We start from the raw sequence: 56,548 nt of genomic DNA on the forward strand, positions 1-56,548 counted from the left end.
CCCGGCGAAGGAGAAAACTGTCACCCATGCAATCAGTCCATTCTGTTACCTATCTATCCGGTTCGGACACCGGCCCCGTCTCCCCGTCACCATACGGGGAGAAGACGCCGGCAGGCAGATGAGGGGCGGCGCCGACGCCGATTGCCATCCAACAGGCTGTCTTTTCTCTGCTCTCTATCCTGCGCTCGCTTCGGGCCACGGTGATCCGTCCTGCTACGCCTCTGGTCAAATGCCGAACCTATGCTAGCCTGCCCCGGCTGGGCTCTCCCAGGCCGTGTGATCGAGGGGCCAATCATGCTGTACATTCTTGCACTTCTGATCGGCGTCGTTGCCGGTCTTCGCGCCATGACCGCGCCCGCCGCCGTCGCCTGGGGCGCCTGGCTCGGCTGGCTGCCGGTCGCCGGAACCTGGGCCAGCTTCATGGGCCACTGGATCACCGTCGGCATCTTCACCATCCTGGCCATTGCCGAACTGGTCACCGACCAGTTGCCGTCCACGCCGAGCCGCAAGGTGCCGCAGCAGTTTGGCGCGCGCATCGCTGTCGGCGCCTTCACCGGCGCGGTGATCGGCGCGACCGGCGGCGCCACCGTCGGCGGCCTGATCGCCGGCGCCATCGGCGCGGTGATCGGCACTCTGGGCGGCGCCGAGCTGCGCAAACGCCTGGCCCTGGCTTTCGGCAAGGACCAGCCCGCCGCCTTCATCGAGGACGCGGTGGCAATCGTCGGCGGCCTGCTGATCGTGGCGGCGGTGGCATGATGGCAAGGTCATTCGACGCCATCATCATCGGCGCCGGACAGGCCGGCCCGCCGCTCGCCGGCCGGCTGACGGCGGCCGGCATGAGTGTGGCGCTGATCGAGCGAAAGCTGGTCGGCGGCACCTGCGTCAACACCGGCTGCATGCCGACCAAGGCCATGGTGGCCAGCGCCTATGCCGCGCATCTCGCCCGCCGCGCCGCCGACTACGGCGTGACGCTCTCCGGTCCGGTCGGCGTCGACTACACGGCGATCAAGGCCCGCAAGGACAAGGTGTCGGACGACGCCCGCGGCAACCTCGAAAGCTGGATTGCCGGCATGGACAAATGCACGCTTTATCGCGGCCATGCGCGCTTCGAGACCGCCAAAACGGTGCGCGTCGGCGACGAACTGCTGAGCGCCGGCAAAATATTCATCAACACCGGCGGCCGCGCCTCGGTGCCTGATCTGCCAGGCGTCGACGAGATTCCGTTCCTGACCAACTCGTCGATGATGGATCTCGACGTGCTGCCGCGCCGCCTCGTCGTCGTCGGCGGCAGCTACGTCTCGCTCGAATTCGCGCAGATGTTCCGCCGTTTCGGTTCACAGGTCACGGTGATCGAAAAGAGCCCGCGGCTGATCGGCCGCGAGGACGAGGATGTCTCGGCCGCCATCCTGTCCATCCTCGAAAACGAAGGCATCACGGTTCATCTCGGCGCCAGCGACATCAGCTTCGCCAGGCAGGGCAGCGACATTGCCGTGACTTTCACCGCCGGCAAGGCGCCGGCTGTCGGCTCGCATGTGCTGCTGGCAGTGGGCCGGACGCCCAACACCGATGATCTCGGCCTCGACAAGGCCGGCGTCGAGGTCGACAAACGCGGCTTCATTGTCGTCGACGACCAGCTGCGCACCAGCGTGCCCGGCATCTGGGCGATGGGCGACTGCAACGGCAAGGGCGCCTTCACCCACACCTCCTACAATGACTACGAGATCGTCGCCGCCAATCTGCTCGACAACGATCCGCGCAGGGTGAGCGATCGCATCGAGGCCTATGCGCTCTATACCGACCCGCCGCTCGGCCGCTGCGGCATGACCGAGGCAGCGGTTAGAAAGTCCGGCCGCCGCGCGCTGGTCGGCCAGCGGCCGATGACCCGAGTCGGCCGTGCCGTCGAGAAAGGCGAGACGCAAGGTTTCATGAAGATCCTGGCCGATGCCGACACCAACGAAATCCTCGGCTGTTCGGTGCTCGGCCCCGGCGGCGACGAGGCGATACACTGCGTGCTCGAATTGATGTACGCCAAGGCGCCGATCAGCACGCTCGCGCGCGCCATGCACATCCACCCCAACGTCTCGGAACTTCTGCCCACCATCGCCCAGGAATTGAAGCCGCTGGCATAGGCTACGACCGCAAGCGGCAAGCGCACAACGGCGCGGCTTTGGCCCTGCTGGCGGTCGCGGTGGCGGTGATGTCGCAGACACTGGATCGCCAACTGCTGGTGACGCACCCCGCGCAATAGTTGCGCCCATAGCGCAGCAGACTGGACCAATCGACAGCGCATCGACGAAAGGGCATGTGTTTTCCTGGAGGAACATCATGCAGAAATCGATCGAGCGCATTGCCGGCGACAGCGAGGGCGTTTGCTACGAATTCCCGGTCTTCCGCTTCGAGGGAACGGACAAGGCGACATCTTCGGCCTATCTGCAGGCCGCACTGCATGCCGGCGAACTGCCGGGCGTCGTCGCCATCGACGCGCTGATGCCGATGCTTGAAAAGGCCGAAGCCGAAGGCCGCATCAAGGGCGATATCATAATGGTGCCGCAAGCCAATCCGATCGGCCGCGCCCAGTATCATTTCGGCGAGCATCAGGGCCGTTTTCACCTGGGCACGCGCACCAACTTCAACCGCGGCTTTCCGCTGCTGGCCGCGCCTGACGTAAAATTGTTGCCCGACACCACGCTTGGCACAGCCGACCAGCGGCTGAAGACCCGGCTGCTGCAGCTGTCGATCGGCCACGACATCGTCCTCGACCTGCACTGCGACGACGAAGGCCTCGCCTACCTCTATGTCCACACCAGCCTGTGGCCGGCCATGGCGGATTGTGCGGCGGCCATGGGCGTCGGTGCGGTGATCCTGTGGGATGAGGACACCGACGGCACCTTCGAAGGCGCCTCGATCACGCCGTATCTGAACCTCCCTGCCGAAGTGGCGCGGCTCGACCGGCGCGTCGCCACCACGCTCGAGTATCGCGGCATGCTCGATGTCGACGGCGCTCTGGCCGGCGCCGATGCCGAAGGGCTTTATCGGCTGCTGGTGGCGCGCGGCGTGGTCCTGGACCAGGCCTTATCCACGTCCGGCAGCTTCACCGGGCCCAATTCTTTCACCGGTCTCGTCGCGCCGCTCGAAAACATCGACATGATGCCGGCGCCTCGGGCCGGCGCGGTCCTCTATAACGTGAAGCCCGGCGACCGTGTGGCAAAAGGCGCACTGCTCGCCACCATCGTTCATGCGCCGGGTGAAGCCGGCGGCCGCACCCAGGTATTCGCACCGCAGGCGGGCATCATCCTGACACGGCGTTCCCGGCGCATCATCCGCGCCGGCGAAGATCTGCTGAAGCTGGTCGGCGACAGGAAAAGTGCCGATGCACGGTCGGGAACGCTGGAGGATTGAGGGGCTCATATGCCCTCCCCCTTCTCCACCCGTTCATTGAATCCAGTTGCGCGGCCGTTCAATCGCCGCTATTGGAATCGCCATGAACATGCGCTCGATCAAGACCGTTTGGTGGTGGGCTCGCTGACAGCGGCCTGTTCGAACGCGTGCGCGTGAAAAATAGAAGGTGGCCGCAACGGAATGTCCGGGCGGCCATTTGTTTTTCAAAGCCATGCCCCGGGTCCGTTGCCCCCAAGACGCTGAAATATCCAAGATGCTGAAATAGCCAAGACGGTGATGGAGACGGCAATGACGACGAAAATTCTGGAGAACGGGGCGGAGCGCTTCGTCACGGCGGGTGGCGTGACGATTACCCGCGAGCGCCATGACCGGCCTTACCAAGGCGCGATCGACGCCTATGTCGACGGGCTGAACGCGCGCCGTGGCGCCGTGTTTTCCTCGAATTACGAATATCCCGGCCGCTATACGCGTTGGGACACCGCCATCATCGACCCGCCGCTGGTGATCTCGGCGCGCGGCCGCACCATGCGCATCGAGGCGCTGAACAGCCGTGGCGAGATGCTTCTGCCGGTAGTCGGCAAGGCGCTCGGCGACCTTGACGAGGTGACGATCGCCGAGACGTCGAAGCGACTGATCCGCCTCGACGTCGCCAAGCCCGGCCGTGTCTTCACTGAAGAAGAACGCAGCCGCGTTCCCTCCGTCTTCACCGTGCTGCGCGCCATCACCGCTCTGTTCAAGACAGAGGAAGACGCCAATCTTGGCCTCTACGGCGCCTTCGGCTACGATCTCGCCTTCCAGTTCGATCCGGTCGACTACAAGCTCGAGCGCCAGCAAAGCCAGCGCGACCTCGTGCTGTTCCTGCCCGACGAGATTCTGGTCGTCGACCACTATTCGACCAAGGCCTGGACCGACCGCTACGACTATTCCAGCGATGGGTTTTCGACACAGGGATTGCCGCGCGACGAAATCGTCGAGCCGTTCAAGACCGCCGACCGCATCCCGCCGCGCGGCGACCATGAGCCCGGCGAATATGCCAATCTGGTGCGCAAGGCGATGCAATCGTTCAAGCGCGGCGACCTGTTCGAGGTGGTGCCTGGCCAGATGTTCTACGAGCGCTGTGAGACGCCGCCCTCCGACATTTCCCGCAAGCTGAAGGCCATCAACCCCTCGCCCTATTCCTTCTTCATCAATCTCGGCGAAGGCGAATATTTGGTCGGCGCCTCGCCCGAGATGTTCGTGCGCGTCAACGGCCGCCGTGTCGAGACCTGCCCGATCTCCGGCACGATCAAGCGCGGCGGCGACGCCATTTCCGATAGCGAGCAGATCCTGAAGCTGCTCAATTCGAAGAAGGACGAATCCGAGCTGACCATGTGCTCGGACGTCGACCGCAACGACAAGTCGAGGGTCTGCGACCCGGGCTCGGTGCGCGTCATCGGCCGCCGCCAGATCGAGATGTATTCGCGGCTGATCCACACCGTCGACCATATCGAGGGGCGGCTGCGCGAAGGCATGGACGCCTTCGACGCGTTCTTGTCGCATGCCTGGGCGGTCACCGTCACCGGCGCGCCGAAATTATGGGCGATGCGCTTCATCGAGCAGAACGAGAAGAGCCCGCGCGCCTGGTATGGCGGGGCGATCGGCATGGTCAATTTCAACGGTGACATGAACACCGGCATGACGCTTCGCACCATCCGCATCAAGGACGGCATCGCCGAGGTGCGCGCCGGCGCCACGCTGCTCTTCGACAGCATTCCCGAGGAAGAAGAAGCTGAAACCGAACTGAAGGCATCCGCCATGATCTCCGCCATCCGCGACGCCAAGACCGGCAATGCCGCCGACACCGAACGCGCCACCGCGCGCGTCGGCGACGGCGTCAACATCCTGCTGGTCGACCACGAGGACTCCTTCGTCCACACGCTGGCCAATTATTTCCGCCAGACCGGCGCCAATGTCTCGACCGTGCGCACGCCTGTGCCGGACGAGGTCTTCGACCGGCTGAAACCCAACCTGGTCGTGCTGTCGCCCGGTCCCGGCACGCCGAAGGATTTTGACTGCGCCGCCACCATCAAGCGGGCCCGCGCGCGCGACCTGCCGATCTTCGGCGTCTGCCTCGGCTTGCAGGCGCTGGCCGAGGCCTATGGCGGAGAGCTGCGGCAGCTGCACGTGCCGATGCATGGCAAACCGTCGCGTATCCGCGTGTCGAAGCCGGGCATCATCTTTTCCGGCCTGCCCAAGGAGGTGACGGTCGGCCGCTATCACTCGATTTTCGCCGATCCGGTCCGCCTGCCCGACGGCTTCGTCGTCACCGCCGAGACGGAAGAAGGCGTCATCATGGCCTTCGAGCACAGCAAGGAGCCGATCGCCGCGGTGCAGTTCCACCCGGAATCGATCATGACGCTCGGCCACAATGCCGGCATGCGCATCATCGAGAACATCGTTGCGCATCTGCCGCGCAAGGCCAAGGAAAAGGCGGCTTAGCTCCGGTTTCGGCGGCCGGAAGCAATCGATGACCGCTATTGATTCGAAAAACGCCGCCAAGCGCAAGGTCGCCAGCCTCGCGTTCTGGTCGATCATCATCGCCTTCGTCGTGCTCGGCCTGAAGCTGGCAGCCTGGTACGTCACCGGCTCCGTGGCGCTGTATTCGGACGCGCTGGAATCGATCGTCAACGTCATTGCCTCTGCCGCCGCCTATTGGGCGATCCAGGTCAGCCACAAGCCGGCCGACCAGGATCATCCGTTCGGCCACCACAAGGCCGAGTATTTCTCGGCTGTCCTGGAAGGCGTGCTGATCGTGCTGGCAGCCCTTCTGATCCTCAACGAAGTGTGGTGGTCCTTGCGGCATCCCGTCCCGCTCGAACAGCCCTGGACCGGCCTCGCCATCAACGGCCTCGCGACGGTGATCAACGCCTTCTGGGCCATGACGCTGATCCGTGCCGGCCGTGCCGAGAAGTCACCGGCACTGGTCGCCGACGGCAGGCACATCATGACCGACGTGGCGACCTCGGTCGGCGTTTTCATGGGTGTGGTCGGCGCCGTGCTGACCGGCTGGCAAGNCTGGCAAGTCCTCGATCCCGCTCTTGCCGTCATCGTTGCGCTGAACATCCTGTGGCAGGGCTGGCACGTCATCGGCTCGTCGATGAACGGTCTGATGGACCGCGCCGTCGACACGCAGGAGCACATGCGCATCCGCGACATCATCTCGGCCAATTGCAAAGGCGCGCTGGAAGTCCACGATCTGAAGACGCGGATTGCCGGCCGCGCCACCTTCATCGAGTTCCACCTGGTCGTCGACGCCGACATGTCGGTGGGCGCCAGCCACGTCATCTGCGACCGCATCGAGGATGCGCTGAAGGCAGAAATTCCCTCGGTGCGCGTCACCATCCATGTCGAGCCCGACGACGAGGCAAAACTGCCCAAGGGCACGACGGCCGTGCCGTTCGCGTGAGGCCTGAGAGACGCCGGCTTCCCTGCCATGACATCAAAAACGTCGAGCCGGTGCAGAACCTCTATGCCGGCGGGACAGCGCCCCCCTCTGTCCTGCCGGACATCTCCCCCACTTGGGGGGAGATCGGCCGTCTTCCCGGCTTTCGCCAATCTCTGATGGTGCAAGAGTGAGCGGGACGCTGAAGCCGCCGATCTCCCCCCTTGTGGGGGAGATGCCAAGTGGGGGCAAAGAGGGCAGGACAGAGGGGGGCGCGAAGGATCGCTGCCGCCGCCATTCTGATCCGAGGATCCGATCAAGGCGCGCAGGCAGCCTGCGGCATCGGCTCCAGCCGATAGACCTTGTCGTCGGATGCGGTCTCGCCTTCTGCCGCCTTCGAGCAGAGGTCGACGATCGGCAGGCTGCTGTTGGGGTTGGCCAGCATCATCGTGCCGTTGGCGCCGCGGCGCAGAAAAATCTCCCTGGCCGCGATGTCGCAGGAAAAGTCGCTCGTCCTTGCGCTCGCCACACAGCGCCACTGGTCCGCTTCGCCGTCACAACTGTAGCTCTGCGTGACCCTGGCGGCATTGTGGCGCGTGGTAACGGAAACTTCTATGTCGGCGCCATCAGGCCAGTTTTCAGTATCGCCATTCTTGGCGAAGGCGGCCAGTTCGATCGGGCCCCGGAAAACCCGGATGGCGTGGGTAAGCTGATCGGGATGCGAGCCGAGATGCGCGGCATCGTAGTCGCGCCCGTAGCAGAACGGCTGGTCCGGTTTCAGCCGCTCGCGCAGCGGTGCTCCCAGCGCCGGATCGACCGGATCGATGCGCGCGAATTCGGCCTTGCAGGTCTGCGCCGGCATGCGGTCGAGCAGGAAGCCGTCGTCTTCCGTGCCGAGTGCCTGCCTGGCGAATTCCTTTTCGCCAAGTTCATCCTCGGCGCCGGCATCGAGATAAAGGCTGCGATGCACGCCGGAGACGATCAGCCGGCCTTTTTCGTCGACGTTCAGCAAGGCCATGGTGCGGTCGCATTCCATGCCGCAATGGATCTCGCCCGATTGCGGATCATCCTTGCCGCACCAGCCGCCGACCCATTCAGGCTTGTTGGCGCCGCGCACCGTCGTCGCCAAAAAACCGTTGTAGCCGGATGGACCACTGCTCGGCTCCTCGTTCGGAGGGCTGACTGGATCCCCGCCAAAATAGAAGAAAATCCGTCCCACCTTCTGGTTCGGGTGCACCTTGAGATGCGCGGCATCGTAGATACGCCCGAAACAGGCATCCTTGCCGTCCGGGCTGAGTTCGGTGAGCTCAGGCGTATCGTCGGCAAGGGCCGTGCCGGCGACAGCGGCCAGCAAGGCGACAGCAAGTCCGGCGCCCACAATGGTCTTCCCCACAATGGTCTTCGATATCATGTGCCCCTCCTCGCCCGACCCCTCTTCGCTCGACCACGACGTAACGTCAATTTATGCTAGGATCGAGGCCGAAGCCACGCAATTTGCGCGGACATGCTGGAGAACGACATGATGCGACGCCGCGATATTTTCCGTGTCGGCCTTGCCGGGGCCGCTGGCCTCTTCGGGCTGCGCCAGGTCAAGGCGGCGGCCGTGGCAGAGGAAAGGCAGAAGGTCGCCTATCACCTCAGCGACCTCGACAAGGTCGGCTTCGTTCTGGGCAATATCAAGAACCATTATGAGGGCACCGGCGGCAACGTCGACATCGTGCTGGTCGTGCACGGACCGGCACTCGCCGCCTTCAAGTCGAAGAGCGCGTCGGCTGCCATTTCCAGCCGTTTTTCCGGTCTGGTTCGCGACGGGCTGGCCCCGCATGCTTGCGCCAACACCATGCAGGGCATGGACGTTGCGCTCACCGATCTGCTCGACGGCTTCCATGCCGCCGAGACCGGCGGCGTCGTCAAGCTCGCCGAATTGCAGCGCCAGGGCTACGCCTATTTGCGGCCCTGAACCTCTACGGACTTGAACATGAGGGCGGCGAGGCCCTACGAAGAACAGGAGAACCCAGAGGAATAGCCGTGCCAGCCACCACAACCACCCCTGTCACTTCCGCCCTTGTCACCCCCACTTTGGTCATCCCCGATCTCGCCGGCAAGGCGGTGCTGGTCACCGGCGCTTCGACCGGCATCGGGGCGGCACTTGCACTGGCCTACGCCGCGCAGAAATGCCGCGTCGCGCTGCATTATAATTCAAGTCGGGCGGCTGCCGAAAACCTGGCCAAAACCATCCGCAACGGCGGTGGCGAGGTATTCCCGGTCCAGGGCGATTTCTCGATCGCTGCCGATGTCGAGCGCGTCGTCGAGGACAGCGCGCAACACTTCGGCCGGCTCGATGGCCTGGTCAACAATGCCGGCGGCATGCTCGGCCGCGTGCCTTATGCCGAACTGACCGAGGCGCATTACGACGCGGTGATGGACCTCAACGCCCGCTCCGTGCTGACCGCATCACGCAAGGCGATGCCATGGCTGAAGCGCCAGGGCGGCTTCATCGTCAACACCTCGTCGATCGCCGCACGCAATGGCGCCGGCGGCGGCGCCGGCCTTTATGGTTCGGCCAAGGCCTTCGTCTCCAATGTGACCCGCGGCATGGCCAAGGAACTGATCGGATTCAACATCCGCGTCAACGCGGTGGCGCCGGGCACCATCGCGACCCCTTTCCATGAGCGCTATTCGACCGAGGAGCATATGCAGGCCATGGTTGCCACCATTCCGCAGGGCCGCGCCGGCACGCCCGAGGATTGCGTCGGCGCCTATCTGTTCCTCTCGTCCGCCCTGTTGAGCGGTTACATCACCGGCCAGATGATCGAGGTGAACGGTGGCCAGTTGATGCCGTGAGCGGCGGCCTGCATACTTGTCGCAGCAAGCAACGGAGAAACCGGCAATGTATGGTCTGATCGGCAAGATGCGGGCGACGCGCGGCCAGCGCGACGCAATGATGGACGTCCTGCTTGCCAGCACCGGCGCCTTGCCTGGCTGCCTGAGCTACATCATCGCCACCGATCCGGCCGATGCCGACGCGATCTGGGTGACCGAGGTATGGACCGACCAGGCCAGCCACAAGGCTTCGCTGCAATTGCCGGAAGTCCAGGCGGCGATTGCCAGGGCGCGGCCGATCATCGCCGGGTTTGAGTTCCAGGTCGAAACGCATCCTGTTGGTGGGTTTGGGTTGGCCAAGGCGGGATAGGCCGGCGTGACAGCGGCCTGGGCGCTGTCCCGCCGGCGTATCAAGTCGTACCGGCGAGCCCTGCCTCGATCACAATATGCTGGCAGACATTGTCGATGTCGCGAATGACGTCGTCATTCAAGAAGCGCAGGAGGGTCCAGCCGTCCTGTTCAAGACGCTTTGTTCTTGCCTCATCGCCTGTATTGGCGTCGGCATGCTGCGAACCATCGACTTCGACGACGAGCTTCTTGTCCGGGCAAGCGAAGTCGACAATGTAACCGGCGATCGGAAATTGTCGGCGGAAGCCAAGCCCCATCAGGCGATGCGCGCGAAGCTCGTTCCAAAGCTCAGTTCGGCGTCGGTCATGGCTTTGCGCATCGACTTGGCATTTGCGCGATTTCGCGGAGGCAATGGCGTGTGAGGCATTGGTCAATGCTCGGTCGCAATTGAGGTTGGCGCTCTACGGCGCCCCCCTCTGTCCTGCCGGACATCTCCCCCACTTGGGCAGGGCTGTCCGGGGAAAGTTATTCATATATGAAGACCATCTGATTGGGAGAGGCTCAGTCTCTCGGTCGGCTTGGATTGACCGGTGGCGGCTTGGTGATGGTGTGCATTTTCCGCCGCCCGAACAAGTACTGAGCGACCAGTTCTGTGAACCTCAAGATAGAAATAGGGACGCGGCGGGTGCGCGCGACAATGCGCAGCAGCGCAAAGGCGATCATTGCGGCAAAGAGTTGCAGGCGGATTGCATGCCGTTGTTGCCGAGGAACTTGCGGATCTTGAGGTGCTGCTTGATCCATCGGAACAGAAGCTCGATTTGCCAGCGGCCTTTGTAGAGCCGTCCAATCTCGACGGCGGAGCGCTCCAGATCGTTGGTCAAAAGCGTGATGGTGTCGCCCGCTTGGCGCTGAACGCGCAGGCGACGCAGGCGCATCGGCAGCTTGCAAGGACCTTTGCTGACCAGGCTTACCTCACTGTCTTCCACAACCAGGAAGCCGTCGCCCTGCGGCTCGGCTATGGGGCGATCGCGCACCAGCGCCAGCCCCATGTTGGATTTGGGCCGCGTCGCGAAGATCGATCCGGCTTCGGCGATCGCTGTCCACCAGCCATAATGGCAGTAGCCCTTGTCGAACACGTAGGTCGCTCCAGCTTCGATCGTGATCTGGCGACCGACTTGAGCGTCGTTGACGTTGGCGTCGGTGATGTCGAGGATGCGCGGACAGTCGGTCTTCGGGTCATAGACGACATGCACCTTCATGCCGCGGATGCGCCCGTTCGACTTGGCCCAATCGCACAGTTTGCCGAGCGGAATGGGGGTCGAGTCGATCAGCCGCAGCATGGCTTCGCCCTCGCGCCGCGTTTGCCTGTCGAGCAGGTTCGCCACCAGACCGAACNCCGGGCGCCGTCTGTTGGCATCCGACAAGGTCGAACGCATCAAGGAACCGCTGCCCAGGTGACAATGATGCTGGCTGTTAGCGTTCCAGCCGGCTTCCAGGCCACGCAAGCCGCTGCTGCCGCAGAACTGGGCATAGATCAGCGCCACCAGATGGTCCCAGCTTCTGAACGATTTGTCGTAAGCATCCCCGTCGTGGCGATCCACAATTGCTTGGAATTGACGCCGATCGATGGGTTCAAGAAGCTGCCCGAAGATGCTAGGTGCAAAGCGCATGCCCCGTTCCTTTTCTGAGTCTCGACAACCAGAGAGAAGACGGACAAACCCCGTTTTACGGGGCATGCACATGTGGCATTTCGATTCACTCAAAACTTTCCCCGGACAGCCCTGCCACTTGGGGGGAGATTGGCCGTCGCCGCTGACTTCGCCAATTGCCAACGCGAGAAAGGGGCAGGCGTTGGTGTTCCCTGGAACACCCCTCATCCGGCCGCGGAGCCTGTCTTCGGGCTTGCCGGAGGCAAGACCCGTGGGCGGCCACCTTCTCCCACAAGGGGAGAAGGGAAGACCAGCGCCGGGGCTACGTCTCAATAATCGCCGCGGTAGTAGCGGTCGTCGCAACGGGCGGTGTAGATGCGGCCGTAGCGGTCCTGATAGCGGCAAAGCTGTTCGCCGCGCCGCTGTGGCGTCCTTGCGCTGCCGACGACCGCCCCCAGCAGGGCGCCGCTGGCTGCGCCGATAACCGTGCTCTTGGTGTCGCGGCCCAGGGCCTGACCGACGAGAGCGCCGCCAGCGCCGCCGACCAGGGCCCCCGTGGTGGCTCTTTGCTGCCCTTCGGTCTGTGCACATCCTGCCAGCGCGGCAGTCACAAGCAGGGCGGCAATGGCTTTGTACATGGTCATCGTCTGATACTCCGTTGAAGCCTATGAACTAATACACTGGCTGGTTTTGCCAAGTGTTCGCCAAGTGCGGTTGCATTGCGGCGGAACCGCGGCAACCGCTTGTCACGAAATGCGACATGGTTTCTTTCGTCTTGACGGTGCGTGCCTCCGACTCTGAAAGATCGTACTCGAACAAGACGATAGGGCCAGGTCCTGTCGAAAAGAATCAGGCTGCGGCCGCAACGATTCCGCCGGGTCCAGCCGATCCCTCAACAATCCAATAACACGCCCGGCTGAACTGGCCAGTGCTCGTTTCCATTTGCAAACAACAAGAAGGAATCTTTCTCATGACAGATCTGGCAGACGCCGGGTCCGTGGTGGCGTCGCCACCGGCGGGCAACCTTGCAGGGCCACCGGCCGCCGGGGACAACGGGTCCGCCCCGCCGGCCGGCAAGAGCTGGTTTGACGGTCTTTCCGAAGGCAACCGCAAGCTCGCTGAAACCAAGGGCTGGACCAAGCCTGAAAGCCTCGACCGGGTTCTCACATCCTATGCCGAGCTGGAACGGCAGCAGGGCGAAAGCCTGCGCATTCCGCCAGCGGACGCAGCTGCGGAAGACTGGGACAGGTTCCATGCCCGGCTGCCTGAGGCGATGCGCCCGCTGACATCACCCGACAAGATCGAGTACAGGCGCCCCGACGGGCTCCCCGAAAACTTCGCCTATTCGGACGAACTCGCCAACGCGTCCAAGGCGTGGGCGGTCGAGGCCGGCGCCACGCCGAAGGTGGCGCAGGCCTATCACGACCGCTTCGTCGGCTACATGGCCGAACAGGCCAAGGCGCAGCAGATCGCCGCTGCCCGTGGGGCGTCAGAGTCCCGCCCTTCTGGACGCCAGGTCGGCCGATGTGGCTAATCCCAATTCACGCGCCGTGCTGCCCCAGAATTGTTGTTGTTGCACATTGATCAATCGCCGCCACCAAACGGTTACACAAGCGGGCGATGCTGCCATGTCTTTGCAAGGGAGGGTAAGCATGAATATGACCTACAAGGCAGTTCAGGATGTGCTTCGAAAAGCCGGCATTGTTATAAGCAAAAAGGGCGAACTTCACCGCATCAACTTCTTCAGCGGCCTGGAAAACACCGCCTACTACACGACGAGCCTCGAGAATGCGCTTGAGCGCGGTTTGGCAATGGCGAGAGCTGCCGAAAGGTTGCCAGCAAGCGCCTTTGCCAAGTCGCGCGGGCGGCCGACGAGCGCACACTTCGGCTGACGCCGCAGGATGTCATCGCCGCGTTGCGCGGCGATGTTGTGCAACTGCATATCATCAGGTGGCGCACGCCACAGGTCCTGGCGCCGCATTCCCTCGCGGTCAGAGGATGCCGGCGCTTCACGCGAGACGACCCCCTCTGTCCTGCCGGACATCTCCCCCTCAAGGGGGGAGATTGGATGTCACCGTCGCTTTCGCCAACCACCAAACGTTGCAGGAATAGCCGCCACGCCTGAACTGCCAATCTCCCCCCTTGAGGGGGAGATGTCCGGCAGGACAGAGGGGGATGGGCCACGGAACGCGACCTTTCCCCACCTGCAATCCCCGCCCGCAAACTGGAACTGGAAAAGGCCAAGGGTCGTGCGATGTTCGGCCGTGGCGACCTGGCGGCGGCGCGCATTGCGCTCTCCGAGGCCAACGCCGTCGTTGCGCTGCTGGAAAAAACCCGTGAGGCGGCGAACGAGCGCCGTGCCGCCGCGCAAAGCGACTGCGTCGACATCGCAGCACTTGCCGACGAGATCAGGGCAAACGCCGCTTCCCTCGACGAGCGCTGGCGTATGGCCCACTGGCTGGTCGAGCAGCTGCGCCAGCAATTGTTCGACGCCGATGCCTTGCGCGGTGCCGTCGCCACCGTCAACAGCCAGCTCGACGCCGCCGGCGTCGCCAACCTGAAAATCAACCCGNCCGGCGCGCCGCCGTGACCGGGCGGCGAGCGACAGCTCCGGCTCGTCTCAGCGCGGCAGCGATCCAGGCCGACAGACTGCTTTTGTCGCTGCTCAGCCCCGGCGGCGCGCTCGACCCGCGACGCCGCTTGGCGCGCCGGTCGGAGGCATCGCGGGTCGATATCCGCTGCGTGGCCGAGGCCGCGGCTGACCATGTGCACACTTGCCCTTATCGGCACGGCTCTCTCGGTCGGCGGCGCGCTGATCGAAGGCCAGCAGTCGCGGCAGATGGCCGACTACCAGGCCAGAGCCTACGAGCAGCAGGCGCGGGCCGACGCGCAAGCCGCGGCCTTCGAGCAGGGCCAGGAACGCCACAAGCAGGATCTGTCGCTGTCGCAGGCGCGCGCCCGGGCCGGCGCCTCGGGCGTCGCCCTGTCAGGCTCACTGAGCGAGGTGCTCGCCGCCAATGCAAGGCAGGGTCAGCTCGACATCAAGGCGATCCAGTACGGCTCGCAGCTGCGCCAGAACAATTTGACCACGCAGGCCGCCATCTCGCGCTTTTCCGGCAGGCAGGCGGCGGCTGCCTCGATCTTCAGGGCCGGCGGCAATCTCGTGTCCGGCCTTTTTCGGGCTGTACGACCCGAGCAGAGCGGTGACGTGCGGCAACCGCGCCTTTCCGCCGGCGCCGGTCGGAGGGCTTTACTGATGGCGACCATCCCCCTCCAGCTCGCCCAGCGCCGGCTCGACAGCGGCAGCGTGGTTTCCTATCCCGACAGCTCGCCGGTCGGCGCCGCGATGCAGGGCTTTGGCGACGAGCTCGCGGCCGTCGCCGAGCGTTTCCGGCAGCAGAAGCAGCAGCAGGACGCGTTCGACGCCGAGGTCATCGGCCGCGAGCTGAACGGACAGATCGCCCAGGCCGAGAAAGAAGCGATCCAGAATGCGCCGGCCGACGGCCGCGGCCTGCACGACGCCATGTATGGCCAGGCACGCAACGGTGTCGTCAAGCCCGGCCTGTTCGACAAGATTTTCGACAGCACCGTGCCAAAAATGCCGGAAAGTGAACGCGCCAGCTTCATCAGGCAAAAAGAGGCGATGAGATTGGCCGGGTCGGCGCGCATGGCCGCACAGCAATATGCGCGCCGCCAGGACTATGAGCAGGCCGAATGGTCCAAGGCGCAGGCTGCGGAGCTCAATGCTATCGCGCAGAGCGACCCGGACGACACCGCGACGTTCGAGGCGATCAGGCAGAGCGGGTTCGACTTCATCGCCAAGATGGGCAACCCGGTGGCCCGGCAGCTGGCCGAAACCGGCTGGCGCAGCAGCACGGCAAAGGCGCTCGCCCAGGCGATGCTCGCCAAGGACCCGAGGCGCGCTGCCGAAATGCTAGGCGCTGCGTCGGCCGCGCAGGCCGGTGACAGTGAAACCACAGGCGCCGAAGGCCCTGATCTGTCGGCGAAAAACCCGAATTGGCTGGCTTCGGGCGACGACCGCCTTGCTGATCTGACGCCCGACGACAGGGTTGCGCTCGCCCGGCTGGCCGGCGTTTCGGTGACGCAAAACTGATGTCCGCACCGGCGACCTGGCCAGGTTCTTCTCGTTACCTGGCCTGTTGCGTTGCCGTCAGCCCACCGGCATCTTTAATGGCTTCTTCATGTTAGTGGGCCTTTTTATGGGAAAACCCAAAGCCCCTCGCAGGCATGGGGTCGTTTTCAGCGATAAGAGCGACGGCGGCCTTTCTTACAACACAGACTTGTGGTTCTGGATTTGAAATTCCCATGCCCTGATGCGATCATTGGCAAATCCACCTCGCCCATGCAGGCTTCTCAGATGAAGGACTGACCCTACCTTGTTGCGCCTAGATTCTTTTCCGATGCTGGCAAGGATCGTTTTTCCGATCACGTTGGCCGGCGTTCTCCTGCTCACGCTTCTGCCGGCGCGGTTCTTGCCGGAACTCGGCACGGCCGTCACGCTTTACGACGACAAGCTGCAGCACGCCATCGCCTTCGCGGTGCTGGCGGCCCTGGGAAGCCTCGGCTGGCCGGAACACAGGACAAGGCTGATTGTCCTCCTCGCCTTTACCGGCGCGGCGATCGAGGTGCTTCAGGGCGCGCAACTCATCGGGCGCGACCTGGATGGGTTCGACTGGGTTGCCGACTGCGCCGGCATGGCGTTGGGGCTGACAATCGCCGGGACAAGCAGGCGCGTTGGCAAGCGCGTCGGCGGATTGCCGTAGGTCGTCATCCCAAGGCGAAGCAAGGAGCGAAGCGAAGCGGCGCAGACCTTGGGATAATGTCCGGCAGGACAGAGGGGGGCGCGAAGGATCGCTGGCGACGCGTGCGCTGCCGCAGATCGTCGGCTCGATCATCATCCTCATCGCCTTCTGCGGCGGCCTCGGCATCACGATCAGCCATGTGCTCGATCCGCTGACCGCCTATCTGGCGACCAGCCCCGGCGGCATGGACTCGCCATCGTCGCCGCCGCCGCACAGCATGTCGCCTTCGTTATGGTGCTGCAATCGGCCCGCTTCCTCGTCGTGCTGCTGGTCGGACCGCGCGTGGCGCGGCTGGTGGCGCGGAGTCCGAGGGAATAGAGCTGCGGCTGCAGAAAGACCTGCGGCGCTGTCACATAAATGGGCCGCAACGCGGCCGCTGGAGGTCCAGCCCGGTCGCTCAGGAATGCGTCGGGTAGCATAGGAAACGCCCCCGGCCCACGTGCAGGGCTTCGAATCGAGGTTCACGGCGTAGGTCGCCGCGACGGTATCGGGCTGGGTCGGCGGGCAGGACGCGACGGTTACCGGCAAGCTCACGCCGGTCGACATGAACGGCAATGTCACGTTGACGCATTCGGCGGCACCGGCTGCAGGTGCCGGGTTTTTCAATCTCAGGGCGGGGGCGAACCTCGCGATGACCGCAATGATTCCTGTGACGTTCACCATGATCGACGGCAATTATTATCAGGACGCGGTAACGTAAGCCATGCGCGTCTTGCTGCCGTAAGCGATCAGCCTCGACGCTCTCTGCGCTGGCTTCTCGGCCAGATGCCATAGTGCATATGCTGCAGCGAAAGACGCCACCAGGCCAACGATGATCGCCAGCAACGGTGTGCCGGGGAGCAATCGATCGGACAGCTTCACGAATCTGACCCCGACCGGGATGTGGATCAGGTAGAGCGAATACGGCCGGGATCTTCGAAACGGCGATAACCGTTGCGCCAAGCAAGCAGGTGACAGCAACCGGCGCGCCCAAGGTCCACCAGATCACCGCGCATAGGCTGACAGTCCCGATGCAAAACTCATTAAGGTCCACCCGTTTCGTCACGAACATGAAAGTCAGGATGCCGGCTCCGAACACACTGAGATGCGCCGGCAGGAATTGGGTGTAGCCGGAGCCGATAATCGAGATCACAGCTATTTTCATTTTCTATCAAAATGGTGATCGACAGTTTCGTAGAGAACTCCAACCCTGTTTTTCACAGCAAAAACATTTCCCACCGTCGATTGGCCGACCAAAAAAAGAGCAATGCGACGATTTCTCGCCAGGTGCCATTCGCACTTGGGCTAATGCAGCCTCCCCGGCTCTCTGCGCACAGTTCATAACTGCGACGGCCGGTTTCTTAAGCGTTCTCGTTCTTCCAGAGCCTCCAGGCGCTTGACCTTGACGATTGCTCCCGCTTTCACCGCTCTTATGAATCCGCCGACGGGGATTGCCTTCAGTCCAGTGGAATCATCTTCAAATCGGAAGTGCGCGCGTTGCCGAAGCTATTAGACGCCAGTCTTCTTATGCTGCCAAGGTCCGGGCATTCTTAAGCTCATGTGTACCACCTCTGTGCACCAGACAGGGCGGCAAAAAGACCGAGAAAACCAGATATTGTTCCCAATCAACGGGATAGTCTGGTGCTGCGAGAGAGGTTTGAAACTCTCGTTTTCCGATAGAATTTCGGTTTTGCGGGAAACCCGGCGGGTTTCGCCGAATTAATTGCTTGTTGCAATTCCCTGCTATGAAAAACCGGCATCGGAAACTCTAACTAACTGAATTTTATAATCAAACTGACCTTTTTCGCCCCTTCGTCGTACTCAAAAACACGTAGTTTCGCTGTAAATTCCCTGTAAACGGCGGAGACTCGTTCGCTTAGCCCTTCGACGGCGACCCGGCGATCGACGGCATTTTCAGCCTGCCTGGCTAAGATCCCGCCGGAACCCGCACTCCGCTCCTGAAAGCTCAGAACCGGCTGGAACGCTCTTCAGGTTGAGGCGACTTCAGACCCTGGCAAGAGCATTGCGGATTGGCCGGAAGTCGCGCGGCGGTCTCCAGCGCGACAAGCGAGGCTGTCATGGAGAGATTGGGCAGCACGTCCTCCTGCAGCAATTTCTGGCGGTTGCGGTCCATATAGTCGTTAAAGCCCGCCGTGACGAACGCACAGGGCACGAAGCAGGCGCCGATCTCGCGCGCCAAGGTCGCCTCAGGGGCGATGGAATGGTTGAGCACATCCGCCCCCATGCCGCGATAGGCCAAGGCTTCGGCCGGGGTTGTCAGCCGCGGCCCATAGCAGTGGGCAGCGACCAGCTGCTGTTCGATGCCATGGACGCGGCATTCGGCCGGCCAATGGCGGCGGGCCGTTTCGACCAGAACCGCCGCACATCTTGGACATACGATCTGCTTGCCCGAACAGTCGAAGCTCTGGCGGTCCGGAAGCAGTGAAAACGGGGTCTGCGTCAGTTCGATGATATCGGCGGGCACCACCATGTCGCCGGGCTGGATCGCCTTGTTGACGGCGCCAACGGTCGAGCAGGCGAGGACTTGCCGCACCCCCGCTTGCATCAACACCCAGAACGCGCGGCGATGGCAGGAATGGTCGATATGGTCGCGGGGATTGCCGTGCGAATACATGCACAACGCCCGCTTTGCTCTGCCTTCGGCTGAAATCGAGGCATCGAACTCGAGCAGCTTCCAGTTGTCGGTACGACCGAAAGGCGTTTCAAAACTCATGTCGCGCCGCAGCGTGCGCACGCCCTCGAAGCCGATATCTTCCGGGAAGGCAAGCCCCCAGTTTGCCGACCCGGTGATGATCGCCAAGCCTACCTGAGGTATGTCAGTCGATCGGTCCGCCGGAGCACCGGCCGCGTGATGATTTTGGGGCATGCTTCCAGTCTCGGTGAGGATTTTTGGCTCGGTCAGGATTTTTGGCGAAGGGCGACGATCACGACGATGACCACAACAATGGCGGTCCACAATGTCGAGATCGCCGCAATGGTCGGATCGATCTGATCGCGCAGCGACAGGAACATAAGCTTCGGCATCGTGCTGTTGCGACCACTTGCGACGAAGATCGATATCACCGACTCGTCGAGCGACGTCAGGAACGCCATCAGTGTCGCCGACAACAGGCTGAGCCGAAGTTGCGGAACGATTATTCCGCCAATTGCCCTGGCCCAGTCCGCGCCGAGGCTGCGCGCCGCCTGAACCTGGTTCCAGTCGAAGCGAGCCAGCGCGGGCAGCAACACGATGCACGCCACCGGTACGGCCAGCACCACATGTCCGACCAGCACACCGAACAGCGTTCCGACCAGGCGTTGCGCCGCCAGCACAAAGAAGAGGCCGATCGCCAGCAGGATTCCCGGGGTGATCGAAGGGGTGAGCAGGATGCTCTGGATGGAAGCTGCGGTCTTGCCGCCCAGCCGATTCATCGAGATGCAGGCGAGCAGCGCAAAAGGCACCGCGATCAGCGCCGTCAATGTCCCGAGGATCAGGCTCGTCCTGAGTGCTGCCATCCACGTCGCCGAGCCGAAAAAATTCTCGTACCAGCGCAACGAGTAGGCGTGCGGCGGAAACTCGAGGAGGTTAGACGCCGAAAACGAAAGCGGCACCACGACCAGCGTCGGCAACATCAGAAATGCCATGACCAGAGCAGCAAAGCTCCACAGGACGATGCGGGCGAGCCGGTTGTGCGGATAGGCTTCAAGCATGGGAGGCTGCCGCTGCGTTCTGGGCCAGCAGGCGGCGTGCCGCCAGCAGCATCACACCGATCAGCGCCATGAGAACGAGGAGCAGAATGCCCAGGACGCTCGCCGACCCCCAATCCTGAAAGGTCGATAGCGCACGCTCGATCCGGGTGGAGAGAGGATTTACCTTGCCGCCGCCAAGCACCGCCGGCGTGATGAAAAAACCGATGGAATAGATGAGGACGATGACCGAACCCGAGAAGATGCCGCCGGCCGAAAGCGGCATTATGACGGTGCGGATGACCTGCCCGAGCGTGGCTCCCATGCTCGCTGCCGCGCGAACGAGGTTTGGGTCGATATCGCGCATCGCGGCATAAACCGGCAGCAGAAAGATCGGCAGCATGTAGTGAACCATGCCGATCATCGTCCCGGTGAAGTTGTAGACCAGCGGCAAAGGCTCCGCCGTCAGGCCCGAACCAGTCAAGGCCGCGTTGATCAGGCCATCACGCCGCAACAGCACGAGCCAGCCATAGGTGCGCACCAGGATAGCGGTCCACAGCGGCAGCATGACGAAGGCCATCAGCACGTTGGCCACCCTTGGCCTGGCGCTGGCCAAGGCGAGTGCCAGCGGGGTGCCCAGAAGAATGCAGATCGCCAGCGTGCCGAGCGACAGTTCGAGGGTGGTGACGAGCGCCGACCATGTCAGTCCGCTCGACAGCACTTTGGCGTAGTTGCCGACAGTGTACTCACCGCCTGTGGTCAAAAAGGATTGCCGGATGATCCAAAGGATGGGCAGTATCGCCGCCAGTCCAACGATGAACAGCGCCGGCAGCGAAAGCGAAAGAAAAAACCGCCGCTCGCGGCGCGCATCCGCCAGGAGCACTGGATCCGCGGTGGCGATCACGCCAGCGCTCCCGGTATGGCGTGAACCTTCGCTGCTGGTGCATAGGCGATCATCCGCTGACCGGCGGCAAGCTCGGCGCAGCCGCCGGCCAGCGCTGCCGGAATGCAGACAAGGACCTCCTGGCCAGCGTCAAGCGCCAGCGTCAAAAGCCAGTTCTCGCCGCGGAACGCCTTGGCGCGCAGTATGCCTTCGAGAGCCACTGCGTCTGCCCCGGCGAGCTTCGCGTCAAGATGGAAGCTTTCGGCGCGAATCATCAGGGTCTCGCGTGACGCTTCGGCGCCGTCGATCCTGCGCACCGAGTCCGGCGGCACGATGTTGGCCTCGCCCATGAACTCGGCGACGAAGCGGGTCGACGGACGATCATAGATCCGCTGCGGCGTATCGATCTGCTGGATGCGGCCAGAATTCATCACCGCAATCCGGTCGGACATGATCAGCGCTTCGCGCTGGTCGTGGGTCACATAGATTGTGGTGATCCCCAGGTCATCGTGCAGACGCCGGATCTCGTACTGCATGGCTTCGCGCAGATTCTTGTCGAGCGCCGACAGCGGCTCGTCCATCAGCATCACGCGCGGTTCGAAGACGATTGCCCGCGCCAACGCCACCCGCTGACGCTGGCCGCCGGACAGCGCGGCAATACTGCGCTCCGCCAAGCCATCCAGCTTGACGCGGGCCAGGGTGGCAAGCGCCCGCTGACGCGCCTCCGCTCTCGGCGTCTTGCGCAGCGCCAGCGGATACGCGACGTTCGCCAGGACGTTCATGTGGGGAAACAAGGCGTAATTCTGGAATACGATGCCGATGTCGCGTTTGTTGGGCGCCAGGCGGGTGATGTCGCGATCGCCCAGCAACAGCTTGCCGGAATCCGGCCGGACAAAACCGGCCAGAGCCATGAGCAGCGTGGTCTTGCCCGATCCCGAGGGCCCCAGCAGCGTGAGGAACTCGCCAGCTCGAATGTCGAGCGAAACATCATCCAGCGCGACGTAGGACCCGTAAGCCTTGCTGACGCTGTCGATGGTGATCGGGAGCGACTTCATCATCTGCTCCAGCCTTGTCAGCCGAGACTCAGCGGGCCATCATCTCATCGAAGGCCTGTTGGGCAGCCTCGCCGTTCTTGACCCACCATTCTGAATTGGAAAACACCGAAGTGCCGGCATTTTCAGGCGCGGTCGCAAGCGTCTTCAGACGGTCCTCGGGAATGAGGCCACCCTCATAGGCCGCAGGATTGACCGGGCCATAGGCGATGAAATCGGTCAGCTTCGCAACACGCGCGGGCTGCGTCATCGCTGCGATGAGCTTCATCGCGGCTTCCTTGTTCGGCGCGCCCTTCGGCACCCCGAGGCAGTCCGTGCCGATGACCGAACCCTTGAACGTGTAGTCGGCCGCGCCGCCATCTTTTTTCACAGTCTCTGCCCGTCCGTTCCAGGTAACGACCAGATCCGCCTCACCATCCTTCAGCAGCTGCGCGGACTGGGCTCCCGAGGTCCACCACACGGCGACATCTGGTTTGATCGCTTCAAGCCGCTTGATGGCGCGCTCCAGCCCTTCCGGCGTGCTGAGCACGGCATAGACGTCCGCCGGCGCCACGCCCTCGGAGAGAAGCGCGATCTCGATCGAGTCCTGCGCATTGGCGCGCAACGCGCGGCGGCCGGGGAATTTGGCTACGTCCCAGAACTCGGCCCAGGTCTTCGGCGGGTTCTCGCCATAGGTCTTGGTGTTCCACGACAGGACGGTGCCATAGGAATCGAAGGGATAGCAGTAGTCGGACGCGGCACCCTCCGGCACGGATTTCGGATCGATGATCTTGTAGTCGAGCGGCTCCAGCAACGACTGAGCGGCGGCCTGGGCGCCTTCCGGCGAGCCGAGGTGGATAATGTCGGTCGCAACTGCCCCCGAGGTGACCTGCATCTTCAAGGCGGCCAGGCCGTCGCTCAGCGTCTCCTCGCGAACATCATGGCCTAGCTCTTGTGCAGCAGGGCCCCACATGGCCTCTTTCATGGCGTTGCCATAATCGCCGCCTGCGGTCGTGATGGTGAGTGTTTGCGCATGGGCGGGCACGGCAGCCGAGATGGCGAATGCTGTTAAGGAAATGCGCAGCCAGGACATAGGTTCTCCTCCCCAACTTGATCAAATATTGCCTGAAATGGCTATTTATTTGTAATCGTAACGTTACGATTGCATCTGAATACGCAGGAGTCAAGCTGCTTGCGACGGGCGTTCGGATTGACCGGGATGTCGAATCCGGTAACGTTATGGCGGTCAGCAAGTCAGCCGGCGCTTTCGCAAATGAAGTCGGGCGAACAATGGCCAATCTAAAGCAGATCGCGGCGGAACTTTCCCTCTCGGTGACCACAGTGTCCCGCGCTCTGAAGGATGGGCCGGAAGTGCAGCCCTCGACCATAGCCCGCGTCAAGGAGGCGGCCAAGCGGGTCGGCTATCTGCCAAATCATCATGGTCGTGCGCTCAAGACCGGTCGAACGCTGACGCTGACGGCAGTGCTGCCGATGGAGACCCGAGACCATCTGTCCGATCTGTTGAAGCTGCCTTTGATCGAAGGCATGACGCTGGCGGCGCGAAAAGCTGGTTATAGTCTGTCCATCTATTCCACCACGCCCGACGACGATCCCGTCGAGAGTGTGCAGCGGCAGCTTCAGGCGCGCAGCACGGACGGACTGATCATCACGCGCCTGGTGTCGGGTGATCCGCGCGTCAAGCTGCTGCTGGATCAACGCATGCCATTCGTCGCGTTTGGAAGAACCGACCTGGATACCGCGTATCCGTATGTCGATGTCGACAATGAACAGATTGCTTACGAGGCAACCCGACGGCTCATGGACAAGGGCTGCCGACGCATTGCACTGCAACTTCTGGTTCCGGAGGATCAGGCAAGCGCCATGCGTCTTTCCGGCTATGCAAGGGCAATGGCCGAGACCGGCATTGCGATCGACCAAGCGCTGATCGGTCATGGCATGTTCACCATGGAATCGAGCGCAGCCTGGTTCGATCGCTTGCTGGCTTGTTCAGATCCGCCGACAGGCTTGGCATGCGCCAACGAACTCGGCCTTCTGGGGGCGCTGCACGCTCTTGGCAAAAGAGGTCTTGCGCCGGGGAGCGACGTCCACATCGTAACGCGTGACAGCACACGGCTGGCACGCTTCCTGCCGGCAAAGATCGAAGTTCATTCCGTCGATATGGCGGCTGTCGGACGCAAGCTTGTCGAAGTCCTGGAGAGCCGGATCATCAATCCGCTTGGGCCGGTGGAGACAATTTTGCTCAAGGGTGAATTCGAGCCGGCCGAATAGCCTGTTCGCGTACTCAACCACTGATTGTATCAGCCGCATTTCTGTGGCGTCAAAGCGATTCCGCTTTGGCTGTAAAAATGCTCTGGACGTCACTCGGCCGGGGCCGTGCCGACCTGGCCGGCGACTTCCTGATCCAGCTCGGCCAGGAAATCCACGATGCGGGCCGCATTGTCGCCAAGGTCGTAGCGGCCGTAACGCGAGGCCGAACGCATGTCGACGATGACCGCATCGCCATCGTCGGTCACACGGATGGCGACGTCGGCGGGAAGGCTGAGGATGAAGCTCCTGGCCAAGGCGTTGATCGTCACATCGCTTTGCCCGATCGCACGGGGAAACGGCGCCGCAAGCTGCCAGTCCCGACGACCGAGCACGGTTGCGACAGCTTCCAGGACCCGATCGAAAGGCAGATTGTAGCTGCGTCCGGTGACCAGCGGATAGGTCTCGGTCTGCAGGCGCCGCTCGCCCGGGGTCGGCGGCGAAAGCGCGTTCATATCCCCGGTCCGGGTGCTGGTGTCGAGCACCGGCGGATCGTCGAAATCCGTCGAGATGTCCCTGAGCGGCGGAGAAGTCGCTGCCCAATAGGCGGCAATGCCAAAAGGAACAAGCACCAGCAGTGCCAGCACCGTGCCGACGGTGAGATCGCGACCGCCACGGTCGCCGAAATTCCACAGTCTCGAAAACGCAAATCCGGCGAACAACAGCGCAAAGGCGGCAAGCAGCGCGACAATGCCGAGCACCCAAAGGAAAGCCGGCGTTTCAACAAGCTGATAGCGGTGGCCGACGAGAACGGTCAGCAGAAGGACCGCCGAAAAAGCGCCTGTCCGCCGCGACCAGCCGGCCGCCCTCGACGTCTGTCGCTCGGGAGTTTTCATCATTTTCAGCACTGCTTCACCCCGGACCGGCGCTTAAGCCGTTCAGCGGCGGCTTGAAGGCGAAAGACGTCATGTCAGTCAGTCCGTCGGCAGGCGATAGTCCCTGAACTGCCGGCGCAAGGTTGTCTTCTGGATCTTGCCGGTAGCGGTGTGGGGAATTTCGCCGACGAAGGCGACGTCATCCGGCATCCACCACTTCGCCACCTTGCCGTCCATGAAGGCGAGGATATCCGTCTTGGTCGGCTCCCGGCCCGGCTTGCGGACGACGACAAGCAACGGCCGTTCGCCCCATTTCGAATGTTGGATGCCGATGGCGGCCGCCTCCGCCACATCCGGATGACCGATAGCGAGATTCTCAAGCTCGATGGTCGAGATCCATTCACCGCCCGACTTGATGACGTCCTTGGCGCGATCGGTGATCTGCATGTAGCCGCCTGGGTCGATATGGGCGACATCACCGGTATCGAACCAGCCTTCTTCATCGAACTGTTCGGATCCGATGCCGCTATAATAGGCACGCGCGACGGCCGGTCCGCGGACCTTCAGCCGCCCGAATGTCCTGCCGTCCCAAGGCAGTTCCTTGTCGTCGTCGTCGGTGACCTTCATTTCGACCCCGAAAGGTGGAAAACCCTGCTTGCTCTGGACGTCGAGCCGGGCTTCGCCCTCAAGCCCGGCATAGCCCGGCTTCAAGGTACACAGCGTGCCGAGCGGCGACATTTCGGTCATGCCCCATGCATGGATGACCTCAACATCGTAATTGCCCTGGAACTTTGCCGTGATCGCACGCGGGCAGGATGAGCCGCCGATAACGACCTTGTTCAGATAGGGAAGTTTCTTGCCGGTCTCCTCCAGGTACTGGAGCAGCATCAACCACACTGTCGGCACGGCGGCGCTGAACGTCACCTTTTCCGTGTCGAGCAATTCATAGATCGAGGCGCCGTCCATCTTGCAGCCAGGCATGACCAGCTTGGCGCCGATCATCGGGCCGCTCTGGCCGAGGCCCCAGGCGTTGGCGTGGAACATCGGCACAACCGGCAGTATGGTGTCGCGCGAGGAGAGGCCCATCGCATCGGGCATCGCCGCAATCATGGCGTGCAGCACGTTCGAGCGATGGCTATAGAGGACGCCTTTCGGATCGCCTGTCGTGCCCGAGGTGTAGCACATGCCGGCGGCGGTGTTTTCATCGAACGTCTTCCAGGTGAAGGCGCCGTCGGCTTCGTCGAGCCATTCCTCATAGGCGACAGCATTCGGCAGCGCCGTCTGCGGCATTTGCGCCTTATCGGTCAGCACGATCACCTGCTTGAGCGATTTGACCGCGCCGGCGATCTTTTCAAGCAGCGGCATGAATGTCAGATCGACGAAGATCGCCTTGTCCGCGGCATTGTTCATGATCCAGGCGATCTGCTCGGGAAACAGGCGCGGATTAAGCGTGTGATAGATCGCGCCGACACCCATGATGCCGTACCAGGCTTCGATGTGGCGCGCCGTATTCCAGGCCAATGTGGCGATGCGGTCGCCAAGCCCAAAGCCATCACACTCGAGCCGCTCAGCGACCCGCAAGGCACGGCGATGAATTTCGACGTAAGTGGTCCGGACGATCGGGCCCTCGATCGAGCGCGACACAATCTCGCGTTCGCCGTGCTGCCTGGCTGCGTTGTCGATGAGCTTGTGGCAAAGCAGCGGCCATTCCTGCATCAGTCCGAGCATACTTCTCCTCCCATTGGTTTTCGTTCCCCCACTGGTTTTCGCTCCATTGTGGGACGAACAAGCGGATTGTCCAGCCATGACCGGGCAGAAGCAGCGCATTGTTCGAAAAGGCAGAGAAAACCGCCACAATCCGGCCATTGTCGACATTAACTTTGATTAATGGTAGGGGTGTGATTGGCGAATGAAAGAGGTTCGCATGGACGCGCAGCTCGACGACAAAGCTCTCGAAGATTCGCTTGCCGAAAGCCTGGCCGATTTGGTGCCGGACGCCAAAACCGTTTCCGAGGACGAATTCGTCGAAGTCGTCGGCGGAGCCCTTGAGGCGGTCGGCGGCACGCTGCTGTTCAAGATGTGCGTTCAGAACGAAGGCGAAAGCCAGCACGTCGCCGCGGCTTGCGTCGGCGATGGCGGCAACCGCCAGTTCCTGCTTCTTACCCTGCCGACCGGCGGTGGTGCGCTCAAGGTCGAAACCGCGTCGCGAAGCACCAATCCTGTCGCCGGTATCGCCGCCGCCTATGCCGGGCTGATGGACGCGTTTCAGGCTGCCGCCTGATCGGTCATCAGCCCTGATCGGTCATCGGCCCTGATCGGTCATAGCCAAGCTCGATTTGACGAGAGATCCGGCAATGCCAAAAGGCGATGGAGCCCCCGCATTCGACAGCGCCCTTGCGTAGCGCGCACACCCTACACACCTTAGGTCGTGCAAGGAGAACCGTCATGGACCAGACCGCCAATCCGTCACCCGGCTTTCAGCGCAACCCGGATAAAGTGATTACCATCGAGCCCTTCAGCGGAACTGTGACCGTACGCGCCGGCGACGCGGTCATTGCCTCGTCCAGGAGGGCCAAGGTGTTGACCGAATCCCCCTACCCCGGGATCCTCTACATTCCATTCGAAGACATCGATTTCGACCAGCTTCGTAAGACGGACTCGTCGACTCATTGCCCGTTCAAGGGCGATGCGAGCTATTGGAGCGTGCTGCCTGCCGCGGAAGCAGGCAAGGATGCGATGTGGGCCTATGAGCAGCCTTTCGACGAGATGATCGAAATCCGCGATCACGGCGCGTTCTATCCCAACAAGGTGACGGTCGAAGCCAAACCAGCCTGAACAGGGCCAGCCTGAGCAGGGCCAGATGAGCAGGGACGGCTCGTGGCCTGTCCCGCCGATCATTCGGTGGCACGGCAATGGCCGACGTCGGCGCCTTACCCGCGACCGTTCTTAGCAGCCTGCACCGCCGCCTGCGCGGCAGCCAGCCTGGCGATCGGCACGCGGTAGGGCGAGCACGACACGTAGTCGAGGCCGATCTCCTCGCAGAAATGGATCGACGCCGGATCGCCGCCATGCTCGCCGCAAATGCCGAGCTTGATATCCGGCCGCGTTGCCCTGCCTTTTTCGGCCGCCATCCGCACCAGTTCGCCGACGCCTTCGATGTCGAGCGACACGAACGGATCCTGCTCGATGATGCCCTTCTGGCGATAGGTCTCCAGGAACGAGGCCGCATCGTCGCGTGAGATGCCAAAAGTGGTCTGGGTCAGATCGTTGGTGCCGAAAGAGAAGAATTCGGCCGCCTCGGCGATGGCTTGGGCGCGGATCGCGGCGCGCGGCAGTTCGATCATCGTTCCGGTCAGATAGGTGATCTTGACGCCGGTTTCCTCCATCACGCTCCTGGCGACGGCATCGATCCGCGCCTTGACGTAGTCGAGCTCCTTCACCAGACCGACCAGCGGCACCATGATTTCCGGGACCACCAGCGCGCCGGCCTTCCTGCCGGCTTCGACGGCGGCCTCGAATATGGCGCGCGCCTGCATCTCGGCGATTTCGGGATAGGAAACCGCAAGCCGGCAGCCGCGATGGCCAAGCATCGGGTTAAATTCGTGCAGGGCCTCGGTGCGCTGCCTGAGCTTGTCGGGCGACAGGTTCATGGCGGCGGCGACTTCGGCCACCTCTTCCTCGGTCTTGGGCAGGAATTCGTGCAGCGGCGGATCGAGCAAGCGGATCGTCACCGGCAGGCCGGCCATGATCTCGAACAATTCGAGGAAATCCGAGCGCTGCATGGGCAAGAGTTTTGCGAGCGCCGTTCGCCTGCCCTTTTCCGTGTCGGCCAGGATCATCTCGCGCATGGCAACGATGCGGTCGCCCTCGAAGAACATGTGCTCGGTGCGGCAAAGCCCGATGCCTTCGGCGCCGAAGGAACGCGCCATGCGCGCGTCGAGCGGCGTTTCGGCGTTGGTGCGCACCTTCATGCGGCGCACGGCATCGGCCCATTCCATGATGGCGGCGAAATCGCCCGAGAGCTCCGGCTGCAGCATCGGTACGGCGCCCTTCAGCACCTGGCCGTTGCCGCCGTCGATGGTGATGATATCGCCCTTGCGGAACGTCGATCCCATCGCCATCAGGGTGCCGGCCCTGTAGTCGACGCGCAGCGAGCCGGCGCCCGACACACAAGGCTTGCCCATGCCGCGCGCCACCACTGCAGCGTGGCTGGTCATGCCGCCACGCGTGGTCAGGATGCCTTCCGCCGCATGCATGCCGTGGATGTCCTCGGGACTGGTCTCGATGCGCACGAGGATCGCCTTGCGGCCTTGCGTCTTGAGCTCCTCGGCATCGTTGGAGGAAAACACGATCTCGCCGGTGGCTGCACCCGGAGATGCGGGCAGACCGATGCCGATGACATCGCGTGCTGCCTTCGGATCGATGGTCGGATGCAGCAACTGGTCGAGCGAGGCCGGATCGATGCGGGCCACCGCCTCCTCCTTTGAAATGAGCTTGTCGCGCGCCATTTCGACGGCGATTTTGAGCGCCGCCTTGGCGGTGCGCTTGCCGGACCTCGTCTGCAGCATCCACAATTTGCCGCGCTCGATGGTGAATTCGAGATCCTGCATGTCGCGGTAGTGCTTTTCCAGACGGTCGGAGATGGTGACGAAAGACTGAAACGCTTCCGGCATCAGCTTCTGCAGCGACGGCTTGTCGGAGCCGGCGGCAATGCGCGCCGCCTCGGTGATGTTTTGCGGCGTGCGGATGCCGGCGACGACATCCTCGCCCTGCGCATTCACCAGGAACTCGCCATAGAGCATCTTTTCGCCGGTCGACGGATTGCGGGTGAAGGCGACGCCGGTGGCCGAGGTCTCGCCCATATTGCCGAAGACCATGGCCTGGACGTTGACCGCGGTGCCCCAGCTTTCGGGAATGTCGTGCAGGCGCCGGTAGGTGATGGCGCGGTTGTTCATCCAGCTCGAAAACACGGCGCCGATCGCACCCCAGAGCTGCTCGTTCGGATCTTGCGGAAACGGTTTGCCGAGTTCCTCCTCGACCTTGGCCTTATAGAGCGCGATCACGCCCTGCCATTCGATGGCGCTCAGTTCGGTATCGAGTTCATGGCCGAGGCCGCCCTTCTGGTCTTCGAGGATTTCCTCGAACACCTCATGGTCGAGGCCCATGACGACATCGGAATACATCTGGATGAAACGCCGGTAGCTGTCATAGGCAAAGCGGGCGTCGCCTGAATCGGCGGCCAGCGCCTCGACCGTCTCGTCGTTCAGGCCGAGATTGAGCACGGTGTCCATCATGCCGGGCATCGAAGCGCGGGCACCGGAACGCACCGACACCAAAAGCAGTTTTGAGGGATCGCCGAAGCGGCGCCCGGTCAGCCGGCCGATGTGGTCAAGCGCAACCGCGACGTCCGCCTCCAGCGAGGCCGGGTAGGTGCGGCCGTTGGCGTAATAGGCGTTGCAGACCTCGGTGGTGATGGTGAACCCCGGCGGCACCGGCAGCCCCAGGCTGCACATTTCGGCCAGATTGGCGCCCTTGCCGCCCAGCAGGTTCCTGTCGCCGGCACGGCCTTCCGCAGCGCCGTCGCCAAAGGTGTAGACCCATTTGGTCATGCTTGCTCTCCGGTTGCAGGAGATTGAAAAGATTGACGAAGCCGAAGTTCCGCCGTGTCCCTGCACGAGCGATATGATGCTGCAGTGCGAAAGGCAAGCCGTCGGCAAGCCAGCCGGCTTCTACAATCGATTAAGAAAAAGCGATAACAAAAAGACTTGCGGCTCGACGGCCAGTTGAAGAGGACAAAACAGGAACTAGCGATAACGCCATGTGACTGACCGGAGAACTCGAAACGCTGGGCGCCGTCGAAAATGCCGGCGGCACGATCGTCAAGCCGATCTTCTCATTCCCCGGCGGCAGGCGGATCCATTTCTTCGATCCGGCCGGCAATGAAATGGCGGTTGGGGTGAATAGATGCCATCGCCCGACAGCAGACGATGATATGCGACGCCAATCTGCGGGGACCGGTGGATCAGTTCCGCGCACTTGCCGTTCTCGGCATTCTCGGCATTGAGCTTTCCGTCGGCTCGTCCTATAAGGCCGCGCGCAGCGGGCATGTTCCGGCTGCTGGGGCGTAGCCAAGTGGTAAGGCATCGGTTTTTGGTACCGACAATCCCAGGTTCGAATCCTGGCGCCCCAGCCATCATTATTTTATATGGCAAAATCAGCTACTTACAGAGATTTCAATTTCTTGATGTAGGGCACTCCAGGTCACCTGCTTAGGTGCCATTCGACCGCGCCAGGATCAGCGGGAACGCCCTCGATAAAATCGCCATTGAGAGGCTGGAACTGCTTATGGATTTCGCGAAGTGGTGTCGCCCAAACCTTGCCGCTTTTCCAGTCCGCGACACGGTGGAGAACGGCGCTGCTCCGCCTAATGGTTTAAAGCTGCCGTTGATCAAAGGGAGGTCAGAATGCGCGCAGTCGTCGTATTGGGTTTAATTATTTGCGCCGGCACTGCACGGGCTAGCGAATTAGAGGTTCTTCTCAGCGAGAAAATTGGAGGCTGCTTAGTCATTCCGGTCGATATCGCGACGCCGTTCAAAGTGACTTTTGAGGTCACGCTGGATAAAGCCGACAAGGCACAGACTGTTGCTGTGGTCGCTTACGAGCCTCTCTCAGAGTCGATGGCGAAGGCTGCTCCGATCCTTGCACATGGCGTGAAACGGTGTTGGCCGCAGGGAATCAAAACAAATCCAGTTCGATTCACATTTTCGATGGACGAATAGCACCCAGAATTTCCGTGCTTGTATGCAATTAATGGCTATCAGCCGAGAAATTTTGAGCTTGTCCACCAAATAAACTGTTCGCCCATCGAGGTCCGCAACTGAGCTTTAGTGGCAATCCCGCTGACGCCGATTGGTGAGCTTTTGAACCAGGCCAAGCTATGATTAGTAGGGCGAATTGACTGCAAGAAGAGGGGAACGTTTGAGCCGCATTTTGGTAACGGTCATCGCAGGAATCTGCTTCACAACATCGACTGCTTCGGCCGGGCAGTTAGAGCAAAACATCAATTACTTGGCACGTATGGCAGATGGCAAATTGCATCGGGCTGCAAAAATTTCAGGTGACATCTATGGCCTATTGAAAAGGTGCCCGGCGCTGAGACCCAGCGAAAGTGGAAAAGCCATGATGGCTGTCCCCCTCCTTTTGAACGAGGGGCTAGATAAACACTTGGCGCCTCCCGCTAAATTCGAACGAGCTGTCCGCGTGTTTAATGGCGCTTACCGTAAGGCTCTTCTGAGTAAAGTTAGTTGCCAGGCCGGGAAGGCCAAGGACCCAGATAGTTACCAGTAGATGCCCGCCTCGATAGCACAAAGCCTTTGTCACGAGCGATGCATATTGCTTGACCGGGAGCGGCCTACGCAACTGCCATCGGGCTCCGTGTTTCGCCAGGATTGATCGTCCGCCGCATATCAGGTCATTGGCCAAACGATCATGAGCATCGGCACGGCAACAATGACGACGAGGAACGACAGTGGCAGTCCCAGGCGTGGATAGTCGCTGAAGCGGTAGCCGCCAGGCCCCATGACGAGCGTGTTGCACTGGTGGCCTATCGGGGTGAGAAAATCGCAGCCGGCGCCTCCCGCGCCGCGATGCAACGAGAAGACGAAGTGGAATTTCGCATCCATCGGCGGACGCGCCGCCGGCCTCATTTTGGTCAAATCGCCCCACCTGAGGCATGGGGAATGCAACATTTTGTCTAAATTTATCAAGATAGTTCAAACCAGAACCTAAAGTCCTGTGGGTACAACGCACTCCAGAACAAAAACATTGGAGGCTAGCACATGACGTTTTCTACTGCGCATCGGAACCGTTTTAGAAGAGTGGCGATTGCAGCGATCGGGCTTGCTTTTTCCGTGGCTCTCGGCGCAAACGCGCGAGCAGGCGAATTGCGTAAGCCAGAGAGAGAGACACGGTCCGTCTACCTTGTCAAATATCGGGTTAACAACGATGTTCGCTACAACAAGAAACCCGCCGGCAAGGTCGTTAAAATATCAGCATCCCGGTACTTGAACAGCAACAGCTATGTCTGCACTCCGAGCGGCTTTGGTCAGAAAGCGCGTTGCTACACTCGAAGGGTCTCGAATCAGCCGGGCGTTTAATGTTGGACCTGGTTTTGACAGAAGCCGCCGCGCCTGAGCCTGAAGCCGCGGCGGCTCCGTTTTTGCGCGGTTATCGAGAATTCGCCTTAAGATGCGAAACTTCTTTGCTTACCCGATTACCTTTGACCAGTTTGCGCGCCTCATCGTCCCGGCGAGCGGGATTGTGACGAAAGACATACCATTTCCCACCCTTGAAAGGCTTCTGATAAACGACGCCATGTTTTTCACGGTGCAGGAAACATGTGATTGCACCGCTTCTGGCCAGACTCCCTTTCGCTACTTTGCTGGTCCAGAGAGCGCGCATGCAGAGCTTGCCCCCATTGGTCGCATACCAGTTTCCCTCCGCATAGGACCATGCTGCCCGTTTGCGCGACCAAGCGGCGAACGGCTTCCTATTTGCAGAGAACAGCCCGCGAGCAGTTGTCTCCGCAGAATAGAACCCACCGCCGTTTTGCCATTTCCAGGTGCGGCCGGCATAGAGCTTTTCAACCGCTGAGGCCTTCATCGGCGTCGCGGCAGCGGCGCGTTTTTCTATAGCGTCGCCCGCCGGTTGTTTGGGAGCGGCGTAGGCATTGCCTGCAAGCAAGAACACAAACAGCACCGCACTTGAGATAATCGAACGGATCGAAAACATTTTACTTCCTCTCCACCAAGGCAATTCCAGTAAGACTGCGTAAGAGTCCTGCGTTGGAACCGCATAGAAATAAAGGGATGGAGCGGTTCGGCCATCTGGTGAAAGCCGAACCACTCTGTCGAACGACTTGGATCAGTCCAGCGGATGGTTGGCCACGCGCCAATCGGGCCGGCCAACCTTTCTCGGCCATGGATAGACTTCAAGATCGTTGAAGTAGACAACGGCTGTCATGTCCGGGAACTCGGCATGCGGCTTGTTTGCTTCCGCGGCCCAGTCACGATCATATTCGTCGTTACCTTCGTAGCCAAGCTCCGCAATGGCGATTGGTTTGCCGAAGCCCGTCACACGGTCATAACCCGGCTTTGTGCGCTCCACAAAAGTCGTATCACGACCGACCTCCAGCTTGTCATAGGGCTGATAGCCAAAGACGGACAGACCGATAATGTCGACATATTTGTCGCCAGGATAGAAGGCTTCCAGTCCTTCTTCTCCTTTCGGTGACCACATGTATTGGGCCGACGGAAGATGCTTGCGGCATATGTCGATGACATGCCTATAGGCGTTCACATAACCTTCAGCATTCCAGAAAGCCCAGGTGAATTGCCCGTCATTATCTTCCATTTCCTGCCCCCAGCGGATAGTGACGGGGCTTTTCAGCTGCGCCGCCGCAGAGCAGACCGCTGACATATTGGCATCGTAGCGCCCGCCCAAAATCCCGGCGAGCAAATCCTCGGGACCTACACGCCAGTCCCGCGCCCAGGACCACGGCTCGACTGTGATCAACAGGGAACGTCCACGCTCACGCGCATAGGCATCTGCGGCGCTGAGCGTTGCCAGATCCACATCTTCCCAGGGAAGAAAAAGGTGTTCGATTTTTGAGTTGGAATCGTTGGTATAATCCGCATGCGGATCGTAGGCGCCGGGGGTTACAGAGTCAGCCGTGATGATGGGACGCTTATCCCGAAACTGATTGCGGCTGTCGACACTCGCTCCCGACACGCCGCTGGCTGCATAAACACCACCGGAAATGCATAAGCCGCAAAGCAAGGCTGCTGATAGTTTAAAGAGACTTTTCAAGGACCCCTCCCTTTCTTACTGTTCAGATTGCTGTGCCGCACCAAGCGCGGCTTTGATGGCATCGAGTGGACGGGAAACCAGATCGGTGGACACTAGCTTGCTGGCCTCGTCGCCTTGGTGGACCTCGGCGTTACGGAACGCATACCACTCACCACCGGGCTCGCGCTTCTGATAGATCGTTCCATTGTCGATGCGATGCGAAAAGCAGGTCTTGGCGGGAAATACACCCTGTTCGGAATGCCATGTCGCGTTGAGACACATCCAACCTGTCTCGGTGATGATCCAGCGGCCTTCCGCCCAGGATTTGCCCGTCTCACCGTCAGTCCACGCCGAAAATTGCCGGTTCGCGCCCACCATTCGTCCGGCTCCGCTGTCCCACTGCCAGCTCTTGTCTCTATAGAGATCGTAGATTTCGCCTGCTGTCATGCGGCGTGCCCCTTCCGGCAGAACGGAAACCTGTGAGGAAGAGGCAAAGGCCGGTGCAGCAATGCAGGACACTGCCCAAGCGACTGCTGTCAGCATCCGGAAACCTGACAGCAATAGAGCCCTTTCAGATTTAGAAACTGCCACCGGAACCTCCTGCCATCTCGAGATGAGCGGTGCCCGCCGTTTGTCCTCGATGGGCGTGTTCGGTCGCATGAGGCAGTGCGGCCGGGCATGTGCCGCTGACCAAACCGACATAGCCTGTTCCAATGATTGCGATCTTCATGTGTTGATTGCCTTCTATCGCTGATTTGAATTGCTGGGAGTGCGCCAACGTGGATTGAAGATGGTCTTGTGAACAGCGCGACCACCGACGCCTGCCCCTGCAATTGAGAATCTGTCGTCGAACAGGGAAAAGCTTTTGGTTCCCCAGGCGAGCGCCTCAATGCCGTCGCGTCCACGCTCGACCGTGGCGAAGCTGGTAACCATAAAAAGGGCCATGAAACTGCTTGCCAGCGCGGGGCGATAGGCGCGGCTTTTCATCCGCACGTTATTCTCCCTGCCATGCTGCAGCAAGATGATGAAAATCAGCAGCAAGTAAAAGCAAGCATTGATGATGGCGAAGACGAAAAAGCCGCGCGTTTGATACGCATCCTGCACGAACACGACCGGCAGAATGGAGATCAGGACCACGAAGGCATACGGCGCCAGCACGCGAAACGGCAGTGGATCGACTTCGGACGTGCCTTTTGGCGTGACGCGAAAATCAACAAAGGATCCGGTCATCCAGTCACGGAACGCGGCAAAGGTTCCAGCCAGAACCCACGGCCAGCGTGCCAGCAAAAACAACATCGCTTCCCAACTGAAAATCTTGCCGTCGATAGGCCGAAATGTGCGACTCGACCGCCACCAGAATGCCAAAAGCAGGATCATAAGCGACTGCGGCATGAAATGGAGCAGAAACTCTGGGTAAGTGACGTTGACGAAATTATCGCCCTTGACCAGCACAATCACGGGCAACAGGAATGTCAGAGCAAGAAAGAAGGCGTATAGCGGGTACCAGAACTGCGAAAATAGGAATTGAACCTTCAAACGCAGCGGCAAGTGTCCGATCAGTTTTGGTGAGTATTGCAACAGGATCGTCACCAGGCTCCGCGACCACTGGAACTCCTGCGTTACAAGATCGGCAAACGTCCGTGGGCCGTCGCCATGGGCGATGGCATCAAGCGCGTGAGCCCCTCGCCAGCCATAGGCATTCATGAAGAGCGTTGTGGAATGATCCTCGGCGAGTTCTGGCCCCAGCCCGCCGATTTCCTTCAGTGCCGCAGTGCGCACCGCATAGTGCGATCCGATGCATACGGGCGCGAAGCCATTGTTGTATCCGGCTTGCAGTGACCCATGCATGCTCGCTTCGATGTAGAGGCGGCCACGCGCGGACCAGCTTTCATGTGCATTGCGATCGCAAATGCTGGGCGCGGAAACATAACCGATTGTCGGGTCGGCGAAAGGCCGCAACATGTTATATAGGTAGTCCGGTTCGGGAACATGATCGGCATCGAGCTGCGACACAAAATCATATTGGTCGTAGCCATAATGATCGTAGAAGAAAGCCAGGTTGCCTTCCTTGCAGCGTGTGCGGCGGGGCCAGGACTGGCGATGGTAATCGGCGCGATTTTTGCGGGTGGAAACGAATACGCCATGTTCGCGACACCATGCGAGCGTTGCGGGCGATGGATCCTCATCGGCCAGCCACGTGTCGTGAGGCACGTTCTGGGCTAACATGGCCCGCAAGGTTTCGGCCACCACCTCAAAAGGTTCTGATGGAGCCTTGGTGACCACCATGGCAACGCGACTGCCGGCGGAGATACGCAGCCGTCCGTGCGGCCGGCGTGCATTGAAGAAAATGGTGATGAAGTAGACTGGCAAAAGCGTTACCCACGCCAGAAGCGCCGTCACCAGAATTGAGCCGACCATGTTGGTGTGGGTGGCTCCGAAAACCCACCATTGCCAGAAGAATGCGACGGCCATCGCCCACAAAACCGCGCCCACAATGTACTCGACGCGCTTTCGGCCGGTGAAGACCGGCACCATCAGGGGTTCTTCCCTGTCAACGGACAGCGCGATGCGCGGCGTGCTCATGAGCGCACCTCGAGCCCGAAGAAGGGAGCCGCTGTGCGAATGATCGTATCGAGATCGGAATAGAGCGCCTGAAAGCCAAGTTTTTCGGCAGCGAGCGCCGGATCGGCATAAAGCACCGGAGGATCGCCCGCACGACGAGCGCGCATCTCGACCGGCACGTTACGACCTGTCAGCCGGCTGATCGCTTCGAGAATTTCCTTGATGGATGTACCACGCCCGCTGCCAAGATTGACGGCCAGATTGCCACCGCCGTTGATCAGATGTTCGAGCGCCAGCACATGCGCGCGCGCGAGATCCGCGACATGAATATAGTCGCGAATGCAGGTGCCGTCGGGCGTATCGTAATCCTGGCCATAGACTTCGAGAAAATCGATCCTGCCTGCAGCGGCCATCATGGCTCGCGGAATGAGATGTGTTTCTGGATCGTGGGTTTCGCCGATTTCCCCGTCGATATCCGCGCCGGACGCATTGAAATAACGCAGCGCCACGTAGCGCAGCGCATAGGCAGCCGAATAATCGGCAAGCATTTGCTCCGCGATGAGCTTCGTGCGTCCATAAGGATTGATCGGGCGCTGGCTCTCGCCTTCGCGAATCGGCAAGCGATCCGGAATGCCGTAGGTGGCGCAGCTTGACGAGAAGATGATATTGCGCGTTCCGCTTCTCTGGCAGGCGTCCAGCAGCGATTGGGTCCCGTTGACGTTGTTCTGATAATATTTTGCCGGTTTCTCTACGGATTCGCCGACATAGGCCGATGCAGCAAAATGGATCACCCCGATAGGGCGATACTCATCCATGACGTGGGTCAACCGCTCCGAATCAAGGATGTTGCCTTCAACGAAGGCGCCCCATCGGACGGCTGACCGGTGACCCGTGGATAGATTGTCGTAGACAATCGGATCATAACTCTGCCTGGCCAAAAGCTTGGCTGTATGGCTGCCGATAAAGCCGGCCCCACCAACGACAAGTACGTTCTTGCCGGACATCAGGCGGCCTCCGCCAGCTTTCCGGAGGGCTTCCTCAACTGCCGTTCGAAATAAGCGATCGTTGACTTCAGCCCATCGGCCAACGCCACGGTCGGCTCCCATCCAAGTTCTCTCCGGGCCACTGTGATGTCGGGCCGACGCTGGCGCGGATCGTCCACGGGCAACGGGTGATAGACGACTTTGGAGCTCGAGCCGGTCATTCCCACGATCTGCTCGGCCAACTCACCGACTGTAAATTCGCCGGGATTGCCGATGTTGACAGGCGTATGGATCGCCTGAGGGCTGTACATGAGCCGGTAGAAGACTTCGATCAGATCGTCCACGTAACAGAAGGAACGGGTCTGCGACCCGTCGCCGTAAACGGTGATGTCTTCGCCCTTGAGCGCCTGCACGATGAAGTTGGAAACGACCCGGCCGTCATCCGGGCGCATGCGCGGACCATAGGTGTTGAAGATGCGCACGATACGGATGTCGACGCCGTATTGCTGATGAAAATCGTAGAACAGAGTCTCGGCAGAGCGCTTTCCTTCGTCATAACAAGAGCGCGGACCGAAGGAATTGACATTGCCCCAATAGCTTTCGGGCTGCGGATGCACATGGGGATCGCCGTAGACTTCCGAGGTGGAAGCCTGGAAAATCCGCGCCTGGTAATGTGCTGCCAGTTCCAGAAGATTGAGCGACCCGATCACGTTCGTCTTCAACGTATGGACCGGGTCGGCCTGATAGTGCGGCGGTGAAGCCGGGCAGGCGAGATTGTAGATCTCGTTGACCGGCAGATCGAGCCGTTCCACGATATCGTGGCGCACAAAGCTGAACGTGTCGTAGTTCAGGAGGTGGCGCAAATTCTCGAGCCGCCCCGTGGAAAAATTGTCTACGCAGATAACAGAATGGCCGTCTTGCAAAAGACGTTCGCACAGATGTGATCCGAGAAAGCCGGCCCCGCCCGCGACAAGTACCCTCCGTTGCGATGAAAGAGCAGAGTTCAAATTTGTAGGATGAAATGCTATACTCACTGGAACACCTCATTCGTTAACCATCAGCGCTAGAATGAAGACATGTAGGTGTCTAGAATGCACTGAGACTTCAGGTTTTCTTTCTCGAGTGAATTTGATGATGTCCAATACCTCCCCGGTTCGTACGTTGCGATATCAGGGAATCCGGAAACTTTTCACATCGTCCATTTTTGCAGCTGACCGCCGCAGACATTTGTTTTTTGATGGAGACGGTGGGCTTCAGGCGATTCTATTGCCTGTGCCGAGATCGGTGCTGCCAAAGGCCTTTATCTCGAAGCGAGCCAAGAAACCCATTCATGGTCGGTTCAGGATCGATCCGCTAACGGCTAAGCTTTGTTGACTTGGTGCGCGATATAATTAACTACTTTACAACCAGGGATCCTTAAATATAGCCAATGATTTTGTTTCTTATAAACGATACACTTCGAAGATGACGACGCATGTCGTTCTTCCATACAAGTTGGCAGGGTCGGAATGTTGTCTATGCGGTCGGTCAGTTCCTCCCCATGGCGATGACGTGGCATATCTCCTGAAGCAGCGCGACGTCGCGGACTTCCGGGTCGTGGCTGGAGGCAATGATGTCGGATAAGACGGTCCCACCTAACGACAGGGAGCCGACATCTGTCGAACGTCGCCGCTGGCCGCGCATGTCGCAGGATCCACTCGGTGAGGATGAGGTGGAGAAGGCCGTCCTGACGTCGTTACGCTTTGAGACGGAAATCCTTCCACCAGTCCAGCAGTTTGCTGCCTGGCGGGAGCATATGGCGATATTGATGGATTCGCGTCTGCCGAACAATGTGAATCCCGAGGATGGATTTGTCGTCCAGCAGGCGGTGTGGAATCTGGGCGGCATGCTTTTGTTGCAACAAACGGTTCCGGCCTTCAGTTACGAACGCTCGCCAGACGCGGTGCGGTTCAGTCCAATTGACCATTGGCAGATCACCGTTCTCCGCGCCGGTCGCACCTGGACCGGAGTTGACGGACGTGTCGCGCAAAATGAACCGGGCATGATTGAAATCCGGTCGCTCGGGCATCCGTTTAGCGGGCGGGCGCTGGCAACGGAGTCGATCAGCCTGATCGTTCCCGTCGATCTGTTTGCCGATGGAGGTAGCTTGCCGGCGGCGAGCAACAACGTCGTTTTGGGTGGACACCGGGCCAAACTGCTGATCGATCTTGTGTCAAGCGTTGAAGCCAATCTCGATCGCTTCACGCAAGACGACCTTCCTAGAATCAAGGACCGTTTGCGGAAAATGGTATTCGACGCGGTTACACCTTTGGTGGATCGTGATGACGGCAACGATCAGATCTCACAAATCGGATTGATGACGCGGGCGAGACGCTTCATTTCGAGCAATCTTGCCTCGCCCGACCTGACACCGGATGCTCTCGCCCGGGAACTGGCGACCTCGAGGACACGGCTCTATGAGCTTTTCGAAACGTCCGGCGGCGTTGCGAATTACATTCGTCGACGACGTCTGTCCGCAGCTCATGCAATGTTAGCGGATCCTTCCGACACCCGAAAGGTCGCCGAAGTTGGTCTAGCAGTCGGCTTTGATTCAGCGGCGAATTTCAGTCGAGCTTTCACGCAGCAGTTCGGGTATAGCCCGAGCAACATACGCAAGCAGTCGTCCGACGACTACATGTACACGGATAGGCAAACAGGTAAGAAACCAAAGGTCACATTCGAAAGCCTGCTGCAAACGCTCGGCCTCTTTTGAGGATGGCGAGGAGCATATATTAGTTCATTGGCCAAACGATCATGAGCATCGGCACGGCAACAATGACGACGAGGAACGATAGCGGCAGTCCCAGGCGCGGATAGTCGCTGAAACGGTAGCCGCCCGGCCCCATGACGAGCGTGTTGCACTGGTGGCCGATCGGGGTGAGAAAATCGCAGCCGGCGCCAATGGCGACTGCCATCAGAAATGCTTCCGGCCTGTAGCCGAGATCGCCGGCAAACGCGGCGGCGATCGGCGCCATGACCAGAACGGTGGCGGCATTGTTGAGGAATGGCGTAACGGCCATCGCGGCGACAAGGATGAGCATCAATGCGCCGGGCGCCGGAAGAATGGTCCCCAGTTTGGCAAGCTCGCCGGCAATGACGCCGGTCGCCCCTGTACTGCGTAGCGAATCGCTCACCGGAATGAGAACGGCGAGCATGACGAGGATTGGCCCATCCAGCGATTGGTAGACGTCTCGGACCGGGATGACCTTGAAAAGCACCATCCCGACCGCGGCCGTAAAGAAAGCGACGGAGACCGGGAGCAGCCCGAACGCAGTCGCCATCATGGCGAGAGCAAGGATGGTTACCGGCACAACACCTTTGCGGACGCTGCCAAGCAGGATAGCCCTTTCTGCCAGCGGCAGGCAGCCGAGTTCACGCAGTATCTCGGGTATCGTCGCGGCATTGCCCTGCAGCACGATGACGTCGCCCAGCCTTAGCTGGATTTCGGCCAGCCTGCGGTCGGGGCGCTCGCCGTGACGGCTGACAGCCAGGAGGTTGACATTGAAGCGGTGATAGAGGGCAAGGCGCTGGGCTGTCCAGCCGATCAACGGGGAGTTTTCACCGATGACGGCTTCGATAGCGACCAGCTCGCCGGTCGTGTCATCCCCGCTGGCCCGGCTGCCCGTAACGCTGAGTTTGCCCTGCGAGACAAGGCGATCCAGCGCCCCTGGGTCGCCCTCGAGCAGCAGAATGTCGTTCATCTTGAGGACAACGTCGGGCAGTGGCGTCATCCGCATGGTCCGGTTGCGCAGGATCGATGTCACGATAGCATCGCCGCCGGAAAGCTTCATGAGGTCTGCGACGGTTTTGCCGAGCACAGTGGAATCGCGGACAATCCGGGCCTCTGTCAGGTAATTCTTGATATCGATGGCTTCATTCACCGACCCGCCCAGCTTTTCGCGCACCGGCAGCAGCCAATAGAAAAACACCAGAAAGATCGTTCCGGCGGCGGCCAGGGCAGCTCCAACAGGTGTAAAATCGAACATTGTGAAGGCGGTGCCGGTCAGTTCCTCCCGCACCCGCGACACAACGACGTTGGGAGATGTCCCCACCTGCGTCATGAGTCCGCCGAGCAGCGACCCGAACGCCATAGGCATCAGGAATATCGACGGTGAAACGCTCGACCGGCGCGCGAACTGGAAGGCTATCGGGATCATGATCGCGAGCGCACCGATGTTCTTTACGAAGGCAGACAGGATCGTGACCACGATGACCAGCAGCGCCAGTTGCGAGCGAACGCCCGACAGGTTCGGAGCGAACCGCCTGATGGCGACTTCCATGATGCCCGAGCGTGCGATGCCTGCGCTCACCAGCAGGGCACTGCCGACAATGATCACGATATCGTCGCTGAACCCGCTGAAGGCCTCGTCAAAAGGCACGATGCCAACCGCGAGTGCGGACAACAGTGCCGCGGCTGCAACCAGATCATATCGATACCGACCCCATACGAGCGCCGCCATCATTATGAAGATAACGGCGAACGACAGGATTTGCGGCGTAGTCATGTCTTCGGATACCCCGCCGCTTGTGCGGCTGATCAGAACGGCCAAACCGCCCTTTTGTTGCTTTCGCTGGTCACGGTTTTGCTACCACGGTTCCGTGCCTGCCAATAAGCCCGTGTCGAGCAATGTTCCTGACTTTCGCAGCCATGGTCCTGGGGCGGCGCCTTTCAACCTGGCCGGCGCGCGGCCGTTCCGACTTCAGCCCTTCCATGAGGCTCGCAGAAAAGCCTTCGACGGCCTAAAGCTGGTCGCATTGACGGCCGTGCAAGGGAGAGAACACAGATGACCGCGCCAGCCATAAGCCGCTTCCCCGTTCCCGAGATCGCCGGCCTTCCCGACGACATCCGCGAACGGATACTCGCCGTGCAGGAGAAGTCGGGATTCGTGCCCAACGTCTTCCTCGTGCTTGCGCATCGGCCGGACGAGTTCCGCGCCTTCTTCGCCTATCACGACGCGCTGATGGACAAACCCGGCCCGATCACCAAGGCCGAGCGGGAGATGATCGTCGTGGCTACGAGCAATGCCAATCAGTGCCAGTACTGCGTGGTGGCCCATGGCGCGATCCTGCGCATTCGCGCAAAGAACCCGCTGATCGCCGATCAGGTGGCCACCAACTACCGCAAGGCCGACATCACCCCGCGCCAGTTGGCGATGCTCGATTTCGCCATGAAGGTTTCCGCGCGCGCCTACGAGGTCGGCGACGCGGACATCGCCGACCTCAAGATGCATGGCTTCACCGACGAGGACGCCTGGGACATCGCGGCCATCGCCGCCTTCTTCGCCATGTCAAACCGGCTGGCCAACGTCACCAGCATGAGGCCGAACGACGAGTTCTACGCGATGGGGCGCTGACCATGCCGAAGGGATACAAGGACCTTCTGGCCGACGCCGATGCGGTCGTCCGCTCGGTCGAGGCAGCGGACATGGCGACCATTCCCGACGGCGTTGTCATGGTCGACATCCGGGATCCGCGGGAACTGGAGCGCGAGGGCATGATCCCCGGCGCGTTCCATGCGCCGCGCGGCATGCTCGAATTCTGGATCGACCCGGAAAGCCCCCTACCACAAGCCGATATTCGCCGAGCCCAGGACGTTTGTGTTTTACTGCGCGTCCGGCTGGCGCTCGCTGCTCGCCGCCAAGGTCGCGCAGGAGATGGGACTTGACGCGCGCAGCCTGCGCGGCGGCTTCTCGGAGTGGAAGAAGCGCGGCAATATCGTCGCCGAGAGACCGAGGAAGGACAGCTAGGCTCGACGACCGGCTCCGTCGCTTACCACTGGGAATGCGGGCGATCAAGGCGCGCGATCGGTCAGCGCGCTTGCACCTTCCTCGGCGGCGCAATGTGCGCAGCAGTAGATGATGTCATCTTGTTCGACACCATGTCCGATGATCCGGCACCCGCAATGCGGGCAGAGCGGCGCAAGTTTCTGGATCGCGCATTCGAAGCTGTCGAACGTATAGCTTTCCTCAGCCAGCGTCACTTCGAAAGCCTTGTCGTAGTCATTCCCGCATTGATCGCATCTGGCCATGGTTCTTTTCCTTCTTCTTCATTGGTTCAAACTCGACCAACCCGCCGCATGGCGATAGGTTCCCATCAGGATCGTAGCGTCCTGCCAAGCAGGAGACGGGCCGAGCAGCCTCACGCGCGCCGTTCGATCAAGCGGATCACCTCCTCGATGTCGCGCGGCGCGAGGTCGAGTTCCTTCAGGCCCGGCGCGCCGATTGCGGCCACATTGTCGTGCCGCATAAGATCGACCTGGTTGCGCGTAATCGGCGCTCCCGGAAGGAGTTCCGCGACGCCGGCCAATGCGTCCCACGCCGCAAACGGCACCGGCATCAGCCTGATGTTGGTACCGAGCTGTCGGGCGATATCGCGCAGCAGTTCCTTATAGGTGTGGATGCGCGGGCCGCCGAATTCGAATATCGATGAGGCCTTGTGGTTTCGCCCGCCGATCAGCCGGCTGACTGCGTCTGCGACGTCTTCCACATAGACCGGCTGAAGCCGTGTGCTACCATCGCCGAACAGCGGATAAACCGGCAGGAGACGTATCAGCCTGACAATCGTCGTGAGGAAAACGTCGTCAGGTCCCGTCATGACGGCGGGACGCACAATGATGGCGCCGGGAAAAGCGCTCGCCACCGCCTCTTCTCCGCGCCCACGTGCCCTGATGTAGTTCGAATCCGATTGAGGATCGGAGCCGATCCCCGAAATCTGGACGAACCGGTCGACCCCGTCAGCGCGCGACGCGGCGGCAAGTTCAGCTGCGGCTTGCACATGCACCCGTTCAAACGTCTGGGCGCCCTGCTCGACGTAGAGACTGACGGCATTCACGATCGCCTGTGATCCGGCAATGGCCGAGGCGATCGAGGACGCATCCAATATGTCCGCCTCGACGGCTTCGGGCAGCCTTGCCGTCGAGGAAAAGACCTGGCCAACCCGAGCCGGGTGGCGGGATGCGGCGCGGACCGTGAAACCCCTTTCCAGGAGCCGCTTCACGATCCGGCGCCCGAGAAAACCTGTCCCGCCGAACACAGTGACGATCCGTTCTGTGTTGAGATCGTCAGGATCCATTTGCCTCGCCAACCCTTGGCTTTGCGTGCCCGCCGAGCGCCTGCCGCAAGGATTGCCTCTGGCCGGCGTATAAACCAGCCCCTTCGAACATCGGGACGGTTGGAGAACAACGCAGGAACGCTTTTTGTTCCAGTCGGCGCCGGGTCCGATCGAAGGACGGCCGATGTCGCTGTGGACGGCGAGTGCCCGACGCTGGGTTGCCATGCTGTCCGTTTCATCCCCAGCCTCCATGCGCTGGCGACAAAACCGGACAACTCCTGTGCTACCTAATCCGGACAACTCATCTGCTTAGGACCCATGTCGTTCGGCCCCACTTGCCTCGCTTTGGCTGCTCCTGTATGAAAACCGCCATGACCAACCGCGCCACCTCCGTCGCTTCCCGTCAGACCGGCTTTGCTGGCGAGACCGTGCGCGCGCTTGCTTCCGCTCTGCTGCTGCTCGGCCTTATCGGCGATCGCCGGGTTCGCTGAAGGAGCGCCCGGCGGTCGAACCGCCGCTCACGCGCATGCTCCTTGGCCTGTCTCAAAATTGGCAAGTCACATCTAGCGAATGAACATCTGGTAAAGGCGCCGCTCGGCACCAAATCCGCCTGAAGGCGGATCCCGCGAGCCGCCGGGAGAGACGACAATGAACGCACGAGAAGAGATCCGCTCAGATAGCGGGGCGATGGGCAAGGATGCCAGGGGCATGCCGGAGGCAGCCCGCAAATACCAACCTTATCCGACCGTCGGTCTCACCGACCGCGTGTGGCCTTCGAAAGTCATCGACAAGGCCCCGATCTGGTGCTCGGTCGACCTGCGCGACGGCAACCAGGCGCTGATCGATCCGATGGGCCACGAGCGCAAGGCGCGCATGTTCGCCCTGCTCCTCGACATGGGCTTCAAGGAGATCGAGATCGGCTTCCCGTCGGCCTCGCAGACCGATTTCGATTTCGCCCGCTGGTGCATCGAAGAGGGTAATGTATCAGACGATGTCTCGCTGCAGGTGCTGGTGCAGTGCCGGCCGGAACTGATCACCCGCACTTTCGAGGCGCTGCAGGGCGCCACCAATCCGATCGTGCATTTCTACAATTCGACCAGCGAACTGCAGCGCCGCGTCGTCTTCGAGAAGGACGTCGCCGGCATCAGGCGGATCGCAACCGATGCGGCCAAGATGATCACCGACATGGCAGCGAAGGCCGGCGGCTTCTATCGTTTCGAATATTCGCCGGAGAGCTTTACCGGCACCGAGCTCGAAGTGGCGCTGGAAATCTGCAACGCCGTCACCGAAATCATGAAGCCGACGCCGGAAAACAAGCTGATCATCAACCTGCCGTCCACGGTCGAGATGTCGACACCCAACATCTATGCCGATCGCATCGAATGGATGTGCCGCAATCTCGACAACCGCGAGAACCTGCTCATCTCGCTGCATCCGCACAATGACCGCGGCACCGGGATCGCCACCACCGAACTCGGCCTGATGGCGGGCGCGGACCGCGTCGAAGGCACACTGTTCGGCAATGGCGAGCGCACCGGCAATGTCGACATCGTCACGCTGGCGCTCAACATGTACACGCAAGGCGTCGATCCCGAGCTCGACTGCTCCGACATCAACCGGATGAAGGACGTCTACGAATATTCGAACCAGTTGAAGATCCCCGAGCGGCATCCCTATGTCGGCGAGCTCGTCTACACCGCCTTTTCCGGCTCGCACCAGGATGCCATCAACAAGGGCATGAAGGCGTTGCGCAAGGCCAACACGCCGTACTGGGAAGTGCCCTATCTGCCGATCGACCCGGCCGATGTCGGGCGCAACTACGAGGCGATCATCCGCATCAACTCGCAGTCCGGCAAGGGCGGCATCGCCTATGTGCTGCAGGCGGACTACGGCCTCAATCTGCCGCGCAACCTGCAGATCGAGTTCAGTCAGGCGATCCAGGCGATCACCGACGCCGAAGGCAAGGAGGTGCCGGCCAAGCGCATCTACGAGCGCTTTCTCGAAACCTACGTCGATCAGCCCGACGCGCGGCTGAAATTCCTCGACCACCACACTTATCCCGACATCGAGATCAAGGGGCGGCGCGCGGTGGAGGCGATCATCCTCGACAGCGGCAAGGAGGTGACGATATCAGGCTCCGGAACCGGCCCGATCGACGGCTTTGTCGACGCGCTGTCGCGCCATGTCGGCGTGCCGATGTCGGTGCTCGACTATTCGGAGCACTCCATGCAGCGCGGCTCGAATGCTTCGGCGATCTCCTATGTCGAGATGGAGCATCCCGGCGGCAAGCTGTTCGGCGCCGGCATCAACACCAATATCGTCGCCGCTTCGCTGGAAGCCGTGGTTTCCGCCGCCAATCGCATCGTCGGCGGAAAGGCCGACTAGAGGAGCTGAGCTGGAGCAAGATGACTCCGGATGGTATCATCCCGCTCCAGTCTTCGCGCCATTAACCACCGGAATATTATCCGGTGGGGTACGCGATCGCATAATGGATGCATGCTTGTATGGCAGTGCAGGCGCTATATGATTGCGTCTTAACCTGTGCCGACTTCGAGAGGATCGACACTTGCAGCATGCCACGCCTGCCGCCCCCGCAGTGCGCGAGACGCTGGAGCGATTGCTAGCCAGCGAAACGTTCGGGAGATCCGAACGAGCGCGTAAGCTGCTTCGCTATCTGGTCGAGCGCGAGCAGGCAGGCGAAGCCGACAAGCTCAAGGGCTTTTCCATCGCGATGGATGTTTTCGGCAAGGACGGCGATTTCGATCCGTCGACCGACGCCGTGGTGCGGGTGCAGGCGGGCAGGCTGCGCGAGCTTCTGCAGCATTACTTTGCCAATGAGGGTGTTGCCGAGCCGATCCGCATTGCCATTCCGCGTGGCGGCTATGTTCCATCCTATGAACTCAACGCGATCCGCCTGCCGGTCGAGCCGGCGTCGGCGGAACACGTCGAAGCGGCGGCCACCTTGCCGGAATTGCCCGAAGAACCCGTCATGGCCGCACCTGCCGCATCGTCCCCCGTCGTTCGCCAGCCGGCACCCTCGCTGCTGCGTCATCTCCAGTTCTTCTGGCTGGCGATCGCTCTGGTCATCGCCATGCTGGGGGTGCTGATCCTTCGTCAGGGAAGCAGCGCATTGCTGGCGGGAAGCGATGCCGCGCCGACGATTGAAAATGCGGTGGCAACCGGCAGCATTGCGCCATGGGCTCCGGCTGAAAGCCTTCCGCTCGTCTACATTGCGGTGAAAACCAACAGTGCCGAGGCTGCCCGCGTCGCCGCATCGCTGCGCGCCGGCCTCAGCCGCTTCGACACGGTCACCTTCATCGGTCGCGATGCTGACGGCCCGCCCGATCCTGTCGCCGATGCGATCAGCTTCGTGTTCGATGTCTTGCCGGGACCAACGGCAGGCGATGTCACTCTGGAGCTTCAAAGCGTGGCGACCGGCCGGGTCCTGCTGTCACGCAACTTGACTGCCGCCGACAGCACACCCTCCACCGTCGAGGACAGTGTCGCCGGCATTTTGAGTTCGGCCGTTCCGGCTCCGGGCGCGATCTACAACTATATCGAACAGAGCGGCCTTCAGACCGGCCTGACCGAATGTCTGCTGCTCAACGACAAATACTATCTCGACCAGGGCGCCAAAACCCATGAGGCTGCCTATCGCTGCCTCGAAATCCTGGTCGATCGGGATGCGAAATCGTCGCTCGTCTTTTCGGAGCTGGCGACCCTGCATCTCGAGGCGGGCACAGATCACTACGCCTATCCAGCCGGCGCAACGATCGAACAGGCGATGTCGCTGGCCCGTCGCGCCGTGCAGATGGGGCCGACCAGCCCCTATGCCCACCGTGCCTATGGCTATCTCAATTCCCGCCTCGGCAATTCGGAGGAATCGATCCGCTGGATGCGCAAGGCCTACGAACTCAACCCTTACGACCTCAGCATGGCGGCAGCTTATGCCTACGGGCTGATTTTCGCCGGCAGGTACAGGGAGGGAACACCGATCCTTGCTCACGCCGCCGAAACCTCCAGCGCCCATCCGACCTGGTGGGATTACGGGCTTTTCGTCGGCCAGTTCATGGCTGGCGATATGAACAAGGCCGCGCTTGCCAGCGATGCGCTGCAAGCGACGCCGACGAAATCGCACTATCTGGCTGCGCGGCTGATCACTGCCAAGGCCGCCGGTCGCGATCATCTGGCGCACGAACTTTTGGACGAGTTGACGGTCAAGTTCCCGAAATTCGCTGCCGATCCGCGCGCGGCTTTTGTCGAGCGGAAATACCCCGCCGATCTGACCGAGCGGCTGGTCGAGGCTTTGCGTGCCGCCGGGCTCGGCAATGCCAGCTAGTCCTTCCGACCAGCACGGCCGATCGCGAAAAACTTGGTACAAGACACAATCCAGCCACATCCGAATTCGCATAAAACCATAGTATTTCATGATTTCATCGCTTTACGTTGCCGAACGGGGCGCCGGCCCGAAGACGGTTGTCTTTCTGCATGGCTTCGGCGGTTGCCACGGCGACTGGCACGAGGTGATTTCGACACTGGCACCTGGTTCACGGACGCTGGCCTATGATCTTCCGGGCCATGGGCTGTCCCTCGATTTCCCGGGTGGCGGCCCGGCCAGGACAGCCGCCCGGGCTGTTCTTGCAGACCTCGCCGCTCGCAGAATCAGGAGGGTGCATCTCGTCGGCCATTCGATGGGCGGGGCGGCGGCTGTGCTGATGGCACTGGCCGAACCCGCAAGGATAGCCTCGCTGACGCTTCTGGCGCCGGGCGGGTTTGGCACTGAGATCAATGGCCCGCTGTTGCGCCGTTACGCAGCGGCAGCCGGCAAAAGTGAAATTCGCGCCTGCCTCGCCGCCATGTCCGGACCGCAAAGCCCGCCCTCGGAGCGCATCGTGGATGTGCTTGGCGCAATGCGCGCGCGTCCCGGCCAGTTGCACAAACTTGTCGAGATCGCAGCCGCCATGACCAGGGACGATCGGCAGGGCGTCATTCCGCACGAACGGCTCGAAACACTGGATATGCCGGTGATTGTGGTCTGGGGGACCGATGACGCGGTGCTGCCCTTCAGCCAGGCCGATGGTCTGCCGGCGCATTTCCACCTGCACCACGTGTCGGAGGCCGGCCATATGCTGGTCGAGGAAGCGCCCGGCCTGATCCCCGAAATCGTCCGCCGCAACATGAAACGCCGCAGCAGGCCGCTTCGTCCAAACTCCGCTCCCGCAGCGGGCTGATCCCTGTCAAAGCGCGGCTTCGGGCCGGATTTTGCAAGCCGCCTATCGATCTCGCAAGCGCATTTTGCTGCATTTTGCCAACGACTATGTTAATTCGGTGTTAACCAAACGCGAGGCAACGCCGATGAAGGATGCAGCCGAGACCATAAGCCAGGCCGATGAGTCGCGAAAATTGTCGGACGCCATCCGCGACGTGAAAAACGCTTTCGCCGACCGCGACGACGTCGTGGTCGACATGCGCGAAGCGCATCGCATGCGGCTCGAATTGCTTGCCGCCGAACTCGCGCCGGTCTTCGCCGACGTGCCCGCCGACATGGACAATTTCGACTTCGCCGTCTCGTCCGGGCTGCAGCCGCGCCTCTGGATCGACGCCGTCAGCCATGTCGCCATGGGGCGCGACCGCCGCACCTATCGCTTCCTCAAGGACACGCGCATCGGCCGCGTGGTGCTCGCCGAATCGACCGAGATGAAACCGGTTGCCGATCAGGTGACGCGCTACGTCGCGGAGCGCGTCATCGAACGCCAGAGAATGCTGGAAGGCGGGGTCGAGCAGGCTGCCGGCCTGAAACGTGCCTTGGTCCCGGAAGCCGAGCCGCCGCTGCGATCCGTCAAGCGCCGCAAGCGTTGGTCAGCCTTTCTCTCCGGTCTCGGCCTGATCGCTGCCGGCGCCCTGGTCGGGCTGGCGGTATCGATCGTGTTGTTCTGGGACCGCCTCGTTGCGATGGGACTGAGTTTCACGCCATAGCGTCCGCGCCAAGCTCCACAACCTCCAGATCGGCAGGCGGGATGGCCGGCCCGGTCAGGCCACGTCGCGTCAGCCTGAGCCGCCAGTTGCCTATTTCACCATCGATCTCCAGCAGATTATATTGCGCCGCTGGACGCCTGCCGCCTGGCGCCTGCCCTGCGGCAGCGACGCCGACCACTGGAATTTTGGCGCCGCGCCCATTGATCGAGAACAGCGTCGGCTCGTGCGAATGGCCGTGCAGCACAAGCTCGGCCCCGTGCCGCTGAACGACCTTTTGGAAGCGGGCAATGCCGAACAGCCGCTTGGGCTGCGAAACGGCGCCGCGCACCGGCGGATGGTGGATCATGATCACCCGGAACAGCCCGCGTTTGGCCGTGGCATCGAGCACGTCCCGCAGCCTTTCCGCCTGGTCTTCCAGAAAAAAGCCGTTGGCCATGAACGGAGCCGTCGCCCGCGCCGTCGTGACACCGATCAGCGCGACGTTGCCACGCACGCGCAGATAGGGAAAGGCTTCGCGGTCGACCGGCGTATTGACGCCGTCGCCGGTCATCCACGCCGTCCACGACCGGCAGGACTTGTCGAAAGCACCGGGCACATAGGCGTCGTGGTTTCCCGGAACGACCGACACATCGTCGGGGGAGCCCAGCGTCTCCAGCCAGTGCTTGCCCATCTCGATCTCGCCATCGAGCGCCAGATTGACCAGATCGCCGGTGACGGCAAGGTGATCGGGTGCGCTCGCCTTGATATCGGCGACGATGGTGTCGATGACGGCGTCGCGCATGTGGCGGCGGCGATTGCGCTGCCAGTTGACGTAACCGACCACCCGCTTGGAGGCGAGATCGCGATAGGTTACACCGGGAAGCGGTCCCAAGTGGATATCGGAAATATGCGCGAGCCTGAACATCCCTCCTTCATAAGCGACGCACGCGCTGCTTTCCACCCACGGTTTCGTGGGTGATGATGCGGCCCGATCCGGAGCAAGCTTTCCGCCAGACCGGCTGGCCGGGTCTCAGGGCAAGGCTGTTTCATCTGTACTTCGTGCTGCGGCGGCCGATGACGCTTGGGGTGCGTGGCTTGATCCACGATCGCACGTCCAGTTCCGTCTTCCTCATTCGCCATACCTATGTACCGGGCTGGCAGCTTCCCGGCGGGGGCGTCGAGCTGGGCGAGACGATGATCGAGGCGTTGGCGCGCGAGCTCTCCGAGGAGGGCAATATTGCATTGACCGCGCCGCCGGTGCTGAAATCGATGCATTTCAACCGTCGGGCCAGCCGCCGCGACCATGTCGGCCTCTATTTGGTCGAGCAGTTCAATCAGACGGCGCCGAAGCTGCCGGACCGCGAGATCGCCGCAGCCGGCTTCTTTCCGCTCGACCGCCTGCCGGAAGCAACGACGCCGGCCACGTTGCGGCGGATTGCCGAGATTTTCAGCGGCGCGGCGGCATCGCCCTTCTGGTAGATCACGCTGCCTTCCTGAACCGCGCCCGATCATGCGGCGCCGCGTAGTCCAGTTCCGGCCCGACCGGCACGATGTGCGTCGGGTTGATCGTTGCGTGGCTGCCGTAATAGTGCGCCTTGATGTGGTGCAGGCTCACCGTGCCGGCGACGCCCGGGACCTGGTAGAGGTCGCGCAGATAGTTCGACAGGTTCGGATAGTCGGCGATGCGGCGCAGGTTGCACTTGAAATGGCCGACATAGACCGGGTCGAAGCGGACCAGCGTGGTGAACAGCCGCCAATCGGCCTCGGTGATGCGGTCACCGACGAGATAACGCTGGCGAGATAGGCGATCCTCGAGCTGGTCGAGCGCCGCGAACAGTTCGCCGAACGCTTTCTCATAGGCCGCTTGCGTGGTGGCGAAGCCGGCGCGATAGACACCGTTGTTGACTGATGGATAGACCAGAGCGTTGACCGCGTCGATTTCGCCGCGCAGTGCTTTCGGATAAAAATCGAGGCTGGCATCGCCCCATTTGTCGAAGGCTGAATTGAGCATCCGAATGATCTCGGAGGACTCGTTGCAGACGATTGTCTGTTCTCGCCTGTCCCACAGAACCGGCACCGTCACGCGGCCGGAATAGGCGGGATCGGTCTTGGTGTAGATCTGATGCAGGAAGTCGAGGCCGTAGAGCGTATCGCCGGTGGCGCCGTCCTCGGCCACGAAGGTCCAGCCGTTGGCGCCCATGAAATGATGGACGACCGAGACGGAAATCACGTCCTCGAGCTTTTTCAGTGCCCGAAAGATCAGCGTCCGGTGCGCCCAGGGACAGGCAAGCGAGACATAGAGATGGTAGCGGCCCGGCTCGGCCTTGAAGCCGCGCGTGCGGCCTTCGGCGGGCCTGCCGTCAACCGTGACCCAGTCGCGCCATCGCGACTGCGCCCGCACGAATTCGCCGTCGCTCGCCTTGGTGTCGTACCCGCTGTCCTGCCATTTGCCGTCGACCAGCAATCCCATGTGATGTCCTTTCCTCTTCGTAGGGATGTAGGCACAAACCGACGATGCGGAAATCGCCAGGCGTTGAACAGTTCGTCAATCGCCCGGTGCGGCAGACGAATGACGGCAAACGAAGGCGGCAAACGAATGGCGGCAGCAAACGGCCGATTGCAGTGGCTGAAGATTGGTGCTAGCGGAAAATCCCGATGCTTGACTTTGCCTTGATCCGGTTCGACCGACGACGAAAGGGCGCCCGCGCTTGATGAAGCGCTGACTGGCGAACGCTGCCGTTTGCAGCAAACCTTTCCCCGTCTACCCGGAACGCAAAGACCATGAGCCTTGCCGACGTGAAATACCTGCCGGAAACTCCGGCGCATGACCCCGAAATCGAAACCATCAACGACGAAGCCTTCGGGCCGGGCCGTTTCGTGCTGGGCGCCTACAAGATCCGTGAGGGCGGCCCGCATGAACGCGCTCTGTCCTTCGTGGCCGTCGATGGCGATATCGTCGTCGCCTCTGTGCGCATGACGCGCATCGCGGCCGGCGCCGGCCGCGCGCTGATGCTCGGACCGCTTGCCGTGCGGCCGGCCTACAAGAATCTCGGCATTGGCCGCCGGCTGGTGGCGATCGCGCTGGAGGCCGCCGCCAAGGCCGGCATGCCGGCGGTGATGCTTGTCGGCGACGAGCCCTATTACGGCCCGCTCGGCTTCAAGAGAATCCCGCGTGGGCAAATCTCCATGCCGCGCCCGGTCGATCCTGACCGGCTGTTGTCGCATGAGATCGTGCCGGGCGCGATGGCACGGCTGGTGAGAGAGGTTTGCCACGCCGATCAGGCAAGGATTGCCGCGCAAATCGCCGCGATGGCGTGACCATCCGGATGCTGTTGCGCCATACTGTCAGGCTTCGTAGCATGTTGCCGATGGTGCATGTCGCCCAAAAGTGCGCAGCGGTTTTGGGTAACGAGATGCAATAAAAACAGAGATTTAAAGCGCTTCGATTGAGTCCGTTCAGTTCGACGCGCTTTAGATGGAGGACGCCGACATGAACCCGAACGGCCAGATTGCGATCGTCACCGGTGGCGGCTCCGGCCTCGGAGAAGCGACGGCACGTGCACTGGCCGCAAAGGGCGCCGGCGTTGCCATCCTCGACCTCGGCATCGAGCGTGCGGCGAAGATCGCGGCCGATATCGGCGGCATCGCCATCCAATGCGACGTAAGCAGCGCCGACGGCGGTGCTGCTTCAGTGGCAGAAGTGGTTAAAAAGTTCGGCGAACCCCGTATCCTGGTCAATTGCGCCGGCATCGCCATCGGCATGAAGACGATCGGCAAGGACGGTCCGCACCCGCTCGACCAATACCGCAAGGTGATCGAGGTCAATTTGATCGGCACCTTCAACATGATCCGCCTCGTCGCCGACCGGGCCGCGAAGCTTGAGCCGCTGGAGGGCGGCGAGCGCGGCGTCATCGTCAACACGGCATCGGTCGCCGCCTATGACGGTCAGATCGGCCAGGCGGCCTATTCAGCCTCCAAAGGCGGCGTCGTCGGCATGACGCTGCCGGTGGCGCGCGATCTTGCCCGGTCGGGCATTCGCGTCTGCACCATCGCGCCCGGCATCTTCAAGACGCCGATGATGGCCGGCATGCCGCAAGAGGTGCAGGATACGCTCGGCGCCGCGGTGCCCTTCCCGTCCCGTCTCGGCGAGCCTTCCGAATATGCAGCCCTTGTGCTGCATATCATCGAAAACCAGATGCTCAACGGCGAGACCATCCGCCTCGATGGCGCCATCCGCATGGCGCCGAAGTAGCCGACCATGAGTGCCGAAGTCGCCCTTCAGGCGAAGACTGGCCCGCTCGCCGGCCTGACGGTGATCGAGATGGCCGGGCTTGGACCGGTGCCGCTGGCCGGCCTGATGCTGTCGGAGATGGGCGCCGAGGTGCTGCGCATCGAGCGGGCCGGGTCGAGCCAGCCGTTTCTGGCGCTACCGGACGAATACGACATCGACTGTCACGGCCGCTCCATCCTGCGGATTGACCTGAAGCGCTGGGAAGGCGCCGAACTGGTGCTGCGCCTTGCCGAAAAGGCCGACATGCTGGTCGAAGGGTTTCGTCCCGATGTCATGGAGCGGCTTGGTCTCGGGCCGGATGCGGTTCTGGCGCGCAATCCGGCCCTGATCTACGGCCGCGTGACGGGTTTCGGTCAGGACGGTCCGCTATCGGGACGTGCCGGCCACGACATCACCTACCTCGCCTATTCGGGTGTGCTGCATGCCATCGGCCAGCAAGGCGGCCGGCCGGTCCCACCGCTCAATCTTGTCGCCGACTACGGCGGCGGCGCCATGATGCTGGTCGCCGGCGCACTGGCCGCCCTGTTTGAGCGCTCGCGCTCCGGCAAGGGTCAGGTGATCGACGCCGCGATGACCGAGGGCGCTTCAATGCTGGCGACACCTGTGCACGCCCTGATGGCGGCGGGCCTGTGGAGTGAC

51 protein-coding genes, 1 tRNA gene and 6 pseudogenes (1 of these 58 cut by a window edge) are annotated in these 56,548 nt (G+C 61.6%); 33 read left to right on the forward strand and 25 right to left on the reverse strand.

Annotated elements, in window-relative coordinates:
* Window positions 1-294 precede the first annotated feature (294 nt).
* From X738_RS51150 to X738_RS51160, 3 genes are all read left to right on the forward strand, one after another.
* Window positions 295-756 (forward strand): membrane protein, encoded by a 462-nt coding sequence (locus X738_RS51150; RefSeq protein ID WP_023797878.1) that lies wholly within the window; start codon window positions 295-297, stop codon window positions 754-756.
* The gene (locus tag X738_RS51155; RefSeq protein ID WP_023797879.1) at window positions 753-2,129 is read left to right on the forward strand and encodes an FAD-containing oxidoreductase; all 1,377 of its coding nucleotides are present in this window, start codon (window positions 753-755) and stop codon (window positions 2,127-2,129) included. Before X738_RS51150 ends, X738_RS51155 begins: the two co-directional genes overlap by 4 nt.
* Window positions 2,130-2,325: 196 nt before the next feature.
* Window positions 2,326-3,399: a succinylglutamate desuccinylase/aspartoacylase family protein gene (locus tag X738_RS51160; RefSeq protein ID WP_023797880.1), complete on the forward strand. Its 1,074-nt coding sequence runs from the start codon at window positions 2,326-2,328 to the stop codon at window positions 3,397-3,399.
* A gap of 33 nt (window positions 3,400-3,432) precedes the next feature.
* Here X738_RS51160 and X738_RS0140880 read toward each other — a convergent pair whose 3' ends face one another.
* On the reverse strand, window positions 3,433-3,612 hold the full coding sequence (locus X738_RS0140880; RefSeq protein ID WP_031254477.1) for a hypothetical protein: 180 nt from the start codon (window positions 3,610-3,612) through the stop codon (window positions 3,433-3,435).
* Window positions 3,613-3,687: 75 nt separating this feature from the next.
* On the opposite strand from X738_RS0140880, the gene X738_RS51165 reads away from it, so the two are divergent.
* Together X738_RS51165 and X738_RS51170 are read left to right on the forward strand one after the other, a co-directional pair.
* Window positions 3,688-5,877, forward strand: a complete 2,190-nt coding sequence (locus tag X738_RS51165; RefSeq protein WP_023797881.1) for an anthranilate synthase — start codon at window positions 3,688-3,690, stop codon at window positions 5,875-5,877.
* Window positions 5,878-5,905: 28 nt separating this feature from the next.
* On the forward strand, window positions 5,906-6,844 hold the full coding sequence (locus tag X738_RS51170; RefSeq protein ID WP_023797882.1) for a cation diffusion facilitator family transporter: 939 nt from the start codon (window positions 5,906-5,908) through the stop codon (window positions 6,842-6,844).
* Window positions 6,845-7,136: 292 nt separating this feature from the next.
* Here X738_RS51170 and X738_RS51175 read toward each other — a convergent pair whose 3' ends face one another.
* Window positions 7,137-8,231, reverse strand: a complete 1,095-nt coding sequence (locus X738_RS51175) for a hypothetical protein (RefSeq protein ID WP_023797883.1) — start codon at window positions 8,229-8,231, stop codon at window positions 7,137-7,139.
* Window positions 8,232-8,342: 111 nt separating this feature from the next.
* On the opposite strand from X738_RS51175, the gene X738_RS51180 reads away from it, so the two are divergent.
* From X738_RS51180 to X738_RS51190, 3 genes are all read left to right on the forward strand, one after another.
* A complete protein-coding gene (locus X738_RS51180) occupies window positions 8,343-8,780 on the forward strand; it encodes a DsrE family protein (RefSeq protein ID WP_023797884.1) in 438 nt (145 codons plus the stop codon).
* Window positions 8,781-8,848: 68 nt separating this feature from the next.
* On the forward strand, window positions 8,849-9,664 hold the full coding sequence (locus X738_RS51185) for an SDR family NAD(P)-dependent oxidoreductase (protein WP_036269456.1): 816 nt from the start codon (window positions 8,849-8,851) through the stop codon (window positions 9,662-9,664).
* A 46-nt stretch (window positions 9,665-9,710) separates the two neighbouring features.
* Window positions 9,711-10,013: a putative quinol monooxygenase gene (locus tag X738_RS51190; RefSeq protein WP_023797886.1), complete on the forward strand. Its 303-nt coding sequence runs from the start codon at window positions 9,711-9,713 to the stop codon at window positions 10,011-10,013.
* A 40-nt stretch (window positions 10,014-10,053) separates the two neighbouring features.
* Here the strand turns inward: X738_RS51190 and X738_RS51195 are convergent.
* The 3 genes and pseudogenes from X738_RS51195 to X738_RS51205 form a co-directional block, all read right to left on the reverse strand.
* Window positions 10,054-10,418: pseudogene (locus X738_RS51195) on the reverse strand (endonuclease domain-containing protein).
* A gap of 134 nt (window positions 10,419-10,552) precedes the next feature.
* Window positions 10,553-11,661: pseudogene (locus X738_RS51200) on the reverse strand (IS4 family transposase).
* Window positions 11,662-11,969: 308 nt separating this feature from the next.
* Window positions 11,970-12,284 carry a YMGG-like glycine zipper-containing protein gene (locus X738_RS51205; RefSeq protein ID WP_023797887.1) on the reverse strand — a complete coding sequence of 105 codons (315 nt, stop codon included), beginning with the start codon at window positions 12,282-12,284 and terminating at the stop codon, window positions 11,970-11,972.
* A gap of 326 nt (window positions 12,285-12,610) precedes the next feature.
* On the opposite strand from X738_RS51205, the gene X738_RS51210 reads away from it, so the two are divergent.
* From X738_RS51210 to X738_RS84605, 6 genes and pseudogenes are all read left to right on the forward strand, one after another.
* On the forward strand, window positions 12,611-13,174 hold the full coding sequence (locus X738_RS51210) for a hypothetical protein (protein WP_023797888.1): 564 nt from the start codon (window positions 12,611-12,613) through the stop codon (window positions 13,172-13,174).
* Between the two features lie 124 nt (window positions 13,175-13,298).
* A complete protein-coding gene (locus tag X738_RS51215; protein ID WP_198032787.1) occupies window positions 13,299-13,532 on the forward strand; it encodes a hypothetical protein in 234 nt (77 codons plus the stop codon).
* Window positions 13,533-14,404: 872 nt separating this feature from the next.
* Window positions 14,405-15,754: a hypothetical protein gene (locus X738_RS86870; protein ID WP_023797891.1), complete on the forward strand. Its 1,350-nt coding sequence runs from the start codon at window positions 14,405-14,407 to the stop codon at window positions 15,752-15,754.
* Window positions 15,755-16,061: 307 nt separating this feature from the next.
* Window positions 16,062-16,424, forward strand: coding sequence for a hypothetical protein (locus X738_RS51230; RefSeq protein ID WP_023797892.1), 363 nt, complete (start codon window positions 16,062-16,064; stop codon window positions 16,422-16,424).
* Between the two features lie 94 nt (window positions 16,425-16,518).
* Window positions 16,519-16,781 (forward strand): annotated as a pseudogene (locus tag X738_RS82300) (AbrB family transcriptional regulator); the annotation flags it as partial.
* Between the two features lie 226 nt (window positions 16,782-17,007).
* Window positions 17,008-17,163, forward strand: coding sequence for a hypothetical protein (locus X738_RS84605; RefSeq protein ID WP_023797893.1), 156 nt, complete (start codon window positions 17,008-17,010; stop codon window positions 17,161-17,163).
* A gap of 1,245 nt (window positions 17,164-18,408) precedes the next feature.
* Here X738_RS84605 and X738_RS51235 read toward each other — a convergent pair.
* From X738_RS51235 to X738_RS51255, 5 genes are all read right to left on the reverse strand, one after another.
* The gene (locus X738_RS51235) at window positions 18,409-19,263 is read right to left on the reverse strand and encodes a phosphorylase family protein (protein WP_245277607.1); all 855 of its coding nucleotides are present in this window, start codon (window positions 19,261-19,263) and stop codon (window positions 18,409-18,411) included.
* A gap of 98 nt (window positions 19,264-19,361) precedes the next feature.
* Window positions 19,362-20,153 (reverse strand): ABC transporter permease, encoded by a 792-nt coding sequence (locus tag X738_RS51240; RefSeq protein WP_023797895.1) that lies wholly within the window; start codon window positions 20,151-20,153, stop codon window positions 19,362-19,364.
* Entirely contained in the window at window positions 20,146-21,033 is an 888-nt protein-coding gene (locus X738_RS51245) for an ABC transporter permease (protein ID WP_023797896.1), read from the reverse strand. Before X738_RS51245 ends, X738_RS51240 begins: the two co-directional genes overlap by 8 nt.
* The gene (locus X738_RS51250; protein ID WP_023797897.1) at window positions 21,030-22,067 is read right to left on the reverse strand and encodes an ABC transporter ATP-binding protein; all 1,038 of its coding nucleotides are present in this window, start codon (window positions 22,065-22,067) and stop codon (window positions 21,030-21,032) included. Before X738_RS51250 ends, X738_RS51245 begins: the two co-directional genes overlap by 4 nt.
* Before the next feature lie 28 nt (window positions 22,068-22,095).
* Entirely contained in the window at window positions 22,096-23,136 is a 1,041-nt protein-coding gene (locus X738_RS51255; RefSeq protein ID WP_023797898.1) for an ABC transporter substrate-binding protein, read from the reverse strand.
* 17 nt (window positions 23,137-23,153) lie between these two features.
* Between X738_RS51255 and X738_RS51260 the strand changes: the two genes are divergently transcribed.
* Window positions 23,154-24,332 (forward strand): LacI family DNA-binding transcriptional regulator, encoded by a 1,179-nt coding sequence (locus X738_RS51260; protein ID WP_245277608.1) that lies wholly within the window; start codon window positions 23,154-23,156, stop codon window positions 24,330-24,332.
* Between the two features lie 89 nt (window positions 24,333-24,421).
* On the opposite strand, the gene X738_RS51265 is transcribed toward X738_RS51260, so the two are convergent.
* Complete coding sequence (locus X738_RS51265; protein ID WP_023797900.1) at window positions 24,422-25,207, reverse strand: DUF1499 domain-containing protein; 786 nt, start codon at window positions 25,205-25,207, stop codon at window positions 24,422-24,424.
* Between the two features lie 75 nt (window positions 25,208-25,282).
* Complete coding sequence (locus X738_RS51270; RefSeq protein WP_023797901.1) at window positions 25,283-26,911, reverse strand: fatty-acid--CoA ligase; 1,629 nt, start codon at window positions 26,909-26,911, stop codon at window positions 25,283-25,285.
* Window positions 26,912-27,107: 196 nt separating this feature from the next.
* On the opposite strand from X738_RS51270, the gene X738_RS51275 reads away from it, so the two are divergent.
* Together X738_RS51275 and X738_RS51280 are read left to right on the forward strand one after the other, a co-directional pair.
* Window positions 27,108-27,464 carry a hypothetical protein gene (locus tag X738_RS51275; protein WP_023797902.1) on the forward strand — a complete coding sequence of 119 codons (357 nt, stop codon included), beginning with the start codon at window positions 27,108-27,110 and terminating at the stop codon, window positions 27,462-27,464.
* A gap of 164 nt (window positions 27,465-27,628) precedes the next feature.
* Window positions 27,629-28,018 carry a DUF427 domain-containing protein gene (locus X738_RS51280; protein WP_023797903.1) on the forward strand — a complete coding sequence of 130 codons (390 nt, stop codon included), beginning with the start codon at window positions 27,629-27,631 and terminating at the stop codon, window positions 28,016-28,018.
* Window positions 28,019-28,113: 95 nt separating this feature from the next.
* Here X738_RS51280 and ppdK read toward each other — a convergent pair whose 3' ends face one another.
* Window positions 28,114-30,792, reverse strand: coding sequence for a pyruvate, phosphate dikinase (gene ppdK / locus X738_RS51285; RefSeq protein WP_023797904.1), 2,679 nt, complete (start codon window positions 30,790-30,792; stop codon window positions 28,114-28,116).
* A gap of 230 nt (window positions 30,793-31,022) precedes the next feature.
* On the opposite strand from ppdK, the pseudogene X738_RS89005 reads away from it, so the two are divergent.
* From X738_RS89005 to X738_RS84610, 4 genes and pseudogenes are all read left to right on the forward strand, one after another.
* Window positions 31,023-31,136 (forward strand): annotated as a pseudogene (locus X738_RS89005) (VOC family protein); the annotation flags it as partial.
* A 165-nt stretch (window positions 31,137-31,301) separates the two neighbouring features.
* Window positions 31,302-31,376, forward strand: a tRNA-Gln gene (locus tag X738_RS51295).
* 271 nt (window positions 31,377-31,647) lie between these two features.
* Window positions 31,648-31,962: a hypothetical protein gene (locus X738_RS51300; RefSeq protein ID WP_023797907.1), complete on the forward strand. Its 315-nt coding sequence runs from the start codon at window positions 31,648-31,650 to the stop codon at window positions 31,960-31,962.
* A 199-nt stretch (window positions 31,963-32,161) separates the two neighbouring features.
* Entirely contained in the window at window positions 32,162-32,530 is a 369-nt protein-coding gene (locus X738_RS84610) for a hypothetical protein (RefSeq protein ID WP_156942563.1), read from the forward strand.
* A gap of 119 nt (window positions 32,531-32,649) precedes the next feature.
* On the opposite strand, the pseudogene X738_RS51305 reads toward X738_RS84610, so the two are convergent.
* Window positions 32,650-32,817: pseudogene (locus X738_RS51305) on the reverse strand (SLC13 family permease); the annotation flags it as partial.
* A gap of 204 nt (window positions 32,818-33,021) precedes the next feature.
* Between X738_RS51305 and X738_RS88705 the strand changes: the two are divergent.
* Window positions 33,022-33,339, forward strand: coding sequence for a hypothetical protein (locus X738_RS88705; RefSeq protein ID WP_306454934.1), 318 nt, complete (start codon window positions 33,022-33,024; stop codon window positions 33,337-33,339).
* A 70-nt stretch (window positions 33,340-33,409) separates the two neighbouring features.
* On the opposite strand, the gene X738_RS51310 is transcribed toward X738_RS88705, so the two are convergent.
* From X738_RS51310 to X738_RS51335, 6 genes are all read right to left on the reverse strand, one after another.
* A complete protein-coding gene (locus tag X738_RS51310) occupies window positions 33,410-33,973 on the reverse strand; it encodes a DUF995 domain-containing protein (RefSeq protein ID WP_023797910.1) in 564 nt (187 codons plus the stop codon).
* A 132-nt stretch (window positions 33,974-34,105) separates the two neighbouring features.
* The gene (locus tag X738_RS51315) at window positions 34,106-35,050 is read right to left on the reverse strand and encodes a glycoside hydrolase family 26 protein (RefSeq protein ID WP_023797911.1); all 945 of its coding nucleotides are present in this window, start codon (window positions 35,048-35,050) and stop codon (window positions 34,106-34,108) included.
* A gap of 15 nt (window positions 35,051-35,065) precedes the next feature.
* Window positions 35,066-35,572, reverse strand: a complete 507-nt coding sequence (locus X738_RS51320; RefSeq protein ID WP_023797912.1) for a DUF995 domain-containing protein — start codon at window positions 35,570-35,572, stop codon at window positions 35,066-35,068.
* A 201-nt stretch (window positions 35,573-35,773) separates the two neighbouring features.
* On the reverse strand, window positions 35,774-37,612 hold the full coding sequence (locus tag X738_RS51325) for a glycosyltransferase family 2 protein (RefSeq protein WP_023797914.1): 1,839 nt from the start codon (window positions 37,610-37,612) through the stop codon (window positions 35,774-35,776).
* Window positions 37,609-38,595 carry a UDP-glucose 4-epimerase GalE gene (galE, locus tag X738_RS51330; protein WP_023797915.1) on the reverse strand — a complete coding sequence of 329 codons (987 nt, stop codon included), beginning with the start codon at window positions 38,593-38,595 and terminating at the stop codon, window positions 37,609-37,611. The genes X738_RS51325 and galE overlap by 4 nt, the downstream gene beginning before the upstream one ends.
* Window positions 38,595-39,608 carry a UDP-glucuronic acid decarboxylase family protein gene (locus X738_RS51335; protein ID WP_023797916.1) on the reverse strand — a complete coding sequence of 338 codons (1,014 nt, stop codon included), beginning with the start codon at window positions 39,606-39,608 and terminating at the stop codon, window positions 38,595-38,597. The genes galE and X738_RS51335 overlap by 1 nt, the downstream gene beginning before the upstream one ends.
* A gap of 575 nt (window positions 39,609-40,183) precedes the next feature.
* Here X738_RS51335 and X738_RS51340 point away from each other — a divergent pair.
* Window positions 40,184-41,326, forward strand: coding sequence for a helix-turn-helix domain-containing protein (locus X738_RS51340; protein ID WP_023797917.1), 1,143 nt, complete (start codon window positions 40,184-40,186; stop codon window positions 41,324-41,326).
* Window positions 41,327-41,345: 19 nt separating this feature from the next.
* On the opposite strand, the gene X738_RS51345 is transcribed toward X738_RS51340, so the two are convergent.
* Entirely contained in the window at window positions 41,346-43,118 is a 1,773-nt protein-coding gene (locus tag X738_RS51345) for an SLC13 family permease (RefSeq protein WP_023797918.1), read from the reverse strand.
* Window positions 43,119-43,397: 279 nt separating this feature from the next.
* Between X738_RS51345 and X738_RS51350 the strand changes: the two genes are divergently transcribed.
* Window positions 43,398-43,967 carry a peroxidase-related enzyme gene (locus X738_RS51350; protein WP_023797919.1) on the forward strand — a complete coding sequence of 190 codons (570 nt, stop codon included), beginning with the start codon at window positions 43,398-43,400 and terminating at the stop codon, window positions 43,965-43,967.
* 2 nt (window positions 43,968-43,969) lie between these two features.
* Window positions 43,970-44,360, forward strand: a pseudogene (locus tag X738_RS51355) (rhodanese-like domain-containing protein).
* A 44-nt stretch (window positions 44,361-44,404) separates the two neighbouring features.
* Here the strand turns inward: X738_RS51355 and X738_RS51360 are convergent.
* Both X738_RS51360 and X738_RS51365 read right to left on the reverse strand, forming a co-directional pair.
* Window positions 44,405-44,641 carry a hypothetical protein gene (locus X738_RS51360; protein WP_023797920.1) on the reverse strand — a complete coding sequence of 79 codons (237 nt, stop codon included), beginning with the start codon at window positions 44,639-44,641 and terminating at the stop codon, window positions 44,405-44,407.
* Window positions 44,642-44,751: 110 nt separating this feature from the next.
* Window positions 44,752-45,684, reverse strand: coding sequence for a complex I NDUFA9 subunit family protein (locus tag X738_RS51365; protein WP_023797921.1), 933 nt, complete (start codon window positions 45,682-45,684; stop codon window positions 44,752-44,754).
* A gap of 627 nt (window positions 45,685-46,311) precedes the next feature.
* Here X738_RS51365 and leuA point away from each other — a divergent pair.
* The 4 genes from leuA to X738_RS51385 all read left to right on the forward strand — a co-directional run bounded on the left by leuA (window position 46,312) and on the right by X738_RS51385 (window position 51,639).
* Window positions 46,312-48,048, forward strand: a complete 1,737-nt coding sequence (gene leuA, locus X738_RS51370) for a 2-isopropylmalate synthase (RefSeq protein ID WP_051407733.1) — start codon at window positions 46,312-46,314, stop codon at window positions 48,046-48,048.
* Between the two features lie 181 nt (window positions 48,049-48,229).
* Window positions 48,230-50,002: a hypothetical protein gene (locus X738_RS51375; protein ID WP_023797924.1), complete on the forward strand. Its 1,773-nt coding sequence runs from the start codon at window positions 48,230-48,232 to the stop codon at window positions 50,000-50,002.
* 88 nt (window positions 50,003-50,090) lie between these two features.
* Window positions 50,091-50,894 carry an alpha/beta fold hydrolase gene (locus X738_RS51380; RefSeq protein ID WP_023797925.1) on the forward strand — a complete coding sequence of 268 codons (804 nt, stop codon included), beginning with the start codon at window positions 50,091-50,093 and terminating at the stop codon, window positions 50,892-50,894.
* 124 nt (window positions 50,895-51,018) lie between these two features.
* Entirely contained in the window at window positions 51,019-51,639 is a 621-nt protein-coding gene (locus X738_RS51385) for a hypothetical protein (RefSeq protein ID WP_023797926.1), read from the forward strand.
* On the opposite strand, the gene X738_RS51390 is transcribed toward X738_RS51385, so the two are convergent.
* Window positions 51,629-52,543: a metallophosphoesterase family protein gene (locus X738_RS51390; protein ID WP_023797927.1), complete on the reverse strand. Its 915-nt coding sequence runs from the start codon at window positions 52,541-52,543 to the stop codon at window positions 51,629-51,631. The two genes, X738_RS51385 and X738_RS51390, sit on opposite strands and share 11 nt — an antisense overlap.
* 53 nt (window positions 52,544-52,596) lie before the next feature.
* Here X738_RS51390 and X738_RS51395 point away from each other — a divergent pair, with 53 nt between their 5' ends.
* Entirely contained in the window at window positions 52,597-53,097 is a 501-nt protein-coding gene (locus tag X738_RS51395; protein ID WP_031254497.1) for an NUDIX domain-containing protein, read from the forward strand.
* Window position 53,098: 1 nt separating this feature from the next.
* Here X738_RS51395 and X738_RS51400 read toward each other — a convergent pair whose 3' ends face one another.
* Window positions 53,099-54,088 (reverse strand): glutathione S-transferase family protein, encoded by a 990-nt coding sequence (locus X738_RS51400; RefSeq protein ID WP_023797929.1) that lies wholly within the window; start codon window positions 54,086-54,088, stop codon window positions 53,099-53,101.
* A 311-nt stretch (window positions 54,089-54,399) separates the two neighbouring features.
* Here X738_RS51400 and X738_RS51405 point away from each other — a divergent pair, with 311 nt between their 5' ends.
* The 3 genes from X738_RS51405 to X738_RS51415 form a co-directional block, all read left to right on the forward strand.
* Complete coding sequence (locus X738_RS51405) at window positions 54,400-54,936, forward strand: GNAT family N-acetyltransferase (protein WP_023797930.1); 537 nt, start codon at window positions 54,400-54,402, stop codon at window positions 54,934-54,936.
* A 172-nt stretch (window positions 54,937-55,108) separates the two neighbouring features.
* The gene (locus X738_RS51410) at window positions 55,109-55,870 is read left to right on the forward strand and encodes a 3-hydroxyacyl-CoA dehydrogenase (protein ID WP_023797931.1); all 762 of its coding nucleotides are present in this window, start codon (window positions 55,109-55,111) and stop codon (window positions 55,868-55,870) included.
* 6 nt (window positions 55,871-55,876) lie between these two features.
* Window positions 55,877-56,548 carry the 5' portion of a CaiB/BaiF CoA transferase family protein gene (locus X738_RS51415; protein ID WP_023797932.1) on the forward strand. Its footprint extends 519 nt past the window's final position, so only the first 672 of its 1,191 coding nucleotides appear in the window; the start codon lies at window positions 55,877-55,879; its stop codon lies beyond the right edge, outside the window.

This window comes from Mesorhizobium sp. L48C026A00, from assembly GCF_000502375.1.
Classification (GTDB): domain Bacteria; phylum Pseudomonadota; class Alphaproteobacteria; order Rhizobiales; family Rhizobiaceae; genus Mesorhizobium; species Mesorhizobium muleiense.

What these genes read in the sequence shown, in the direction of transcription:
- X738_RS51150 (WP_023797878.1), top strand. Translation starts at nt 295, where the DNA reads ATGCTGTACATTCTTGCACTTCTGATCGGCGTCGTTGCCGGTCTTCGC.
- X738_RS51155 (WP_023797879.1), top strand. Translation starts at nt 753, where the DNA reads ATGATGGCAAGGTCATTCGACGCCATCATCATCGGCGCCGGACAGGCC.
- X738_RS51160 (WP_023797880.1), top strand. Translation starts at nt 2,326, where the DNA reads ATGCAGAAATCGATCGAGCGCATTGCCGGCGACAGCGAGGGCGTTTGC.
- X738_RS0140880 (WP_031254477.1), bottom strand. Translation starts at nt 3,612, where the DNA reads ATGGCTTTGAAAAACAAATGGCCGCCCGGACATTCCGTTGCGGCCACC.
- X738_RS51165 (WP_023797881.1), top strand. Translation starts at nt 3,688, where the DNA reads ATGACGACGAAAATTCTGGAGAACGGGGCGGAGCGCTTCGTCACGGCG.
- X738_RS51175 (WP_023797883.1), bottom strand. Translation starts at nt 8,231, where the DNA reads ATGATATCGAAGACCATTGTGGGGAAGACCATTGTGGGCGCCGGACTT.
- X738_RS51180 (WP_023797884.1), top strand. Translation starts at nt 8,343, where the DNA reads ATGCGACGCCGCGATATTTTCCGTGTCGGCCTTGCCGGGGCCGCTGGC.
- X738_RS51190 (WP_023797886.1), top strand. Translation starts at nt 9,711, where the DNA reads ATGTATGGTCTGATCGGCAAGATGCGGGCGACGCGCGGCCAGCGCGAC.
- X738_RS51205 (WP_023797887.1), bottom strand. Translation starts at nt 12,284, where the DNA reads ATGACCATGTACAAAGCCATTGCCGCCCTGCTTGTGACTGCCGCGCTG.
- X738_RS51210 (WP_023797888.1), top strand. Translation starts at nt 12,611, where the DNA reads ATGACAGATCTGGCAGACGCCGGGTCCGTGGTGGCGTCGCCACCGGCG.
- X738_RS51215 (WP_198032787.1), top strand. Translation starts at nt 13,299, where the DNA reads ATGACCTACAAGGCAGTTCAGGATGTGCTTCGAAAAGCCGGCATTGTT.
- X738_RS86870 (WP_023797891.1), top strand. Translation starts at nt 14,405, where the DNA reads ATGTGCACACTTGCCCTTATCGGCACGGCTCTCTCGGTCGGCGGCGCG.
- X738_RS51230 (WP_023797892.1), top strand. Translation starts at nt 16,062, where the DNA reads ATGCTGGCAAGGATCGTTTTTCCGATCACGTTGGCCGGCGTTCTCCTG.
- X738_RS84605 (WP_023797893.1), top strand. Translation starts at nt 17,008, where the DNA reads ATGAACGGCAATGTCACGTTGACGCATTCGGCGGCACCGGCTGCAGGT.
- X738_RS51240 (WP_023797895.1), bottom strand. Translation starts at nt 20,153, where the DNA reads ATGCTTGAAGCCTATCCGCACAACCGGCTCGCCCGCATCGTCCTGTGG.
- X738_RS51250 (WP_023797897.1), bottom strand. Translation starts at nt 22,067, where the DNA reads ATGAAGTCGCTCCCGATCACCATCGACAGCGTCAGCAAGGCTTACGGG.
- X738_RS51255 (WP_023797898.1), bottom strand. Translation starts at nt 23,136, where the DNA reads ATGTCCTGGCTGCGCATTTCCTTAACAGCATTCGCCATCTCGGCTGCC.
- X738_RS51265 (WP_023797900.1), bottom strand. Translation starts at nt 25,207, where the DNA reads ATGATGAAAACTCCCGAGCGACAGACGTCGAGGGCGGCCGGCTGGTCG.
- X738_RS51270 (WP_023797901.1), bottom strand. Translation starts at nt 26,911, where the DNA reads ATGCTCGGACTGATGCAGGAATGGCCGCTGCTTTGCCACAAGCTCATC.
- X738_RS51275 (WP_023797902.1), top strand. Translation starts at nt 27,108, where the DNA reads ATGGACGCGCAGCTCGACGACAAAGCTCTCGAAGATTCGCTTGCCGAA.
- X738_RS51280 (WP_023797903.1), top strand. Translation starts at nt 27,629, where the DNA reads ATGGACCAGACCGCCAATCCGTCACCCGGCTTTCAGCGCAACCCGGAT.
- ppdK (WP_023797904.1), bottom strand. Translation starts at nt 30,792, where the DNA reads ATGACCAAATGGGTCTACACCTTTGGCGACGGCGCTGCGGAAGGCCGT.
- X738_RS51300 (WP_023797907.1), top strand. Translation starts at nt 31,648, where the DNA reads ATGCGCGCAGTCGTCGTATTGGGTTTAATTATTTGCGCCGGCACTGCA.
- X738_RS88705 (WP_306454934.1), top strand. Translation starts at nt 33,022, where the DNA reads ATGACGTTTTCTACTGCGCATCGGAACCGTTTTAGAAGAGTGGCGATT.
- X738_RS51310 (WP_023797910.1), bottom strand. Translation starts at nt 33,973, where the DNA reads ATGTTTTCGATCCGTTCGATTATCTCAAGTGCGGTGCTGTTTGTGTTC.
- X738_RS51320 (WP_023797912.1), bottom strand. Translation starts at nt 35,572, where the DNA reads ATGCTGACAGCAGTCGCTTGGGCAGTGTCCTGCATTGCTGCACCGGCC.
- X738_RS51325 (WP_023797914.1), bottom strand. Translation starts at nt 37,612, where the DNA reads ATGAGCACGCCGCGCATCGCGCTGTCCGTTGACAGGGAAGAACCCCTG.
- galE (WP_023797915.1), bottom strand. Translation starts at nt 38,595, where the DNA reads ATGTCCGGCAAGAACGTACTTGTCGTTGGTGGGGCCGGCTTTATCGGC.
- X738_RS51340 (WP_023797917.1), top strand. Translation starts at nt 40,184, where the DNA reads ATGATGTCGGATAAGACGGTCCCACCTAACGACAGGGAGCCGACATCT.
- X738_RS51345 (WP_023797918.1), bottom strand. Translation starts at nt 43,118, where the DNA reads ATGACTACGCCGCAAATCCTGTCGTTCGCCGTTATCTTCATAATGATG.
- X738_RS51350 (WP_023797919.1), top strand. Translation starts at nt 43,398, where the DNA reads ATGACCGCGCCAGCCATAAGCCGCTTCCCCGTTCCCGAGATCGCCGGC.
- X738_RS51360 (WP_023797920.1), bottom strand. Translation starts at nt 44,641, where the DNA reads ATGGCCAGATGCGATCAATGCGGGAATGACTACGACAAGGCTTTCGAA.
- X738_RS51365 (WP_023797921.1), bottom strand. Translation starts at nt 45,684, where the DNA reads ATGGATCCTGACGATCTCAACACAGAACGGATCGTCACTGTGTTCGGC.
- leuA (WP_051407733.1), top strand. Translation starts at nt 46,312, where the DNA reads ATGAACGCACGAGAAGAGATCCGCTCAGATAGCGGGGCGATGGGCAAG.
- X738_RS51380 (WP_023797925.1), top strand. Translation starts at nt 50,091, where the DNA reads ATGATTTCATCGCTTTACGTTGCCGAACGGGGCGCCGGCCCGAAGACG.
- X738_RS51385 (WP_023797926.1), top strand. Translation starts at nt 51,019, where the DNA reads ATGAAGGATGCAGCCGAGACCATAAGCCAGGCCGATGAGTCGCGAAAA.
- X738_RS51390 (WP_023797927.1), bottom strand. Translation starts at nt 52,543, where the DNA reads ATGTTCAGGCTCGCGCATATTTCCGATATCCACTTGGGACCGCTTCCC.
- X738_RS51395 (WP_031254497.1), top strand. Translation starts at nt 52,597, where the DNA reads ATGATGCGGCCCGATCCGGAGCAAGCTTTCCGCCAGACCGGCTGGCCG.
- X738_RS51400 (WP_023797929.1), bottom strand. Translation starts at nt 54,088, where the DNA reads ATGGGATTGCTGGTCGACGGCAAATGGCAGGACAGCGGGTACGACACC.
- X738_RS51405 (WP_023797930.1), top strand. Translation starts at nt 54,400, where the DNA reads ATGAGCCTTGCCGACGTGAAATACCTGCCGGAAACTCCGGCGCATGAC.
- X738_RS51410 (WP_023797931.1), top strand. Translation starts at nt 55,109, where the DNA reads ATGAACCCGAACGGCCAGATTGCGATCGTCACCGGTGGCGGCTCCGGC.